Genomic DNA, 55,928 nt, shown 5'->3' with positions numbered 1-55,928 from the left:
ACCTCGGCAACCGCCGCGTGCGTTCCGTGGGCGAACTCCTGCAGAACCAGGTTCGGGTGGGACTGAACCGTCTTGAGCGGATCATCAAGGAACGGATGACCGTCGGCGAAACCGATTCGCTGACCCCGGCCCAGTTGGTGAACCCCAAGCCCCTGGTGGCGGCGATCAAGGAGTTCTTCGGCTCCAGCCAGCTGAGCCAGTTCATGGACCAGACCAACCCTCTGGCTGAGCTCACCCACAAGCGCCGCATCTCGGCCCTTGGACCCGGCGGTCTGACCCGTGAGCGTGCCGGCTTCGCCGTCCGCGACATTCACCCCTCCCACTACGGCCGTCTCTGCCCGATTGAGACGCCGGAAGGCCCCAACGCTGGTCTGATCAACTCCCTGGCCACCCACGCCCGGGTCAACGAGTACGGCTTCATCGAAACGCCGTTCTGGAAGGTGGAGAACGGTGTCGTTCTGAAGGATGGCGATCCGATCTACCTGTCTGCCGACCGGGAAGACGAAGTGCGCGTCGCCCCTGGTGACGTGGCCACCGAGGACGACGGCCGGATCTCGGCGGATCTGATTCCTGTGCGTTACCGCCAGGACTTCGAGAAGGTCCCCCCTGAGCAGGTCGACTACGTCGCTCTGTCACCGGTGCAGGTGATCTCCGTGGCAACGTCCCTGATCCCCTTCCTGGAGCACGACGATGCCAACCGCGCCCTGATGGGCTCCAACATGCAGCGTCAGGCTGTGCCGTTGCTGCGTCCTGAGCGTGCCCTGGTGGGCACCGGCCTGGAAACCCAGGTGGCCCGCGACTCCGGCATGGTGCCGATCTCCCGGGTGAATGGCACCGTTACCTATGTGGATGCCAACGCCATCGTTGTTCAGGACGAGGACGGCAACGACCACACCCACTTCCTGCAGAAGTATCAGCGCTCCAACCAGGACACCTGCCTGAACCAGCGCCCGATCGTCCGCTGCGGCGATCCGGTGATCGTTGGCCAGGTGATGGCGGATGGTTCCGCCTGTGAAGGCGGTGAAATCGCCCTGGGTCAGAACGTTCTGATCGCTTACATGCCCTGGGAGGGTTACAACTACGAGGACGCGCTGCTGGTCAGCGAGCGTCTGGTCACCGACGACCTCTACACCTCGGTTCACATCGAGAAGTACGAGATCGAAGCGCGTCAGACCAAGCTCGGACCTGAAGAGATCACCCGCGAAATTCCCAACGTCGCTGAGGAAAGCCTGGGCAACCTCGACGAGATGGGCATCATCCGCGTGGGTGCTTTCGTTGAAAGCGGCGACATCCTCGTGGGCAAGGTGACGCCCAAGGGTGAATCCGATCAGCCGCCGGAAGAGAAGCTGCTTCGTGAGATCTTCGGTGAGAAGGCGCGCGACGTGCGCGACAACTCCCTGCGGGTGCCCGGCACCGAGCGTGGCCGCGTTGTGGATGTGCGCATCTACACCCGTGAACAGGGTGATGAGCTGCCCCCCGGCGCCAACATGGTGGTGCGGGTGTATGTGGCCCAGCGCCGCAAGATCCAGGTCGGCGACAAGATGGCTGGCCGCCACGGCAACAAGGGCATCATCAGCCGCATCCTTCCCCGGGAGGACATGCCCTATCTGCCCGACGGCACCCCGGTCGACATCGTGCTCAACCCCCTGGGTGTGCCGAGCCGGATGAATGTGGGTCAGGTGTTCGAGCTGTTGATGGGTTGGGCAGCGTCCAACCTGGATTGCCGCGTGCGCATCGTTCCCTTCGATGAGATGCACGGTGCTGAGAAGTCCCAGCAGACTGTCGAGACCTTCCTCAAGGAAGCCGCCAAGCAGCCCGGCAAGGGTTGGGTGTACGACCCTGAGGATCCCGGCAAGCTGCAGCTGAGGGATGGCCGCACCGGTCTGCCCTTCGACCAGCCCGTGGCCGTGGGTTACTCCCACTTCCTCAAGCTGGTTCACCTGGTGGACGACAAGATTCACGCCCGTTCCACCGGCCCCTACTCCCTGGTCACCCAGCAGCCCCTGGGCGGTAAGGCACAGCAAGGTGGTCAGCGTCTGGGTGAGATGGAGGTGTGGGCCCTCGAGGCCTATGGCGCCGCATACACCCTGCAGGAACTGCTCACGGTCAAGTCCGACGACATGCAGGGCCGCAACGAGGCCCTCAACGCCATCGTCAAGGGCAAGCCGATTCCCCGCCCGGGTACACCGGAATCCTTCAAGGTGCTGATGCGCGAGCTTCAGTCCCTGGGTCTGGATATCGCCGTTTACACCGACGAAGGCAAGGAAGTGGATCTGATGCAGGACGTGAACCCACGTCGCAGCACCCCCAGCAGGCCCACCTACGAATCCCTCGGCGTCGCGGATTACGACGAGGACTGACGGATCAACGAACGAACCGATTCCCCGCTCCTTCTTCCTTAACCGTCAATGACCAACAGCAACCTCCGCACCGAGAACCACTTCGATTACGTCAAGATCACCCTCGCCTCACCCGATCGGGTGATGGAGTGGGGACAGCGCACCCTGCCCAACGGCCAGGTGGTCGGTGAGGTCACCAAGCCGGAGACCATCAACTACCGCACCCTTAAGCCCGAGATGGACGGGCTGTTCTGCGAAAAGATCTTTGGCCCGTCCAAAGACTGGGAATGCCACTGCGGCAAGTACAAGCGGGTGCGTCACCGGGGCATCGTTTGTGAACGCTGCGGTGTGGAGGTCACCGAGAGCCGCGTGCGTCGTCACCGCATGGGCTTCATCAAGCTGGCGGCCCCCGTCTCCCACGTCTGGTACCTGAAGGGGATCCCCAGCTACGTGGCCATCCTGCTGGACATGCCCCTGCGGGATGTGGAGCAGATCGTTTACTTCAACTGCTATGTGGTGCTGGATCCCGGCGACCACAAGGACCTGAAGTACAAGCAGCTGCTCACGGAAGACGAGTGGCTGGAAATTGAAGACGAGATCTACGCCGAAGATTCCGAGATCGAGAACGAGCCCGTGGTGGGCATCGGTGCTGAGGCCCTCAAGCAACTGCTGGAAGACCTCACCCTCGATGAAGTGGCTGAGCAGCTGCGTGAGGAGATCAACGGCAGCAAGGGTCAGAAGCGCGCCAAGTTGATTAAGCGTCTGCGCGTGATCGACAACTTCATCGCCACCAACGCTCGTCCCGAGTGGATGGTGCTGGATGTGATCCCGGTGATTCCGCCCGACCTGCGCCCGATGGTGCAGCTCGATGGTGGTCGCTTCGCCACCAGCGATCTCAACGATCTCTACCGGCGGGTGATCAACCGCAACAACCGTCTGGCGAGGCTCCAGGAAATCCTGGCCCCTGAAATCATCGTCCGCAACGAGAAGCGGATGCTGCAGGAGGCCGTCGACGCCCTGATCGACAACGGCCGTCGCGGTCGCACCGTCGTGGGTGCCAACAACCGTCCGCTCAAATCACTGAGCGACATCATTGAAGGCAAGCAGGGCCGCTTCCGTCAGAACCTCCTGGGTAAGCGGGTCGACTACTCCGGTCGTTCCGTGATCGTGGTGGGTCCGAAGCTGAAGATGCACCAGTGCGGTCTGCCCAAGGAGATGGCGATCGAGCTGTTCCAGCCCTTCGTGATTCACCGCCTGATCCGCCAGAACATCGTCAACAACATCAAGGCGGCCAAGAAGCTGATTCAGCGGGCTGACGATGAAGTGATGCAGGTGCTGCAAGAGGTGATCGACGGGCACCCGATCCTGCTGAACCGTGCTCCAACCCTGCACCGTCTCGGCATTCAGGCCTTCGAACCCAAGCTGGTCGATGGCCGTGCCATTCAGCTGCACCCCCTCGTCTGCCCAGCCTTCAACGCTGACTTTGACGGTGACCAGATGGCCGTTCACGTGCCCCTGGCCATCGAGGCGCAGACCGAGGCCCGCATGCTGATGCTGGCCAGCAACAACATCCTGTCGCCTGCGACCGGTGAGCCGATCATTACCCCGTCTCAGGACATGGTGCTCGGCTCCTACTACCTGACGGCGCTGCAACCCGGTGTCTCCAAGCCCGACTTCGGCGATCGCAGCTGCACGTTCGCGGGTCTGGAGGATGTCATCCACGCCTTTGAAGACAACCGGATCGGTCTGCACGACTGGGTGTGGGTTCGCTTCAACGGTGAAGTTCAGGACGATGAAGAGCTGGATGCGCCCAGCAAGAGCGAATCCCTCAGCGATGGCACCCGCATCGAAGAGTGGAGCTACCGCCGCGACCGTTTCGATGAAGACGGTGCCCTGATCAGCCGCTACATCCTCACCACTGTGGGCCGCGTGGTGATGAATCACACGATCATCGACGCGGTGGCCGCCGCCTGAATCAAGCCAGACGTCCTTCCTCCTTAACTCCTGATCCGCGCGCAGCCATGACCTCGTCCTCGAAATCCCGCAAGTCCAAATCCAGCAAGGCCTCCAAGGCCGCCAAAGAGGCTCCCGTGAGCGCATCGCGTCCGCTCTCGAAGACCCCACCGCCGTTCCGCAACCAGGTCATCGATAAGCGGGCCCTCAAGCAGCTCGTCGCTTGGTCTTACAAGAACCACGGCACGGCGGTGACGTCGGCGATGGCCGACAACCTCAAGGATCTCGGCTTCAAGTACGCCACCCAGGCGGCTGTGTCGATCTCCGTCGACGACCTCAAGGTGCCCGAGGCGAAGAAGGATCTGCTGGGCCAGGCCGAGGAACAGATCACGGCTACCGAGGAGCGCTATCGCCTCGGTGAAATCACCGAGGTGGAGCGTCACACCAAGGTGATCGACACCTGGACCGAGACCAACGAGCGTCTGGTGGATGCCGTCAAAAAGAACTTTGACGAGAACGCACCGCTGAACTCGGTGTGGATGATGGCCAACTCCGGCGCCCGGGGAAACATGTCCCAGGTGCGTCAGCTGGTGGGCATGCGCGGCCTGATGGCCAACCCGCAGGGTGAAATCATCGACCTTCCGATCCGCACCAACTTCCGTGAGGGTCTGACGGTCACCGAGTACGTCATCTCCTCCTATGGCGCCCGGAAGGGTCTGGTGGATACGGCGCTGCGCACCGCCGACTCCGGTTACCTCACTCGTCGTCTGGTGGACGTTGCCCAGGATGTGATCGTCCGTGAGGACGACTGCGGCACGACCCGCCACATCGTGGTGGACGCTGAGGACGGCAAATTCGGCAGCCGGCTTGTGGGTCGCCTGACCGCCGCCCAGGTGGTGAATGCCGATGGCGAGGTGCTGGCTGAGCGCGACACCGAAATCGATCCGCCGCTGTCCAAGGCATTCGAGGCCGCTGGCGTCAAGGCCGTGAGTGTGCGTTCGCCGCTCACCTGTGAAGCCAACCGTTCCGTTTGCCGCAAGTGCTACGGCTGGGCGCTGGCCCACAACGAACTGGTCGACCTGGGTGAAGCCGTCGGCATCATCGCGGCCCAGTCGATCGGTGAGCCTGGAACCCAGCTCACCATGCGGACCTTCCACACCGGTGGTGTGTCCACCGCTGAGACCGGTGTGGTCCGCTCCAAGGTGGCGGGCACCGTCGAGTTCGGCAGCAAGGCGCGGGTGCGTCCCTACCGCACCCCCCACGGTGTGAACGCCCAACAGGCTGAGGTTGATTTCAACCTCACGATCAAGCCGTCCGGCAAGGGCAAGGCCCAGAAGATCGAGATCACCAACGGCTCCCTGTTGTTCGTCGACAACGGTGCTGAGATCGATGCCGACGTCACGGTGGCGCAGATCGCCGCTGGTGCGGTCAAGAAGAGTGTGGAGAAGGCCACCAAGGATGTGATCTGCGACCTGGCTGGCCAGGTGCGTTACGAGGAGGCGATCCAGCCCCGTGAGGTCACCGACCGCCAGGGCAACATCACCCTGAAGGCCCAGCGTCTCGGCCGGATGTGGGTGCTTTCCGGCGACGTCTACAACCTGCCGCCCAACGCTCAGCCCGTGGTCGGTAGCGAGACCCAGGTCACTGAGGGTCAGGTGCTGGCCGAAGCCAGCCAGCGGAGTGAGTACGGCGGTGAAGTGCGCCTGCGCGACTCCATCGGTGATTCCCGTGAGGTGCAGATCGTCACCACGGCGATGACCCTCAAGGACTTCAAACTGCTGGAGGAGTCCACCCACTCCGGTGAGATCTGGAATCTCGAGGCCAAAGACGGCACCCGTTACCGCCTCAACACCATCCCCGGCAGCAAGATCGGTTCCGGTGAGGTCATCGCTGAACTGGCGGATGACCGCTTCCGCACCGGCACTGGTGGTCTGGTGAAGTTTGCCCCTGGTCTGGCGATCAAGAAGGCCCGTTCCGCCAAGAACGGTTACGAGGTCAACAAGGGCGGGACCCTGCTTTGGATCCCCCAGGAGACCCACGAAATCAACAAGGACATCTCCCTGTTGATGATCACCGACGGTCAGTGGATCGAGGCCGGCACCGAAGTTGTCAAAGACATCTTCAGCCAGACCGCGGGCATCGTCACCGTCACCCAGAAGAACGACATCCTGCGCGAAATCATCGTCCGCAGTGGTGAGTTCCACCTCTGCACCGATGCCAAGGCACTGGAGCGTTTCGAGGGTGATGGCCAGATGGTCAACCCCGGCGAAGACATCGCCAAGGGGCTGTCCGTTGACACGATGAAGTATGTGCAGACGGTGGAGACCCCCGAAGGCAAGGGTCTGCTGCTGCGTCCGGTTGAGGAGTACACCATTCCCAACGAGGCCCAGCTGCCTGAGCTGTCCCATGTGAAGCAGGCCAATGGCCCTCACCTCGGCATCAAGGCCACCCAGCGTCTGGCGTTCAAGGACAACGAACTGATCAAGTCCGTTGAAGGTGTGGAGCTGCTCAAGACCCAGCTGCTGCTCGAGACCTTCGACACCACCCCGCAGATGACGGTGGATGTGGAGAAGGCTCCCGACAAGCGGGCCAAGACTATTTCCCGTCTGCGCCTTGTGATCCTCGAGTCGATCCTGGTGCGTCGCGACACCATGTCCGACTCCAGCCACGGCTCAACCCACACCGAGCTGCAGGTCGAAGATGGTGTGTCTGTGAAGGCTGGCGATGTCGTCGCCACCACGCAGATCCTCTGCAAGCAGGCCGGTCTGGCGCAGTTGCCTGAAGCCACGGAAGCCGACCCGGTGCGTCGGATGATCGTGGAACGCCCCGAAGACACCACCACCCTGAGCACCTCCGGCAAGCCGGTGGTGAGCGTCGGTCAGCGGATTGTCGATGGCGATGCCCTTGCCGACGGCGAAACCGCCACCTGCTGTGGTGAGATCGAGGCCGTCAGCGGCAACAGCGTCACCCTGCGTCTGGGACGTCCCTACATGGTTTCGCCCGACTCCGTCCTGCACGTGCGTGATGGAGATCTGGTGCAGCGCGGTGATGGCCTGGCCCTGCTGGTGTTCGAACGCCAGAAGACCGGTGACATTGTTCAGGGTCTGCCCCGAATCGAGGAATTGCTGGAGGCCCGTCGCCCCCGTGAATCCGCGATTCTCTGCAAGAAGCCTGGCACCGTTGAGATCAAGCAGGGTGAAGACGACGAGTCCCTCGCCGTCAACGTGATCGAATCCGATGACGCCATCGGTGAATATCCGATCCTGCTCGGCCGCAACATCATGGTGAGCGATGGCCAGCAGGTCACCGCTGGTGAACTGCTGACCGATGGCCCGATCAACCCCCACGAGTTGCTCGAGTGCTACTTCGAAGATCTGCGCAGCCGCAAGCCTCTGATGGAGGCCGCCCAGGAGGCGATCGCCAACCTGCAGCACCGTCTGGTGACTGAGGTTCAGAACGTCTACAAGTCCCAGGGCGTCTCGATTGACGACAAGCACATCGAGGTGATCGTCCGTCAGATGACCAGCAAGGTGCGGGTCGAAGATGCCGGCGACACCACCCTGTTGCCGGGTGAGCTGATCGAACTGCGTCAGGTGGAAGACACCAACCAGGCCATGGCGATCACCGGTGGCGCTCCCGCCGAGTTCACCCCGGTGCTGCTGGGTATCACCAAGGCGTCGCTCAACACCGACAGCTTCATCTCCGCCGCCTCCTTCCAGGAGACGACCCGGGTGCTCACAGAAGCCGCCATCGAGGGCAAGAGCGACTGGCTGCGTGGTCTCAAGGAGAACGTGATCATCGGTCGCCTGATTCCTGCAGGTACCGGCTTCAGCGGCTTCGAAGAAGAGCTGCAGAAGGAGGCTGGCCCCCACCCCGACATCCTTTCGGAGGATCCAGCCGGCTACCGCCGCATGCAGAACCTGCGTCCCGACTACACCGTCGACATGCCCCCTGCGGCCAGCGCCAGTGCGGTGCTGGATGACCCCAGTGACGCCGACCTCGAGGCCACCCGCACCCGCCACAACATCGACCCCTCGGCGAGCAATTTCGCCGCGTTCACCCGTCCGGACGCCGACAATGAGCTGAAGGAAGAGCAGGTGGTCGATGCTGAAGCCGTTGAGGGTCTTCAGGAAGAGGGCCTGCTCTCTGACGAATGAGCTCCGCTCAATCGTTCACCATTGCAGCCCCTTCCATGCTTACGCCCACTGAGATCCCCAAGAGACGCCTGCCCAAATATGGGTTCCACACCCATACCGAGCGGCTGAATGGACGTCTGGCCATGCTTGGCTTCATCGCCCTGATGGCGGTGGAGATCAAGCTTGGCCATGGTCTGCTGATCTGGTGACCCAGGCTTTGCTGGGTCGCAGCGCGGCCGAGCTGCAGGACTGGGCCGTCGCCCAGGGACAGAAGCCGTTCCGCGGCCGTCAGCTGCATGACTGGATCTATGCCAAGGGGGCTCGATCCCTGGCCGACATCACGGTCTTCCCCAAGACCTGGCGTGCCGCCTTGTTGGAGAGCGGCATTGATGTGGGCCGGCTGAAGGAAGTGCATCGTTCCGTGGCCACGGATGCCACCACCAAATTGCTGCTCTCCGCCGAGGACGGCGAAACCATCGAAACGGTCGGGATTCCCACCGACCAACGCCTCACCGTCTGTGTGTCCAGCCAGGTGGGTTGTCCCATGGCCTGCCGCTTCTGTGCCACCGGCAAAGGGGGGCTGCAGCGTTCACTTCAGACCCACGAAATCGTGGATCAGGTGCTGAGTGTGCGTGAGGCGATGGACCGTCGTCCTTCCCACATCGTGTTCATGGGCATGGGCGAGCCCCTGCTCAACAGCAGCGCTGTGCTGGAGGCGATCCGCTGCCTCAATGATGATCTCGGCATCGGCCAACGGCGCATCACCGTCAGCACGGTGGGTGTTCCGAAAACCTTGCCGCAACTCGCGGAACTGGCCATGCAGCGGCTGGGCCGCGCCCAGTTCACCCTGGCGGTGAGCCTCCATGCCCCCAACCAGCGGCTGCGCGAGGAGCTCATTCCCACAGCCCATGCCTACCCCTATGAGGCTTTGCTTGAGGATTGCCGTCACTATCTGGATGTGACCGGACGGCGGGTGAGTTTTGAGTACATCCTGCTCGGTGAACTCAACGATCAGCCCGAGCACGCTGCAGAGCTGGCGGATCGCGTTGGTGGTTTTCAGAGCCACGTGAACCTGATCGCCTACAACCCGATTGAGGAGGAGGAGTTCAAACGACCAACGCCGCAGCGGATCGAGGCGTTTCGTCGTGTGTTGGAGCGGCGCGGTGTTGCCGTGAGCCTCAGGGCCAGCCGGGGGCTCGATCAAAATGCGGCCTGCGGTCAGCTCCGGCGTCAGCAGATGGCCCCCAATTCATCCGGGAGCTGAAGGGTGGGCTGATGCCCTGTTCCTCAGCAGACTGCTGAGGAACAGGGTCTGCGCATGACAGCGATCGATTGGCTGCTTCTCGCTGCTTACCTCGTTCTCACCCTGGTGTTGGGGTTGTGGCTGGCCCGCCGCAACAGCGGCGAGGCGGATTATTTCGTGGCTGGCCGTCGTCTGAACGGTTGGTTGGCCGGCGCCTCGATGGCGGCCACCACCTTCTCCATCGATACGCCGCTTTACGTCGCCGGCTTGGTGGGTGCCCGCGGCCTGGCGGGCAACTGGGAGTGGTGGAGCTTTGGTTTGGCCCACGTGGCCATGGCTGTTGTCTTCGCACCCCTTTGGCGCCGCAGCGGTGTGCTCACCGACGCCGCCTTCACCGAGCTGCGCTATGGCGGAGCGGCGGCGGCTTGGTTGCGCGGCATCAAGGCTTTCCTGCTGGCCGTGCCGGTGAACTGCATCGGCATCGGCTATGCCTTTCTCGCCCTCCGCAAGGTGGTGGAAGCGCTGGGGCTGGTGTCGGGTCAACCCGCAGCACTGGGACTGACGGACACGATCTGGCTCCTGATGGTCGTGGCTCTGCTTGTGATGAGTTACACCGTGGCCGGAGGGCTCTGGGCCGTCGTGGTCACCGATCTGGTCCAGCTCGTGCTGGCGTTGGCGGGTGCCCTGGCCGTGGCTGCGGCTGCCCTCCATGCCGCAGGAGGGATGACAGCGCTGTTGGAGCAACTGCAGGCGCTGCAGCGGCCGGAGCTGCTGTCTCTGGTGCCCTGGACCTGGGATGACGCGGGCTTCCACTGGTTGCAGGGCAGTGGCATCAGCATCCCGATGTTCACGGCCTACATCGCTGTGCAGTGGTGGAGTTTCCGCCGCAGCGATGGGGGTGGCGAGTTCATCCAGCGCATGCTTGCCACCCGCGATGAGCAGCAGGCGCGGCTGGCGGGTTGGGTGTTTCTGGTGGTGAATTACCTCGTGCGCAGCTGGCTCTGGATCGTGGTCGCGCTGGCAGCCCTGGTGCTGTTGCCGGCTGGTGCTGATCTTGAGCTCGGCTATCCCGCCCTGGCCGTGCAACTGCTGCCCCCGGTGGCGCTCGGCCTGGTGGTGATCTCTCTGGTGGCGGCGTTCATGAGCACCGTGAGCACTTCGGTGAACTGGGGAGCCAGCTACCTCACCCACGACCTCTATCAGCGCTTTGTTCGCCCCTCTGCCGGTTCGCGGGAGCTGTTGCTGGTGGGACAACTCACCACGGTTCTGCTGCTCGTTCTTGGGGTGATCACTGCTTTGATCAGCGACAGCATCGGCACGGTGTTTCGGCTGGTGATCGCGATCGGGTCCGGCCCCGGTGTGGTTCTGGTGCTGCGCTGGTTCTGGTGGCGCGTGAATGCAGCCGCGGAGCTGTCGGCGATGCTCTGCGGCTTTTTCGTTGGGGTGTTCACCTCGGTGGTGCCCCTGGTTCGGATCGAGGATTACGGGGTTCGCATTGCGGTGATCACCGGCCTCTCCGCTGTGGTCTGGTTGACGGTGATGCTGAGCACGCCGCCGGAATCGGATGCTGTTTTGGAGCGGTTTGTGCGGACGGTGCGTCCTCCGGGCCCCGGGTGGTCACGCTTGCGCCAGCGCTTCGGCGTCATGCCGATGGAGTCGTTGCCGGCCATGCTGCGGCGCTTCGTGCTGGCCTGTGGTGTGTTGTTTGGCGGCCTGCTCGGCACCGGAGGCTTCCTGTTGCATCAACAGTGGAGTGGCTGGATCGGTCTGTCGGTGCTGATCCTCTCGATCTGGCAGCTGCGGCGGCGAGTCGATGCCGTGCCCTCTTGAGCAGAATGACGCCTTGATTGGCCTGTTCCGGTGTCGTTTTTTCGTTCCACGCTTCTGCCGGCTCTGATTGTTCTTCTGTTTGCCCTGGCGTTGTTCGCTGTGAGTGCCCGCATCTGGCTTCCCGGTGACATGCTGGCTCCAGCCCCGATGGGTTGAGTCCTGGAATGGCCCCCGTAGCATCCCCGCATGACTGACGACCGCAGCCAACAGAAGGACCAGGGGCTGTCCAGCCTCTCTGTGGATCCTGATCTGCTGGCGCGTGAGCTGGCGGCGGAAGACGACGTTGATCCGCTTGATGCAATCCAGCTCGATGACGCCGAGCAGGATTCCTCCCTGGAGATTGCCCGGGCCTGTGACCAGGGCCTGGTCTGGTTGCGTGGCAACCACGGAGAACGGCTGCAGGGCCTGCAGGTGTTTTGTGAACACCGTGATCCCCGTTCGATTGCCCTGCTGCTGCCCTTGCTCCAGAACTCCTGTCCGGTGGAGCGGATGAGTGCCGTCTACGCCTTGGGCCGCAATCCATCACCGCCGGCTGTTGAGCCGCTATTGCAGCTGCTGCAGCTCGATGCCAATGCCTACGTCCGCAAGGCTGCGGCCTGGAGCCTGGGCAATTTCCCCGATGCTCCGGTGCTCAATCCGTTGATCCGGGCGCTGCAGACGGATGTCGCAGCGGTGCGCCTCTGGTGTCCGGGATCCCTGGCGGAAGCCGGCAGCCGTTCCCCGGTCAAGGCCGACCCCGCAGCGGGGCAATTGCTGGTGAGTCTGCGCATTGACAGCGAAGCGGTGGTGCGCAGCAACTGCATCTGGGCTTTGGGCCGTTTGATGGATCAGCTGGTGCAGCCGCGGCAAGCCGAGATCGTTGAAGCCTTGGTGAGTGCCCTGCTCCATGACGGGGAGATCTCCGTGCGCGATGAGGCCAGAACGGCCCTCGAGCAGCTGGAGGATCCGCTGGTGCTGGAACGCCTGCAGGCTCTGATCAACGACGGTTTCATCCTGTAGCGCCGCTCATGTAACGGCAAACGCAACATTCAGGGGTGACCCCCACTAGATTGCTGCGCAAATCACGCTTCTTCGATGCCCCAGAAGACCATTCGTTTCACCATTCGGCCTGACGGCCGTGTGGAAGAACGGGTCGAGGGTGTTGCTGGTGAAGCGTGCCAGCAGCTCACTGAAGAAGTGGAAGCTGCTCTTGGAACGGTTGAACGTCAGGAGTCCACATCCGAAGCGTTTCTGCAGCCTGAGGTCCAGTCCCAGTCTCTTCCCGCTCATTTGAACTGATGTCGCATTTCAGCACCGTCAAAACCGAACTGCGTCAGCTGGAGCCTCTGGTGAAAGCCCTGGAAGACATGGGGTATGCCCCTGATCAGGGTGAACGTCCCGTGCGCGGCTACCGCGGCCAGACCGTCGCCGCTGATCTGGCCATCGCCGTGCAGGACGGGGGTGACATCGGTTTCCGCTGGAACAGCGCATCGGAGTCCTATGAGCTGGTCACCGACCTTGATCTGTGGAAGCAGCAGATTCCTGTGGAACGTTTTCTCTCCAAGCTCACCCAGCGCTACGCCTTGAATACGGTTCTGGCTGCCACCACCAAGGAAGGATTTCAGGTTGCCGAGCAGACCCAAACCGAGGATGGTTCGATCGAACTCGTGGTGACCCGCTGGGACGCCTGAATCCTGGCTGATCCTTCGTCTCACGCCTTTTCCGCCCCCGCTCGCCCGCAGGAGCAGGCCACCGGGAGGGAACCCCTGCTCGGGGGAGACATGCGCGATCAGGCTGTCTGGGTGGATGAAGCCGTCTGCATCGGCTGTCGCTACTGCGCTCACGTGGCTGCGAACACCTTTGTTGTTGAGCCGCATCTGGGACGCTCAAGGGCCATCCGACAGGACGGTGACTCCACCGAATGCATTCAGGAGGCCATCGACACCTGTCCTGTGGATTGCATTCACTGGGTTCCTTTTGAATCGTTGGAAACGTTGCGGCAAAACCTGATTCGCCAGAATCTGCAACCGCGTCCCCAGGGTTGATGGCGCTTCCCACCCGCCGATTCGGCCGCACGGAGCTTGAGATCCCCCTGTTGTCTCTCGGGGGAATGCGCTTTCAGCAGAGCTGGACCGACCTTCCTGCTGATGAGATCACGTCTGCATCGCAGACCCAGCTCGAGGCGACCCTGAAGCGCGCGGTGGATCTGGGCTTTCACCATGTTGAAACGGCGCGGCACTACGGCAGCTCCGAACGTCAGCTGGGCTGGGCCCTGCCGCGCACACCTGATCCCTCCCGTCTGCTGCAGAGCAAGGTGCCTCCCCGGCCCGATGCCGACGCCTTCGAGGCGGAGCTGGAGCTCAGTTTTGAGCGGTTGGGCTGTGATCGCCTTGATTTACTGGCCATCCACGGCATCAACCTGCCGGAGCATCTTGAGCAGACCCTTCAACCCGGGGGCTGCATGGAGGTGGTGCGCCGTTGGCAGGCGGAGGGCCGTATTGGTCACGTGGGTTTCTCCACCCATGGCCCCACCGCCTTGATCGCACAGGCCTGCGACTCCGGTGCCTTCGATTACGTGAATCTGCACTGGTATTACATCCGCCAGGACAACGGCCCTGCCTTGGATGCGGCCCGCCGTCAGGACATGGGGGTGTTCATCATCAGTCCCACTGACAAGGGCGGCCATCTGCACACGCCATCCCAACGGCTGTTGGAGCTGTGTGCACCGCTGCATCCCATCGTCTTCAACGACCTGTTCTGTCTCCAGGATCCGCGGGTTCACACCATCAGCGTGGGAGCGGCCCGGCCGGAGGATCTCGAGCTTCACCTGGAGGCGTTGCGCCTGCTGCCGGAGGCAGCGTCCTTGCTTGCTCCAGTGGATCAGCGGCTTCGGCAAGCGGCCGATGAAGCATTGGGTCGTGACTGGATGGCCACCTGGTCCGTCGGGCTGCCGCCTTGGCATGCGACGCCTGGGGAAATCAACCTGCCGGTGTTGCTTTGGCTGTACAACCTGCTGGAGGCCTGGGATCTCAAGAGTTATGCCAAGGCCCGCTATGGGTTGCTGGGCTCCGGGGGCCACTGGTTTGCCGGGGCCAATGCCGATGGCTTTGATGCGGAGGTCAGTGCAGAAGAGCTGCAGAGCGTCCTGCAGGAGAGCCCGTGGCGTAAGCGCATCCCAGAGATTCTGCGCAGCCTCAAGCAGCGGCTCAAGGGCGAATCCCAGATGCGCTTGTCGAGCGTCTGAGCGTTTCTCTTAGCTCCCCAGAGGATCCCGGCTGGGTGTTCCCACGGCCCTTGGGTAGCTGCGGGGGCAGGGGCCGTTCGGTTGCACCCGCAGCAGGTGCCGCGTGCCGCGATCACCGGGCAGTTGCCGGTGCTGCACCTCGATCAGATGGCCCTTAAGCAGCCGCAGGCCCCTGTTGAACGGCACGGCATCGCTGTCCGTCCACTGGCCCCGATACAGCAGGGCCTGGCCGTCGCTCTTCAGCAAGGGCACCAGGTATTCGGCCACCACGGGAGCTGCTGCCACAGCCCGTGCCACGGCGCGATCGAAGCTGCCGCGGAAGTGGCGATCGCGCCCGGTGGTTTCGATCCGCTCGGTGCGGACCCGCACCCGATCGGCAAGGCCCAGGCTTCCGGCCATGGCCTCCACGGCGGCGGTCTTGCGTCCGACGGAATCCAGCAGGGTCACCTGTGCCTGGGGAAGGGCAATGGCGATGGCGAGGCCGGGGAAGCCTCCCCCGGTTCCCACATCAATCCATTGCTGCGGCTCGTCCGCTGAGTGGAGTTCCGCCGCCAGCGGCCAGAGGCTGTCGAAGACCTGACCAATCCAGAAATCGTCGCCGTTCACCAGGCGCGTCAGGTTGACCCGTTCATTCCAGCTCTGCAGCAGGCCCTGAAGCTCCATCAGCTGGTCGCGCTGCGCCTGCGATGGCTGCCATCCCAGGGCGTCCCAGAACGCCGGTTCAGGCGCGGTGGCGGCCATGGCTGCAGCAACAACTCTTCTTAGGATGAAGTACCGGCCGTCCCCTGTGTCCGAAGTCCGCCCCAGCCATCACGAACGGCTTGGCGTGCGTCCCGGGGTTGACGCTGAAACCTTGCGCCAGGCCTTTCGACGCCAGTCCAAGGCCCTGCATCCCGACACCACGCAGCTGCCGCCCGAACAGGCCAGCATTGCGTTTCAGCAGCTCAAGGAGTCCTACGACGTTCTGCTGCGCCAGAGCCAGGCAACCCTCAGTCTTGGCGCCCAGGTGCCGTCATCGTCCCCGCCACTGCAGCGTGAGTCCCGCCCGGATGCCTGGCAGGGCATTGGTCAGCGCAGGCCCCTCTCCGGTGGGGAATGGTTCTCGCTGGTGCTGTTGAGCATCGCGCTGTTGCTCAGCCTGGTGCTGGGGTTGGGGGTGGCGCTTGCCCAGGGCCGCGATTGGCAGGTGTCGCCGAGTTGGCTGGCGGATGAGCAGACTCAGAACACTTCCGTGCGTTCGCAACCTGATGGCCGCCCTGCCCCCGGAGAGCACCCCGCTGAATCAGCACTCTCTCCCGGCGCTTGAGGCTTGGCTCCAGCAGCTGGGTGCTGTTCGCATGGACGACAACCCCTGCCAGTGGATGCTCGAGCGTTCTGAATGGCGAGCGTTGTTGCTGCTGGAACGGGAGGACCTCAAAGTGATCTGGCACCCGGGTTCCCTGGAGGCGATGGTGCAGTGTTCGCTGCCCTATGTACTCTCCAGGGCCGATGTCGAGGCGGCGATTCAGGCGGGGCCCTGAGGCCAGCAGCTTCAGAGCTGATCGAGGGCCTGCTCCAGCACCGAATAGCAGCGTTCCAGCTGGGCATCGCTGATGCAGAGCGGTGGCAGGAGATAGACCACCTGGCCCAGGGGGCGGAGGAAGACGCCGTTCTCCATCGCCAGCCGTTTCAGCTTCGGCCCTGCCGGGTTGAGGTAGCCCGAGCTCCCCTCCACAACGAGGTCGAAGCCGGCCACCGTCCCCGTCAGCCGGGGATGTTGCACCTTCCGATGGCGCGCTAACCGTTCGAGGTGCGGACGATGCCGTTGTTCGAACTGTTGAAAGGCGGTGGGGTTGCGCTCCAGCAGGTCGAGGCTGGCGTTGGCCGCGGCGCAGCCCAGCGGATTGGCCGTGAAGCTGTGGCCGTGCCAGAGGGTCAGGCAGGGGTCGTCACCGACGAAGGCTTCGAACACCGCTTCGCTGGCCATGGTCACGCCCATCGGCAGACATCCCCCCGTCAAGCCTTTGGACAGGGCCATCAGATCCGGCCGGATGCCCGCTCGCCGGCTGGCGAACCAGTCGCCGCAGCGTCCGAAGCCCGTGAGCACTTCATCGGCGATCAGCAGGGCTCCCGCCTGGCGGGTGCGTGCCTCCACCTGCCTCAGAAACTCCGGCCGCACCATTGCCATGCCGCCGGCCCCCTGCAGCAGCGGCTCGAGGATCACCGCCGCTGTCGGTGTCTCCAGCACGCGCTCGAGCACCGCGAGTGCTGCCGATTCCTTGGCCTCCACGGCATCGTCATCCCACCAGGTGGCCGGCCAGGGAACCCGGGCGACGGGAAAGAGCTTGTCTTCGAAGGGAGCGCTGAACAGGTTGCGTTCGCCAACGGCCATCGCTCCGAAGGTGTCGCCGTGATAAGCCCCGTCGAAGGCGACGATCTGATAACGCGGTTGGCCCCGGTTGGCCCACCACTGGCAGGCGATCTTCAGCGCCACTTCCACCGCAGTGGAGCCGTTGTCGGAGAAGAACAGCCGTTGCAGGCCGCAGAGGCCGCTCAGGCGCACGGCCAGCTGTTCCGCAGGCTCATGGGTGAAGTCGGCAAAAATCACCTGCTCGAGGCGGGCGGCCTGATCGGCGATGGCCTTGGCCAACACCGGATGGGCATGGCCGTGCAGGGTGACCCACCAGCTGCTGATGGCATCGATCAGGGGCTCGCCGTGCTCACGGATCAGCAGGGCACCGTCTCCAGACACCACCCGTTGGGAGTTGGCTGCGCTAGCCATCTGGGTGAAGGGGGGCCAAAGATTCGGATGGCGGATCGACCCCATGGCAGCAGCGGCAGCTTTTGCCATATTGAATCTGGAGCTGTTGGAGATGCCCCGGATGGCTGCCCCACGCACCCGTCGTCAATCCAAGCGTTTTGTTCCCACCACGCGGCCTGAGCCGTCGGCCAAGCGACGTCTCGTTGTCCCTGAGGGCGACTGGCAAGCGATTCGCAGTGATCTCGAGCTGCGGGGTTGGTCCTCGTCCCAGCTGGAGGTGATCCAGGCTGAACTCAGTCACGGATGGCCGCTGCGGGTCGCCGTGCGCCATGCCGCGATGCGTCTGGGCACCTGCCCTACCGGTTCAAAGGCCCTGGGCTGAGGGGTCAGCGGCAGACGTCACTCTTCTTTTCCGCCTCTGTGGCGATGGCGCTGCAGTTCACCCAGCGCACCAGCTGCACCTCGATGTCGGTGAACAGCACCAGAATCCCAACGCAGAGTGCTGAAACAGCCAGGGTCGCGAGGGTTTGACGTGAAGTCACGGGGACGAGCGCTTCAACACTTCTCGGAATGTAGTGGTGAGATTTTGCTCGTGCCAAAGCCGCTCCAGAACCGTTGCTGAGAGCGAGGCCTGGGGCGGGAGCTGCGCCAGAACGGGGACGTCACCGAATTGCTTGAGGGTCCCCGGGTTGTCGGCATGGAGGGGGCCGTTGAGGATCAGTCCCAACACCGTGAGATTCCGCCGTCTCAACGCTTCCAAGCTGAGCAGGGTGTGGTTGAGGGTGCCCAGTCCACTGCGGGCCACCACAACGATGGGCAACTGCCACTCCACCAGTTGATCGATCTGGAGCCAGTTGCGGGTGAGGGGCACCATCAACCCTCCAGCCGTCTCCACCACCAGGGATCCCTGATGCTGGGGAATGGCGAGTTGGGCAGGGTCGAGTGGCGTGTCGTCCAGTTCGGCGGCCCAGTGGGGGGAGACCGGCTCTCGGAAGGCATAGGCCTCAGGCAGCATCCGTTCCGGCGGGAGGTTCAACAGCTGCCGCACCCGTTCGCGGTCACCGCCGCCCTCCAGTCCGCTCTGCACCGGCTTCCAGTAGCTGGCCTGAAGCCCCTGTACGAGCCACGCGCTCACCACGGTTTTGCCGACGTCCGTGTCGGTTCCGCACACCACCAGGCGACTGACGCTGCCGTTCATCGCTTCACCATCAGGACCCACATCCTCCAGGTCAGGGCGAACCCGGCTGATGCATCGGCTTGGGGCCAAGCTCGGAAGACGGCCTTCCATTGGCCTGGGGAGAGCTGGCCCCCGTTGGTGACGGAGGCGCCGATGTTGCTCATCGGTCGCAGCAGCCGCAGTGGATTGGCGGCGCGTTGGGTGAAGCTCAGGCACTCGTCCCGTTGCACCACCCCATCTGGCAGGGCTGCCATCAGTTGCTCCCGCACCGGCATGGACAAGGCCGTGCAGGTTTGATTCGCTGCCCGGGCGGCGTGCTGCCATTGCGGAAAACTTCCAGCCACCGGCACTGCCAGGGCCAGCCAGCCCCCCTTTGGCAGGGCATCCACCCAACGCCGAAGCTGCTGGGCTGGATCCGGTAACCAATGCAAAACAAAGCTGGAGGCCAGCAGTTGCGGAGGCTCACTCCAGTTCGGTAACCCGCGGCTCAGGTCATGCCGCAGGGTGCGTGTTCCATGGGGGTGGCTGTTCAACATGGCGGCACTTCCGTCAAGACGGATCACCTGCTGGCCTGGATGAGCGACTTCCAGGGCTGCGGCCAGATGACCGGTGCCGCTGCCGAGGTCAGCCCACAGGCCGCGCCGGATGGAGCAGCGACGGCTCAGTTGGGCCAGGCGCCAGGCCATCGCCCGTTGCAGCAACGCCTCGCCTGCATAGGTCGGTGCTGCGCGACTGAAGCGCTCCAGCACCTGGTCGGAGCGAATCACAGGGCCCCCAGCCATTGCTGCACCACCGAGAGCACCGTTGGTGTGATCAGTGCGTGGCCCCAATTCGGATCCCGATGCAGGGTCAGCTGCTGCGCTCCGAGGTCATCGATCAGCTGTTGTGCTGATGCGGTGTGCACCACAGCGTCCTGTTCGCCCTGCACCACCAGCACAGGCACCGCTTCAGGCCAGCCCGTTGGCAGGCTCTGGCAACGCGCCAGAAGCTCCAGATCCTGCTGCAGCCGCTGGCGCCCCAGGCTCGTCAAACCCTGCAGCAGGGGGGCTGGGGGCAGGGCGCTGCGGGCATGGGGTGAAGCGGCTTTGTCGAGGAAGCGCTCCAGCATCGTCAGTTCCTCGTCGGTGCCCAGGGCCGCCTGCATCCCCTTCAGAGCCACCGCCACCGCGCGCCCTGCGCGCCCGTGGGGCACGAAGGCGCTGAAGCTCCCCAGCAGCACCACCGCATCGGCCTGCGCCAACAAAGCTGCCGGCAGCAGGTGCAGCCCCAGGGAGTGGGCGATCAACAGGTTGCGTCCTGGGCCGGGGGGCCATGCCGGAGCAACGGTCTCACCGCCGCTGTAGCCCCGGTCCGCGCTGGACCATTTCGCTCCCCCGTCTTCAAAGCGTTGGCGCCAGTGGGACCAGGTGCCGGCCTGGCCAGCCCAACCATGCATCGCCAGGACCTGCATCATCGAGAGCCGAGGGCTGCGAGCAGTTGCTCCAATGTGCCCTCCGGCAGGTCCCGCCGCAGCACCAGGCGCAAACGGGCGGTCCCCTCCGGCACGGTGGGCGGTCTGATCGCCACCGACAGCAGCCCCGCCTGCTCCAGCTGTTGCTGGAGGTCGAGCGCGTCCTGGTCGTCCCCGACCAACAGCGGGAGAACGGGGCCGTGTCCTGCTGGTTTCGCCCAGCCCTGGTGCGCCAGTGCTGTCCTCCAGCGTTCCGAGCGCTGGCTCAGCTCGCTTCCCCAGTTGGGATGGGCTTGGATCAGGCGCAGGGCAGCCTGGGCTCCCGCCACCAGCGGTGGGGCCAGGGCCGTGGTGTAGCGGAAGGCCCCACTGGTTTGCAGCAGCAGCTCCATCGTCGTGTGGTCCCCAGCCAAAAACGCACCTCCGCTGCCGAAGGCTTTGCCGAAGGTGCCGCACACCAAGGCCACAGGCCGTTGGAGTCCATGGCACAGCCCACGGCCGCCGGGCCCCAGCACCCCCAGGCCATGGGCTTCGTCCACCAGCAGCTGTGCACCGTGGTGGGCACAAAGGTCGGCAATGCCCTGCAGATCAGGGCTGGTGCCTTCCATGCTGAACAGGCTTTCCGTTATCACCAGTGGTGGCCGTGTTGTCGGCTTAAGCCGCTGCAGCCGCTGGTCGAGATCTTCAAGATCGTTGTGGGCAAAGCGTTGCAGCCGCGCCCCACTGGTGCGGACGCCGGCCAGCAGCGAGTGGTGGATCAGCCGGTCCACCAACACGATGGTGTGCCTGTCACTCAGGGCCGTTAGGGCGGCGATGTTGGCTTGAAATCCGCTGGGGAACAGCAGCACCCGGTCACGGTTCAGCCAGGTGGCGAGAGCTGCTTCCAGCTCCAGATGGCGTGGTCGGGTTCCGGTGATCAGGCGAGATCCACCGGCACCAACGCCATCGGAGGCCATGGCCTCCGATGCCGCTGCGAGCACATCGGGATGACGGCTGAGCCCGAGGTAGTCGTTGCTCGCCAGATCAACCAGCTGACCGGCTCCGGCGGGATCCTGCAGCTGCCAGGGCTCCTGGCCGGAGTTCAAGCTCCGCAGGCGTCGGCGGCGGGCTGGGGGGATGGGAGAAGCGTGGTCCCGCATCACAACAGTCTGGAATCCGCCTTGAACAAGGATGGCCGCAGTCCTCTGATCGTCATGACCTGGGAGCGTTTCACTCTGCTCTTTCCGCTTTGGACGTTGCTGGGAGCTCTGCTGGCCTTGCTGCATCCCCCGCTGTTCATCTGGTTCAAGGGGCCACTGATCGCCCTTGGACTCGGCGTGATCATGCTCGGCATGGGCGTCGGGTTGACACCCGCTGATTTCGTGAGGGTGGGTCGACGCCCCCGCGCCATGCTGCTGGGGGTGCTGGTGCAGTTCCTGGTGATGCCGGCCCTTGCTGCTGGGATCGCGGCGGCTCTTCATCTGCCTGCCCCGCTTGCGGTCGGCTTGATTCTGGTCGGCTGCTGCCCGGGGGGGACCGCCAGCAATGTGGTGGCTCTGATCGGCCGTGGCGATGTGGCGCTGTCGGTGGTCATGACCACGATCAGCACCCTGGCGGCGGTGGTGTTGACCCCGCGTCTCACGCAGGTGTTGGCCAGTCAGTACGTGCCGGTAGACGGTTGGGCCCTGTTCCTGGCCGTGCTTCAGGTGGTGTTGCTGCCGGTCACCGTTGGGGTTGTGCTCAAGCGTGGTCTGCCCGGTGTGGCCCAGCGGATTGAGCCGGTGATGCCTCCCCTGGCGGTGATGGCCATCGTGATGATCGTCTCCAGCATCGTGGGCAGCCAGACGGCTGTGCTGCGTCAGCAGGGGCCCGTGCTGATCCTGGCTTGCCTGCTGCTGCATGGCGGCGGCTTCCTGCTCGGCTGGCTGATTCCCCGGCTCGCGGGGCAGAGCGTGCAGGCCCAGCGCACCATCAGCATCGAGGTGGGCATGCAGAACTCGGGACTGGCCGTGGTGCTCGCCCGCAGTGGCGGGTTCGCCAGTCCCCTCACGGCGTTGCCGGGTGCCATCTCTGCAGTGATTCACTGCCTGATCGGCAGCGCCCTTGCTGCCGTGTGGAGGCGCCGCTCGCCGTAGCCATTCGCCTTAGCCGGTCGCCCTAGGTCGAGTCCCCGTTGTGGAGTTCAAACAGCAGGCGGGCGGCGAGGCCACGGGAGATGCGTCGTGTCACGAGCAGATCGCAGATCCAGGTGAACAGCGGCGGCGCATCGGTGGTGGATGCCAGGCGTTGTTCGAGGGCCTTCAGCTCCTTCACGTCGCGGCAGCCCCTCAGGGCATCGATCAGGGTGTCTTCAGCCGGCCGCGGCTTGGTGAGCTGAGAGCTGGTCACAGGCAGTGGCCCTAAATCCCCTCCGTCATGGCACTGGCGCAGTGCCCCTGTCACCCTTCGCGGCAGGGGGGCAGGCACAAAAAAAGCTCCGGTGGTCTCACCAGAGCTCGAAGCATTCTCTTTATTATTTTTCATGATCTGGCTTGGTTCCGTCAAAGGAGGTCGGCACATCTGATTGATTGCATTGGCGCGGCTTATCGCTTGTTTGAAAAGAGAGCTCAGCCAGGCTCCTTAAGATCACCCGATGAACCAATCGACACCGGCCACGCCCCGATCCGAGCCCGATGTCGATCGCAGTGCCCCACTGAATCCCTCAGAAATCTTTCCCTTCCCGCTGGATGATTTTCAGCTGGAGGCCATGGATGCCCTCAACCAGGGACATTCGGTCGTGGTCAGTGCCCCCACAGGATCCGGCAAAACCCTGATCGGAGAATATGCCATTCATCGTGCCCTGGCCCATGGCCAGAAGGTCTTCTACACCACACCTCTGAAGGCTCTCTCCAATCAGAAACTGCGCGATTTCCGCGATCAGTTCGGTGCGGAGAACGTGGGTTTGATGACCGGTGACCTCAGCGTGAATCGCGAGGCCTCCATCGTGGTGATGACCACGGAGATCTTCCGCAACATGCTCTACGCCGAGTCGGATGAGTATGACGATCCCCTGGCTGATGTGGAAGCGGTGGTGCTCGATGAGTGCCATTACATGAACGATTCCCAGCGCGGCACGGTCTGGGAGGAGTCGATCATTCACTGCCCACCCACGGTGCAGCTGGTGGCGCTCTCCGCGACCGTGGCTAATGCCGGGCAGCTGACCGACTGGATCGAGAAGGTGCATGGTCCGACCACGTTGGTGATGAGTGATCACCGGCCGGTGCCGCTGCAGTTCAGCTTCTGCAGTGCCAAGGGGTTGCATCCACTGCTCAACGAAGCCGGTACGGGTCTTCATCCCAACTGCAAGGTCTGGCGCGCGCCCAAGGGGCACAAGCGCAAAGGGCGTTCCCAGAGGCCGCCGCAACCCGAGCCACCACCGATCAGCTTTGTTGTGGCTCAGATGGCGGAGCGGCAGATGCTCCCGGCCATCTATTTCATCTTCAGCCGGCGCGGTTGTGACAAGGCGGTGCGTGATCTGGGGGTGCAGTGCCTGGTGACCCAGGAGGAGCAGGCGCGGATCAAGGAACGCCTAACCGCCTACAGCCACGACAACCCTGAGGCCGTTCGGGATGGAATTCACGCTGATGCTCTGCTGCGGGGCATTGCGGCCCACCACGCCGGTGTTCTGCCCGCCTGGAAGGAGTTGATCGAAGAGCTCTTCCAGCAGGGGGTGGTGAAGGTGGTTTTCGCCACGGAGACCCTGGCGGCAGGCATCAACATGCCGGCCCGCAGCACGGTGATTGCGGCCCTCTCCAAGCGCACCGAGCGGGGGCATCGCCCGCTGATGGGTAGTGAGTTCCTCCAGATGGCCGGCCGGGCCGGACGGCGGGGCCTCGATTCTCAGGGCTACGTCGTGACGGTGCAAAGCCGGTTCGAAGGGGTGCGTGAGGCAGGTCAGCTGGCGACAAGTCCCGCCGACCCCCTGGTGAGCCAATTCACCCCCAGCTACGGCATGGTTCTCAACCTGCTGCAGCGCCACGATCTGGCCAAGGCCAGGGAGCTGGTGGAGCGCAGTTTTGGCCGCTACCTGGCGGGGCTGGACCTCGTGGAAGACGAGGAGAACCTGTCCCAGCTGCGGTTGCAACTCAGCCAGCTGGAGGGCGTCGCCGGCGACATTCCTTGGGAAGACTTTGAGGACTACGAAAAAATGCGTGGTCGGCTCCGCGAAGAGCGGCGCTTGCTCCGCATCCTTCAGCAGCAGGCCGAGGAGACGCTGGCCAATGAGCTGACGATGGCCCTGCAGTTCGCCAGCACCGGCACCCTGGTCAGCCTTAAATCGCCGCAGCTGCGGGGGCGCGTCGCGCCCGCGGTGATCGTTGAGAAGGTGAAAGGGCCCGGTCAGTTCCCGCTGCTGCTCTGCCTGACCGATGAAAACGTCTGGATCCTGCTGCCCTGTCAGGCGGTGGTGAGCATCCATGCGGAGCTCAGTTGTCTGCAGGTGGATGGGCTGGATGTCCCGGAGCTGTCCCGCTCCGGTGAGTTGCGCCATGGCGATCAGGCCAGTGGTGGTTTGGCGTTAGCCGTGGCCCACATGGCCCGGCGCCACGACATGACCACCCCGCAATACGACCTGGCTGGGGAGGTGCTGACCCAGGCTCGACTGGTGCGGGATCTGGAGCAGGAGCAGGAGCAGCATCCGGCCCATCGCTGGGGAGATCGCAAACAGCTGAAGAAGCACCGCCGGCGCATGGAAGATCTGGAGCTGGAGATCGCTGAACGGCAGCAGCTGTTGCATCAGCGGGCCAACCGTCACTGGGAGACCTTCCTGGCCTTGATGGAGATCCTGCAGCACTTCGGATGCCTCGATGAGCTTGATCCCACGGAAATCGGCCGCACCGTTGCTGCCTTGCGGGGCGACAACGAACTCTGGCTCGGGCTGGCGCTGATGAGTGGCCATCTCGATGACCTTTCCCCCCCAGACCTGGCGGCGGTGTTCGAGGCGATCAGCACCGAGGTCAACCGCCCCGACCTGTGGAGTGGCTTCCCGCCACCTGCTGCAGCTGAGGAAGCCCTGCAGGATCTTTCGGGTCTGCGTCGCGAGCTGCTGCGGGCCCAGGAACGCGCCGGTGTGGTGGTGCCGGCCTGGTGGGAACCCGAGCTCATGGGCCTTGTGGATGCCTGGGCGCGGGGAACCTCCTGGAGCGATCTGATCGCCAACACGTCCCTGGATGAGGGCGATGTGGTGCGCATCATGCGCCGCACCGTGGACCTTCTGGCCCAGGTGCCCTACTGCGAAGCGATCAGCGAGCAATTGCGCAGCCATGCCCGTCAGGCACTGAAAGCGATCAACCGCTTCCCCGTGGCCGAGGCCGAGGATCTAGTGCCGGCCTCCGCTGCGCTCAACCCGGCAACGGAGCGGGCCGCCTGAGTTCAGGCGTCCGGAGAGGCCATGGCGCCGGGATTCACCTGCTGATCAAAGTCGGCTTCGCTGATGTGGCCGAGCTCCATGGCCGCTTGCTTCAGCGTCAACCCCTGATGGTGGGCATGCTGAGCGATGGCACTGGCCTTCTCGTAACCAATGCTGGGGGTCAAGGCGGTGACCAGCATCAAGGAGCGATCCACGAACCGCTGAATCTGCTCCCGATCCGGCTCCAAACCCTCCACCAGGTTCTGGCGGAAGCTGGTCATGGCGTCTTTGAGCATGCGGATCGACTGCAGCAAGTTGAAGCCGATCAAGGGCTTGTAGACATTCATCTGCAGATGGCCGCCTGCGCCAGCGGCTGCCACGGCGCCATCGAGACCGATTACCTGGGTGCAGACCATGGCCATGGCTTCGCACTGGGTGGGATTGATTTTTCCCGGCATGATCGAGCTGCCGGGTTCGTTGGCGGGTAGCCGCAACTCGCCCAGACCTGCCCGGGGGCCACACCCAAGCAGCCGCACGTCGTTGGCGATCCGGAGCAGGGCCACCGCCAGCAAGCGAAGTTGGCCCATCGCTTGAACGAGGGCGTCATGGCCGGCCATCACCGCGAAGAGGTTGTCAGCAGGACGAACCTTGACGCCGGCGACCCGGCTCAGCTCTTCTGCAACGGCATGGCGGAAGCCCGGCGGTGTGTTCAACCCCGTGCCCACGGCGGTGCCTCCCAGGGGAAGATCGCCGAGGCTGACCAGACAGTCCTCCAGCCATGCCTGGGCTTGTTTGAGTTGATCCCGCCAGGCGCCCACTTCATCGCCCAACCGCAGGGGCACTGCATCCTGCAGATGGGTGCGGCCGATCTTGACGATGGGCATCCAGGCCTGAGCTTTGGCATCCAAGGCCCGCACCAGGGCATCGAGCGCCGGCAGCAGCCCGTCCTTCAGGTGCTTGGCCGCGGCGACGTGGATCGCTGCGGGAAACACATCATTGGTGGATTGCGACCGATTGACATGGTCATTCGGGTGTACTGGGGTGTGGCTGCCGAGGGCGGTACCTGAAGCCTGAGACGCCAGATTGCTGATCACCTCGTTGATGTTCATGTTGGTCTGGGTCCCGCTTCCGGTCTGCCAGACCCGCAGCGGGAACTGATCGTTGTGCTGGCCAGCGGCAATGGCATCGGCCGCTGTGCAGATCAGTTCAACCTGTTGTGGGTTCAGAAGCGCATGCTCACCGTTCACCGTGGCGCAGGAACGCTTGATCCAGGCCAGGGCCTGGATGATTTCGAGCGGGATCCGTTCGTCGCTGATGGCGAAGTTCTGAAGCGACCGCTGGGTCTGGGCTCCCCAGAGCGCTTCGGATGCCACCTCAATGCCCCCCAGGCTGTCGGTTTCAATCCTGAACGGCTGCGTCATCGGGTCCATGGCGCGATCGAGCGTTGCATCGATCATCCGTGATCACTGTCCGTTGGTCGTGGCGGCGATCCGCATCAACGGACCGGTGTTGTCCCTTGAGCCTTCACCGTTTCAATGCCCAATCTGCTGCCGTCATATCCCGCCCGCTCGCGTACTTCGCTGCACCACTCCTGATGGGATAGGTACCAGTGCACGGTCTCTGCCAAGCCCTGTTCCACATTGTGGCGAGGGCTCCAGCCCAGCTCGGAACTGATGCGGCCTGGGTCAATCGCGTAGCGGCGGTCGTGGCCAGGACGATCGGTGACTGGCGTGATCAAGTCGGCGTGGGGAGCTGACTCGGGGCAGCTTTGATCCAGTTGCTGGCAAATGGCGTGAACAACCTCTTTGTTGGTGCGTTCACCGTGGCCGCCAACGCAGTAACTGCGGCCCGGCGCTCCGTTGCAGGCCGCCAGAAGCAATGCATCGACGTGGTCTTCCACATACAACCAATCCCGCACATTCAGCCCATCGCCGTAGAGGGGGATCGACTCACCTCCAGCGGCCTTCAAGGTGACCACGGGGATGAGTTTTTCCGGGAACTGCCAGGGGCCGTAGTTGTTCGAGCAGTTGGTGAGCACCACGGGAAGCCCAAAGGTGTGGTGCCAGGCCTGAACAAGGTGATCGCTCGCTGCCTTGCTGGCGGAGTAAGGGCTGCGGGGGTCGTAGGGCGTTGTTTCTGAGAAACGCCCTTCGGCGCCCAGGGACCCAAAGACTTCGTCGGTGCTGATGTGGTGCATCCGGAAGGCGTCCTGGCGTTCACCGCTCAAGCCCTCGTAGTGGCCGCGCACCGCCTGCAGCAGGTTGAAGGTGCCGTTGACGTTGCTCTCGATGAACACACCAGGGCCGGAGATGGATCGGTCCACGTGGCTTTCCGCTGCCAGGTGCATCACCAAGTCGGGGTCGGCCTCCCGCACCGCAGCCTCAACGGCTGCTGCATCGGTCAGATCCACCTGCTGAAGCCTGTGCCGATCGTTCGCCGCGCCCCCCAGTTCGCTCAGCACCTCCTCAATCGAGGACAGGTCGCTGGCATAGCCCAACTTATCGAGATTGAAGACAGTGACTGTGGTTTCCCGCAACAGCCTGCGCACGACGGCGCCGCCAATGAAGCCGGCACCTCCGGTGACCAGAACTCTGCGGCGATCTCCCAGCAGGTCGGAGGCGGAAGGCATGGACGGAACCATTGGTGAGAGCGGGTGGTGGGACATCGTTTGGGGTTGGAGTGTTGGACTCAGTCGCCCTTCATGGCGTTTTGGCTTGCTGCAACACGGTTTTCAGAGCTTGCTGCCAGTGCTCGCCGTTGAGGTCCAGGGCGGCTCGGGTGGCGGTGCAGTCAAGAAGCGAATAGGCCGGCCGTTCCGCAGGTGTCGGGTAGTTCGCTGTGGTGATCGGTTGAACGGCTGCTGGTGTGTCGATGAGCCCCAAGTCAGCACCGATTTGGCCAACGGCTACCGCCACGTCGTACCAGCTGGCGGCGCCGGCATCACTCCAGTGCATGACCGCTGGCAAGTCGCGGTCACCAGCGCTCTGAAGGGTTTGCCAGCAGGCTTGAGCGAGGTTGAGGGTGCTGGTGGGACAGCCCACTTGATCGGCGACAACACCCAGTTGATCCCGTTCCCGGTGGAGGCGGAGCATGGTGAGCGCGAAGTTTTTGCCCACGGGCCCGATCACCCAGCTGGTGCGCAGGATTAGGCCCCGGCCTCCTGCTCCAAAAATCGATTGGACGGCGGCTTCTCCAGCAGCTTTGCTTGCTCCGTAGACACCAAGAGGGTCGCGGGCCTGCTCGGGTTGATAGGGCGTTCCCTGGCTTCCGTTGAAGACGAAGTCGGTGCTGATCTGGAGCAGGCGTCCCCCTTGTTGATCAAGCCCGCGGGCAAAGGCCTCCGGTGCCCCGGCATTCACGGCATGGGCCAGCTCGGGCTCCGACTCGGCCTTGTCCACCGCCGTGTAGGCACCGGCGTTGAGAACCCAGTCGGGTTGGTGCTGTTCCACGGCGCTGCTGCAAGCTTCAGGGTCCGCCAGGTCAAGCTGCTGACGGCTGGTGGCCACCAGCTCGATTCCCTCAGGGGTGGAAGCGATTAGAGCCTGGCCCAGCTGACCGCCAGCCCCGGTGAGCAGCACCTTCATGGGAAAACGTCTCCAGCCGCCTCCACGGCTTTGAACCCTGCTGCTTTGGCATCTTTGCCCGAGAGGCTCACCTCGACCCCTTGCAGTTGCTCGATCGGCCAGGCAATGGCCAGATCTGGATCGTTCCAGACAATGGCCCGCTCACAGGATTTGTTCCAGAACCCTCGTGCCTTGTATTGCACCTCAGCAACATCGCTAAGGGTGAGAAGGCCGTGGGCGAAGCCCTCAGGAATCCAAAGCTGTTTTTTGTTCTCGGCACTCAGTTCAGCGCCGACCCAGGCGCCAAAGGTTGGTGAGTTGCGTCGGATGTCGACGGCGACGTCGTAAATCGCCCCAACCGTTGCACGCACCAGCTTGGCCTGGGGTTCCGGAGCGAGCTGGTAGTGCAGTCCCCGCAGCACGCCTTGAATCGAGCGGGAGTGGTTGTCTTGCGAGAACAGCACCGATTCGCCGATGCCTTCATCGAACTTGCGTTGGTTCCAGCTTTCGTAAAACCAGCCACGGTCATCGCCGAAGGCCTGGGGCGTGATCAGCAGGGGACCCTGCATCACCTCGCCGGACGGTGTTTTGAGTTGTTCAAGCTGCATGGCTCTCCCCCAGGCTGGACTGAAGTGCCGCGTGATCGCTCACGCTCTCTTCGAGCATTTGCAGGAGATAGGAGCCGTAACCACTCTTCTTGAGGGGCTGAGCGAGTTGATCCAGCTGTTCCGCCGTGATCCAGCCCTGGCGCCAGGCCACCTCCTCCGGGCAGCCCACCTTGAGCCCCTGGCGATGTTCGAGCGTGCGGATGTAGCTGCCGGCATCGTTGAGGGAATCGCAGGTGCCGGTATCGAGCCACGCCATGCCACGACCCATCAACTCCACCCGCAGCTGCCCTTCATTTAGAAACATCTGATTGAGATCGGTGATCTCCAGCTCGCCACGCGCTGAAGGCTTCACCTGGCGGGCCCGTTCCACGACGCTGTCGTCGTAGAAGTACAGGCCGGTGACGGCGTAGCGGCTCTTGGGCTTCTGAGGTTTTTCCTCCAGGCTCAGCACGCGGCCATCGGCATCGAATTCGGCCACGCCATAACGCTCAGGATCACTGACGGGGTAAGCAAATACCGTTGCGCCTTGGGCTTGAGCGTTGCTGTTCACCAGCTGGGGCACCAGATCATGCCCGTGAAAGAGGTTGTCTCCCAGAACCAGGGCAGCGGGGTGGCCCGCCAGGAAGTCTGCACCAATCAGAAATGCCTGAGCCAAACCGTCCGGGCTCGGTTGCACGGCGTACTCGATCGTCATGCCCCAACGGCTGCCATCGCCGAGCAAGCGACGGAATGCCTCCTGGTCGTGGGGGGTGGTGATGATCAGCACCTCGCGGATTCCGGCCAGCATCAGGGTGCTGAGCGGGTAATAAATCATCGGCTTGTCGTAAACCGGCAGCAGCTGTTTGCTGACGGCTTGGGTGATCGGATGCAGCCGCGTACCACTTCCGCCAGCAAGGATGATTCCCCGTCGCTTGGATGCGGTGCTCATCGGCTGGCTCACCGGTGTGGAGTTGGCGCCATTTCAGCACGAGAACCCTTGCGATCACTCCATTTGAGGCGATGGCAAAGCCGTTGCAACAGATCCCTCCTCTGTGGAGTTGTCTGCCGCTGTCATGCGGCGGACGCGGCAAGGGCGTCGATCTGCTGCGTCAGCAGCTCCCTGGCCTGGGCGGGCGTGGGGGCTCGCATGAGGGCATGCCGCAGTCGCGAGGCACCGGGGAAGCCCGTGCAGGTCCAGCCCATGTGTTTGCGAGCGATCAGCAGACCATGGTCGCCGCGATCCTCCACCAGACCGTCCAGTTGATCGCGGGCCAGTGCAAGCCGTGCTGACGGGTTGGGTGTGGCGGGGATCGGAAGACCAGCTAGAGCGGCGTCGATCTGTCCCACCAGCCATGGGGCTCCCATCGTGCCTCGGCCCACCATCACTCCCGCTGCGCCGGTTTGCTTCAAGCAGCGCAGGGCATCGTCGGGGCTGTTGATGTCGCCATTCGCGATCAGGGGGATTGTGAGGGCTTCTCTTACTTGGGTAATCGCGCTCCAGTCCGCAGCGCCCTTGAAGCCCTGTTCGCGGGTGCGTCCATGCAGTGTGAGCAGTTGTGCACCGGCTTGTTCCAGCTGTTGGCACCAATGCACGGGATGGGCATCACTGCCACACCAACCCAGGCGTGTCTTCACTGTGACGGGCACCGCCACGGCATCTGCCACCGCTTCCACGATCTTGATGGCGAGCTCTGGATCACGGATCAAGCCGGAACCACCCCCTTTGCTGGCAATCTTGCGCACAGGGCAGCCCATGTTGATGTCGATTAGAAAGGCCCCACTGGCTTCAGCCCGTCGTGCTGCATCAGCCATGGCCTGGGGGCGATGGTCGAACAGTTGCACGCCGATGGGCCCGGATTCCTCGGCGAGCGACTCCACCTTGCAGAGCCCATGCCCCATCTCGAGGCTGGTGGCATTCACCATTTCGGTGAACAGCAGCGCGTCGGTCGCCCAGCGCCGCACCAGACCGCGAAAGATCCGATCGCTCACCCCTGCCAGCGGTGACTGCAGCACGCGGCAGCGCAGCTGACGCGCGGTTCCATTGCCAGGAAGCTGCAGAGGGGATGAAGCAATCATGGGTCCATGCTGCACAACGCAACCGACATGCCCTGGCCGCTCAGTCGTTCATTGTTGGTGCAGATCCTCGAGGACCGCTGCAGCGATCGCTTTGTCTGCGAAAGGATTTGGGAACGTCTGGGCTATCAGCCTGCTGAACCGCAGTGGTGCGCCGGTCCCGAAACACCCTCCGAATGGGCCGATGCCTTCCCTGAGGCTCCCGAGCTGATCGCGAAGCGTCCGGCGTCGGTTCGTTTGACCCGCTCGGTTCCCAAGGAACACAAACAGCTGCTCAAACAACAGCTCAATTTCGCGGGGTACCGCATCGGTGAGTTGTACCCCCGCCGAACCCGACGGGCCACCGCCGTGAACTGGCTGTTGGCCTGGCTGGCCCAGCGGAGCGAGCCCCTGCCGGAGCAGGGGCCCCTGGGCCCTGAGCTTCCCCCTCCTGCCGATCCGGTGCAGGGGCACCCCGGCGATCTGCCGGTGAAGTGATCCGGTGGCCTAACTCAGGCCTGAATCGTGATGGGTGTGCCTTTCGGGGTGATGTGGAACAGCCTACGGGCGTGGTTCAGCGGCATGCGTACACAGCCATGGCTGCGGGGCACGCCGAAGGGTTTCCCGGCGTTCTCCTGCCAGGGGGCGGCGTGGAGGCAGATGGACTCGTTCGCGCTCACACACATCGTGAACGGCACCCCGGGAACGGTGTAGGTGCGTCCATACATCGTGGTGGATCGGTACTTCGTATAAACCTTGCTGTTGAAGATCGGTGTTGGCGTTGAGGCTTTGCCGGTGCTGACCGGAATCACGCGAACCACCTCCTGATCGCTGTTGTAGACGGTCAGGCGTTGGTCGGAGAGGTCGACCACAAGGCTGGCGACGAGCTCGAGCATGGCGAGGGAACAACTGAGCCCGCCCTAGCTGTCTCGGTTGAGACTTATTGGTCTCGCTTTGGAAGAATTTCGTTTTTCTAAGGCTTTATGGTGTCTCTGTAGGGTGAAAGATTGGCCTGAGCAGACCCTTGGCGCGTCCTGTCGTCGCAATCATCGGACGCCCCAATGTCGGTAAGTCGACCTTGGTGAATCGGCTGTGCCGCAGCCGTGAAGCCATCGTTCACGATCAGCCTGGCGTGACGCGTGATCGCACCTACCAGGACGGCTACTGGGGCGATCGGGAGTTCAAGGTCGTCGACACCGGTGGACTGGTGTTCGACGACGACAGCGAGTTCCTGCCGGAGATCCGGGAGCAGGCAGCTCTGGCGCTCGAGGAAGCCAGCGTGGCTCTGGTGATCGTGGACGGTCAGCAGGGGCTTACGGCCGCTGACGAGTCCATTGCGGAATTTCTACGCAGTCACCGCTGTCCCACGCTGTTGGCGGTGAACAAGTGCGAGTCGCCGGAACAGGGCCTGGCGATGGCCGGCGAATTCTGGGGCCTTGGCCTGGGTGAACCCCATCCGATCTCGGCCATCCACGGCGCCGGCACCGGAGAACTGCTGGATCAGGTGCTCACCTTTTTCCCCCCGAAGGATCAGGAGGGTGACGAGGAGGAGCCGATTCAGATGGCCATCATCGGACGGCCGAATGTCGGGAAATCCAGTCTGCTGAATGCCATCTGCGGAGAGCAGCGGGCGATTGTCAGCCCGATCCGCGGCACCACCCGCGACACGATTGACACCAGCATCATTCGTGAGAATCGTCCCTGGCGCCTGGTGGACACGGCGGGCATCCGCCGGCGGCGCAGCGTCAACTACGGCCCGGAATTCTTCGGCATCAACAGGAGTTTCAAGGCCATTGAACGCAGTGATGTGTGTGTTCTGGTGATCGATGCCCTCGATGGGGTGACCGAGCAGGATCAGCGCCTGGCGGGTCGCATTGAAGAGGACGGCCGTGCCTGCGTGGTGGTCGTCAACAAGTGGGACGCGGTGCAAAAAGACAGCCACACCATGACGGCGATGGAAAAGGAGCTGCGCTCCAAGCTCTATTTCCTCGATTGGGCTCCGATGCTGTTCACCTCTGCGCTCACCGGCCAGCGTGTGGAGAGCATCTTTGCCTTGGCTGCCCTGGCGGTTGAGCAGCACCGTCGCCGCGTCAGTACCTCCGTTGTGAACGAGGTGCTCAAGGAAGCACTGAGCTGGCGCAGTCCCCCCACCACCCGCGGTGGACGCCAAGGAAAGCTGTATTACGGCACCCAGGTGGCCAGCCGGCCGCCCAGCTTCACCCTGTTCGTCAACGACCCCAAGTTGTTCGGAGAGACCTACCGGCGCTATGTGGAGCGTCAGATTCGTGAGGGCCTCGGTTTCGATGGCAGCCCGCTGCGTTTGTTCTGGCGCGGCAAGCAGCAGCGCGATGCCGAACGCGACCTGGCCCGTCAGCAGAGTCGTAAAGGCTGAGCCATGGACTGGTTGCGCCAGGTCCCGATGGGTCAATACGTCGATGGCTCCACGGGTTGGCTCCGGCGCTTGGACCCTCGCCTGAAGCTGGCCTGGTCCCTTGTCTTTCTTCTTACGCCTGTTCTGGCGGGGCCCCTCTGGCGTGTTGGCCTGGTGGTGGCTCTGGTGCTGATCACCCTCGGTAGTGGACTGGCTCGTTCGCTGTGGTGGAGGTCTGTGCTGCTGCTGACGGCCTTGGCCGTTGTGGTGGGCCTCCTGTCGATGTTCTTGCCGGCTGTGGATCCCCCTGCGGCCTTCCCGCTGCGCAATCCGGCCGAGCTTCCGGGGCTCAAGACGGAAGGCCCCTCCTGGGATCTGTTGCGCCTCGGCCCACTGCAGTTGGGCGGTCTCCAACTGGGGCCGCTGGTGGTTGATCGGGCCTCGGCGCTGCTAGGGCTGCGAACGTCCACCTTGATCTTCACCGTGATTCACAGCGTCAACCTGATGCTGATCACGACCCCGCCTGAGGATCTGGTCTGGGCCCTCAGCTGGTGCCTGGCTCCCTTGCAGTGGCTGGGATGTCCTGTGGAGCGGCTGGGGTTTCAATTGCTGCTGGCTCTTCGCTTTCTGCCTCTGGTGCAGGAGGAGCTCCAGAATCTGCTGCGCTCTCTCGCCAGCCGTGCGGTCAACCTGCGCCAGCTGGGCTTCAAGGCCGGTTTCGGCCTGGTGCTGGCCGTCGGAGAGCGGCTGCTGGCCAACATTCTTCTTAGGGCTGAGCAGGGGGCCGATGCCCTGGTCGCCCGTGGGGGTCGAATTCTCGGTCCGTCGTACTTCCGCATGCCGCCTGATCGGGCTGCTCCCCTGCTGAATTGCCTGGCGATGGTCGTTCTTGTGTTGGTGATTGGGCTCCGTGGTCAGTACGGTGCTCTATGAGCTCCGATCACGGCATGGCGTCCGAGCGATATCTGAATCACCCCACCTTCGGGATGCTCTATCGGGTGGCTCCGGCAGGTGAAGGCCGTGACGTCTACGCCACCTTGTATGCCCAGCGCATGTTCTTCCTGGTCACCCTGCAGCCCCGTGGCGCTCAGTTCGAAGTGATTCCCTACGGGGATGCGCGGCACCACGCTGAGGTGCATCTGGGCCGTTGCCGTCGTGATGGCTCGGACGAGCTGGAGTCCTGGAGTCAGCTGTTCGATCAGACGTTCATCTGAACCCTTGACCGATACCTTCGCTGCGCGTTGGCAGGCGCTCCAGGCATGCCGCCCCTCTTCATCCAGGCTTCTGGCCGTCAGCAAGGGGCATCCGGCCGCGTCCGTGCGTTGCGTGGCTGAGCTTGGTCAGCGCGATTTCGGGGAAAGCCGCGTCCAGGAGGCTCTGCCGAAGCAGGAGGAGCTGATCGATCTGAACCTGCGCTGGCATTTCATCGGTCGCCTGCAAAGCAACAAAGTGCGGCCGGTGGTGAAGGCCTTCGACGTCATCCACTCGGTGGATTCCCTGTCGCTGGCCGAACGGGTGTCGCGCATTGCCGTGGAGGAGGCCCGTCAGCCTGAAGTGCTGCTGCAGGTGAAACTGCGTCCTGATCCCAGCAAAGGGGGGCTGTCAGCCGATGAACTCGGCGCCATCTGGTCTGACCTGCAGGCTCTGCCGGGGTTGCGGATCTCGGGTCTGATGACCATGGCGCCGCTCGACATGGCTGCAGATCAGCGCAAGACGTTGTTTTCCGACTGCCGTTCCCTGGCGGATCGGCTGGCCTTGGCGGAGTGCTCGATGGGGATGAGCACGGACTGGAAAGAGGCTGCTGAAGCGGGCAGCACCTGGCTCAGGATCGGTTCGGCCCTGTTCGGCCCGAGATTGGTGTCAACAGACGCTGCGAATTGACTTGCCCCGCCGCAGCGAAAACGGTATCCAGGGACATGGTTTTCGAACCACATTCAGACCGAGAGGAATCCCAAGGTGTCGCTGATCTCCCGTCTCCGTGCCGTCGTCGCTGGCGATGACTATCTCGATGGCGAATTGGATGATTTCGCCTACGACGACGAGCAAGATGACCAGGACCAGCGCGCCCTGCAGGCTGACGGTGGTGCGCTGGCCACCATTGGAGATTCCAACCCGTTTGACCTGGGTGGTGATCTGCCTGGATCCAACGTGATCGGCATGCCCGGCATCAGCAATGCTGTGTCCGAGGTGAATGTGATGGAACCCCGCAGCTTCGATGAAATGCCCCGGGCCATTCAGGCTCTGCGGGAGCGCAAGACCGTCATCCTCAACCTCACGATGATGGAGCCCGACCAGGCCCAGCGTGCCGTTGATTTCGTCGCTGGTGGCACCTTCGCGATCGATGGACATCAGGAGCGCGTCGGCGAGAGCATCTTCCTGTTCGCCCCCAGCTGCGTCACCGTGACCAACACCGGTCAAGACGAAGCCTCGGCTCCAACGGTGGTAAGCCGTGAGGCCGATGTGGCGGATGTCGACGAATCCGCCAGTGCACCCTCACCCGCCTGGGGAGCAGCAGCTCTCTGAAGCCCGCAGTGCAGCCCGCTTTCGGTGTGATCGGCCTGGGTCGCATGGCTCAGGCCCTTGTGGTTCCTCTCTTGGAACGTGGACGGATTCCGGCCGACCAGCTGTTGGCGGTGGTCGGAGGATCCGGCTCACTTGAGCAACGGCGTGGGGGCCTTCCGGCTGGCATCGGTTTGGTTGCGGCTGATGACCCTTCCGCTCAGCAGGTCTGGACGGCTCCGATGCAGCTGCTTGCGGTGAAGCCGCAGCAACTCGATGCCGTTGCAGCAGCTTCAGGACCTGTTGTGGGTCAACCGCTGCTCATCTCTGTGTTGGCGGGGGTGTCTCTGGCACGGTTGCAGCATTTGTTTCCCGGTCATCGCTGTGTGCGGGCGGTGCCTAACACCCCTGCGCTGGTGGGAGCTGGTTTGACGGCTCTGGCCTGGGGGGAGGGAATCGACCAAGGGCAACGGCATCAGGTGCGGCAGCTTTTCGCCGATGTGGGCGAAGTTCTGGAATTGGCGGAAGCCAAGCTCGATGCTTTCCTGGCGCTCACCTCATCGGGCCCTGCCTTTGTGGCCTTGGTGGCGGAAGCCATGGCTGATGGGGCTGTTGCTGCCGGTCTTCCCAGGGACCTAGCCCTGCGGCTGAGCCACCGCACCCTGGCTGGAACGGCTGAGCTGCTGGACCGTCGCAATCTGCACCCTGCCCAGCTCAAGGACATGGTCACCTCCCCGGGGGGCACCACCATCGCCGGCGTTCGCGCGCTCGAACGCATCGGCCTGCGCTCCGCCTTGATCGAAGCAGTCGTCGCTGCTGCGGAACGCAGCCGAGAGCTGGCCTAGGGCAGCACCTCCGGCCAACTCTGCCGGATCAGCAGCAGCGAGAAGTAGGGGCGAGGTTCGGCCGCAACTGCATCCGCGCAACAGATCTGCTGGTCGGGCCAGCCGACCCGCTCGGCAAACAGGGCTTGTTGCAGCAGGCCTCGCTGCTTCAGCAGGGGTTGCACCCAACTCCAGCGCCGACCGAGCTTCAGCAGGGCCACAACTTGCCCCGTTGCCGCGGCGGTGTCCAGCACCCGCTCCAGCTCCTCGGGTGTGTCGGGGCAAGGGCGCAACAGCAGTTGGTCCTGCTGCAGAGCGAGGGGCCAGAGGCCCGCAGCCGCGGCTGCTGAGCAGGAGGTGATGCCGGGAATCACGTTGATGGGACAGTCGGGCCACGCCTGACGGAGGGCTAGCAGCACGTAGCTGCAACTCGCAAACAGCGACGCATCTCCCTCACACAGCAGTGCCACCTGCTGGCCGGAACGGATGGCCTGCTGCAGCTCCTGCGCCGCCGCTCCCCAGGCGGTGCGCCGCGGTTCGGCGGCGTCCACCATCGGGAACAACAAGGGCAGACGCTGATGGTCGCTGCGGATCCAGGCCGCGGCGATTTTGGCGGCCATGCTGTCGGCCCCCGGTCGTCCGACCGGGTAGGCCACCACTTCCGCTTGGCGGATGGCTTCAACGGCGGCCAGGGTGAGCAGGGAAGGATCGCCGGGGCCGACCCCCACCAGTGTGAGACCCCCAGTCGTGGCGGGATCGATGATGGTCAGCAGTCGATGCGCCCGGGGTCCAGACGATGAGTCGTCTCAGCATCTTTCCAGACGAAAGCTCAGCCCATGCTGCGAATGGGCCCATGCCTGCTCTGGAGAGCAACGATCCGGCCGTGATTCAGTCGGAGCTCAGCCGCCGGGGCATCGGCTTTGAGCAATGGCCGGCGGAGCAGGGTCTGCCGGAGGGGGCCGACCAGGCCACCATCCTCCAGGTCTATGCCGATGCCATTGCCCGGGTTCAATGCGATGGCGGTTACGCCACGGTCGACGCGATTCGGATGACGCCGGATCACCCCGATCGCGAGCTCCTGCGCCGCAAGTTCCTTGAGGAGCACACCCATGCCGAAGACGAAGTGCGCTTTTTTGTGGAAGGGTGCGGCTTGTTTGTGCTGCACATCGGTTCCGAGGTGCTCAGCGTGCTGTGCGAACGGGGCGACCTGATGCGGGTCCCTGCTGGGACCCGTCATTGGTTTGACATGGGCTCTCAGCCTCAGTTCTGTGCTGTGCGTTGGTTCAACAACCCCGAGGGATGGGTGGCGCAGTACACCGGCAGCAGCATCGCCCAGCGATTTCCCAGGCTTGACTGAGGGGGCGTTCCAGACACCTTGATGCGTCTCCACCGCTTCCTTGCTGCGCTGTTGCTGGGTCTGCCCATGGCAACACCCATCCCTGTTGCTGCCGAGGATGCTCCTTTGGCACCCGAGGTTCAGCGCCGGGTTGCCGTGGTGGTGCTGGCCCGCCGCATTCGCGGCTATGCCGCCATGGCCAAGGCCAGCAGCGACTGCCAGGTGGAGAAGGGGCGTCTGCCGCGCCGCCAGGCCCGCCAAGCCCTGGCGATTTCGCTCGAGGAGTTGGGCATCAGCAGGCGCGTGCTGGATGACAGCTGCGCCTGGATCCAACCAAGGAGGCTGAAGCGCTGCGGCTGGCCGAAAACGAGCTCTGAACCTTTTCTCGACCTGGGTCTCAGAAGGGGGGCGGTGAGAGCGCTGGCTTTTATTCCCTCGGCGAATAAAAACCGCCCATAGGGTTCCGGCCTGTTTGCCTGGCTGCTGTGGTCGTTCGGTCGTGTCTCGCGTTGAAGCTGCTGGCGCTGTTGGTCGTGCCCTGTTCTGCCGCTGAGATGGATCTGGCCTCTGCCTCCAGGCTCCCCACCACGTCGCGATCCATCTCCACCTCCGCCAATGAGTCGGTTTTGGTGCTGAACCGCACCACGCGATCCCTCCCGCGCACGGGCGACCCCATCTGGAGTTTGCGTTTGGAAACCCCTGGTCAGCCCGTGCAGCACTTCGATGCCGTCAGCGGTCGGGCCCACCGTCAGAACGCCGATCGCCATCGCTCCGGCACCCGCGCGCCGCTCCCCGCCGGTCGCTACGTCCTTGGGCCGGTGGAGCCCCTGGGTCCCGCTGATCCAAAGGAACTCGGGCCGATCTGGATTGGGATTGAACCGCAGTTCCCCACGGGTCGAGGTCATCTGGGCATTCATCTCGACCCCAGTGCCAACCGCAATGCAAACAGCGGCACGCTCGGCTGTGTTGGCTTGATTCGCTGGGACGACATGCAGACCCTGGCGGGTCTGGTGCAGCGCCGTAACGTCCGAACATTGGTGGTGAGCGAGTGAATGTTCTCCGATTGGGGCTTCAGTTGGGGCGGCTGGTTGGACAACCGTCGGGGTGAGTGGTGGCTGCTGGCCCAGCTGCTGCTGATCACGGCCCATCTGCTGCCGGTCTGGCCAGCTCCCGCCAGCTTCGGTGTGGCGATTTGGCCCCAACCCTTGTTCGGGCTGGGCCTGCTGCTGTTGGCTTTTGGCCTGTTTCGGGCCCTTGAGGCGTTTCGCTGTCTCGGGGCCAGCCTTTCGCCGTTGCCAGCGGCCAAGCCGGCGAATCAGTTGATCGCCACAGGCTCCTACGCCATCTGCCGGCATCCCTTGTACCGGGCGGTGTTGCTGTGTTCCGCAGGAGTGGTGCTGGCCACAGGCAGCCCGCTGCATCTGTTGCTGTTGGTCAGCCTGGCGGCTGTGCTGCGGGGCAAAGCCCGCTTCGAGGAGCAGGGGTTGCGGGCGCTGCATCCGGATTACAGCCAATACGCCGCAGTCACCCCGGCGATTGTGGGCTGGTTTCCTGGCTTGGACTGGCGCTGATCGCCTGGCTCAGGCGGCGACCGTGCTGGTTTGCATCAGGTCGGCATAGAGCTGTTCGAGGGCGTCGATGTTGCTGGAAATCGTGTAGCGCTCCAAGGCGCGGAGCCGAGCTTTGCGGCCCAGTTCCGCGGTCAGCACCGGCTGGTCCCTGAGCACCGGCAGCAGCGTGCGCAACTGGGTGGTGACGCCCTGGGTGCTCAGCACGATTCCCGCCCCTTGCTCCAGCACCTCGCCATCGGCACCGGCATCGGTGGCCACGCAGGCTGTTCCGCTGGCCATCGCCTCCAGCAGGGCCAGCGACAGGCCCTCCACAAGGCTTGGCAGGATGAAGACCTCAGCGCACTGGAGCAGTGCAACCCGGGTGTCCAGGTCTGGCTCGTGGCCCCACCAGAGGATCCGATCGTCGTTGAACTGGTTCATCAGGCTGTTGCGCAGCGGCCCGTCGCCGACGATCACCAACCGGCAGCCCTCCGGTGAAACCAGCCGCCAGGCCCGCAGCAGGGCTTCAACGTTCTTCTCCGTTGCCAGGCGTCCCATGTAGAGGAAAATCCGTTCTCGCCCCAGCCGTTGCCGCACCTGCTGATGCATCAGCGAAAGGGTGCCGGGGCTGGTGGGGCACCAGCGGTCGGGGTCCACACCATTGGGAATCACCGTCAGTCGATCGGCGGGAACGCCCAGGCGCTCGAGAAAGTCCGCCTGAAGCTGTGAAAACACGATCACCCGGTCGTAGCGAGCCAGGGCCGGTGCATACAGCTGGTATGTGAGCTGTTGGGTGCCCGCCGTCAGGTTGCGCAGGCCTGCATCGAAGGGGGGATGAAAGGTGGCCACCAGGGGAACGCCCAGCTGCTGACAGAGCTCCGGCAGGCGGAAATCCAGGGGTGAAAGGGTGAGGCTGGCGTGCACGAGATCGGGCTGCAGCCGCTCCAGGGACTCCCTCAGCTCCCGCTGTGCCCCGGGGGAAGGGATCGTGTAGACCTGCGATTTGACCAGATAAGGCAGGCTGACGTCCGGATCGTTGGCCAGCAGCGATGTGTTGTCGCGCTCCGGGCTGCGCGGGTTATCGAAATGGATGAAGTGCACCTGATGCCCGCGTTTGCGCAGGGCCTCCGTGGTGCTGATCCCGTAGGACACATTCCCGCAGAAGGGAGACTTCTTGCCGAGCCACGCAATCTGCGCCAAGCGGGTTGGGCCTCCTCAGGCGAAACGGCAAGTTAGCAGCGTTGCCACGGCCGTTCGATCAACGCTGCCACCAGAGCCAACCCCGCCAGCAGCCACAGCACCGGTTGGAGACCAATGCTGCTCACCAAGGTGCCCGCCAGCACCAGCGGCAGGCTCAGGGCGATGTTGATCAGGTTGTTCTGCAGTCCAAACACCCTGCCGCGCTCGGTTTCGGGGGTTTCTTCCTGAATCGTGGTCTGGGCTGGGATCGCCACCAGAGCTGCTCCGATGCCCAGGATTCCGCAGAGGCTCAGGGTGAAGGCCAGGGATCCCCGCAGCTGGCTGAGCAGCACCAGGGTCCAGGTGATGGTTCCCAGGCCTGCTGCCGTGAGCCGGCGGCGGCTGAACCGATGGCCCAGCTGGGCGATCACCACAGCTCCGATTGCCATGCCCAGTCCACTCATGGCCAGCAAGGCACCAAAGCCTGAGGGCCCCAGGTTCTCGATCAGGGCAGCCAGCTGGAGCGCCAACACGTAAAGCGCTGCCAACAGGCTGTAGAGCAGCACCAGATGAATCATGGCGCCACGCACTGAAGGCACCCGGCGAAGCACCTGCAATCCTTCGCCGATCTCCGTCCACACCGATGTATTGGAGGGGGGCTTGGGGGCTTCCTGCAGCTTCAGGCGCGACAGGCTGAGGGCCGCAAGGCCGTAACAGAGCGGGAGCAGCAGAAACTCGCCGCCATCGATGCCGATGATCGCCAGGCTGCTGTGCAGGGCACGAAGAATCGGTTCCCCCAGCGCGAAGCCCAGGATCGTTGCCCCCATGCTGGTGGCTTGATAGAGGGAGTTGGCCGCTAACAGGTGATCTCCCGGCACCACCACAGGAATCGTGGCCTGTTCGGAGGGGGCGAAAAACTGGGTCAGGATTGACTCCAGGAAGGTCATGCCCACCAGCCCCCAATAGCCCCAGGGCAGACCAAGCCAGATGGGCCCCGGCAGCAGACAGAGCGGTGCGAACACCACCAACAGGGCTCGGATGGCGTTGCTGGCCACCATCACCCGACGCTTGGGCCAGCGGTCAGCCCAGACCCCAGCCACCGTTCCCAGCAGCATGGCCGGGATGGTGTTGGCCACAAAGATGCCTGTGGCCAGGAGGGTGATCACCTGGGTGCGTGTGCTGATGTCGAGGCCGTAATCCGAGGCCATCTCCGCCAGCACGCCGCTTCCCTGCCCCTTCAGCAGCAGGTGCTGATCGATTAGGAAGACCATCAGCACGATGTAGAACTTGTCCGCCAGCTGGGAAAAAATCTGCCCCAGCCAGAGTTTGCGGAAGTCCTTGAGGCGCAGCACGGCTTCCAAGCCACGCTTTCCCTCCGGGTTGCTGCCGGTAGGCAGAGCGGGTTCAGGGGTGGTGAGGCTCGGTCCGCTCAAGGGGCAATTGCATCGCGGCCATGATGGCTCACGCGCCTGCCAGGAGCGTCTCTCGCAGCATGGCCAGGGCTTTGCTGGGTCGGTTCAGATGCGTCCGGCTCCAGATCTCAACCACCCGCAGCAGCCGGCGCCACACGGCTGGGGGGCCCATCAGCTCACCGTCCCGGCGACGGGGCAGTTCGGCCCGGGTCAGTCGCTGGAGCAGGGCCAGTTCGGAGGGATTCAGCTGAATCGCCGCCCCGGGCTGCTCATCGATCGCAAAGCCGTCCTGCGGCAGAAGGCTGCAGCGCCAGTCCCACTGGCCAAGCGGTGGCTCGAGGGGATCGCCCGTGATGCAGCAGGTTTGCAACGGCAGTCCATAACCCCCCAGGGTGAGCAGATGGATGCAGGCCTGGACCGTGCCGGCCAGCACCAGCTCCGGGTCAGCTCGGTGCTCCTCCAGGCGTTCCAGGTGCAGCTGTATCGTGCCCAGCAGCCCGTCCACAGGGTCCTGGGCCGCCAGTTGAAGGCACAGATCACAAAGCGCCTGCGCCGCAGCCAGGGTTTCCAGCTGTTGCCCGAGGCCCGAAAAACTGCGCAGCACCCGCAGTTGTCGCACCCGGGCCAGGCCGCTGCGTCCTCCCACCTGCAGTTCCAGCAGGGTGAGGGGGGCCGCGGCGGCCAGACTGCTCTTGGGGCGGCGCGCTCCGGGAACGGCGAAGCGACTGACGCCCTCCGCATCACTGAGCAGGCTCAGCAGGCGGTCGTGCTCGCCGAGGGGTCCCACCTTGAGGGCGAGTCCGGTGAGGCGTCGTTCTGCCATTCAGGCCGCGGGGCGGCGCTGGGCCTGCAGAAGAGCCGGCGCGCTGCTGGTGCCCAGCAGATCGGCCCCCGCCAACAGCAGGTCTCCTGCATGGCTGAGGCTGTGGATGCCACCGGCTGCCTTGATGGCGCAGCGTTTGCGGATCAGCTGTTTCAACGCAAGGATCTGATCGGCATGGCAAGCCGGGCCAAAGCCGTTGCTGGTCTGCAGTCCCGAAGCTCCAGCATCAATGGCGGCCTCCACGGCCAGTTCCAGCTGTTCATTCTCCAGACGGGCCATGTCCAGGACGGCCCGCACGGGAAGCCCCAGCTCGCAGAGGGCGGCGAGTTCCTCGGCAAACGCGCCTGAATCGCCGTTCGCCAAAGCGCTGAAATCGGGCACGACATCGAGTTCCTGGGCGCCATGGGCGGCACACCACTCCGCTTCCGCCAGCTTGAGCTCAGCGGGAATGGTTCCGAAGGGAAAGCCGATTGCCGCCACCAGGCGAGGACCTGCGTCGGTGGTCCCTATGCGTTCCCGCAGCAGCGGCAGCTGACGCGGTGTGGTGCAGATGGCCCGCACGCCCTCCTGCATCCCGGAATCACAGAGGGCTTGGAGCTGGTCCCGGGTCAGCAGGGGGTCGAGGATCGCCTGATCAAGCCGGGGGGGGAGGTCGGGGAGCTCTTGGGCTGGATCAGCCATGGCGGGCCGGGAGGTCACTCACGAGCCTGAATCACCCCATACCCACCGTGGTTGCGGCGGTAGATCACCTGCAGCTGATCGCTCTCCTTCTCCCGGAACAGATAGAAGTCGTGGTCGATCAGATCCAGTTGGCGGCGTGCCTCCTCAAGGCCCATGGGCGGCATGGCGAAATATTTGCGTCGCACTCCCGGATCCGGCAGTTCCGCCTCACGCCCTTGCAGAAGGGAGGCTTCAACGGTGGATGCATCGTTGACCACATCCGTGCTGGGGGTGTGGCTGGCGCTGTGGCCGTGGCTGTGGTGGTGATCGCTGTGGCGTTCCTTCCAGCGACGCAGTTGGCGGGCCAGTTTCCCAGCGGCCAGATCGATGCTGGCGTACAGGTTTTCACTGCGTTCCTGGGCGCGGATCACCGTGCCGTTGGCAAAGACCGTCACCTCGGCGGTCTGCTGCGGCACCCGGGGATTGCGGGCCACGGAGAGATGGACGTCGGCCTCGCGAACAGCATCACCGAAGTGCGATGTGGCCCGCTCCAACTTGGTTTGGGTGTAATCCCGCAACGCCGGCGTGATCTCGAGGTTGCGACCATGGATCAGCAACTTCATGCCTCACTCCTGTGCCGGTTGTTATCGGCAAGCTAGATACGGCGCACGATTCGGCCCACCCCCAGCGTGCATTTCTTTTCGAGCCCGGTGATCCGGTTCGATTCGATGCCGCCTGGTCGGCGCAACAGCGCTGGCAGAGCACTCTTCTTGCTGATCCATCGGCTCCGGAGGCGGTCTGGATCCTGCAGCACCAGACCTGTTACACCCTCGGTCGTGGTGCCAGCGAGGAGCACCTGCATTTCGATCCCGCTGACCCACCGGCACCCCTGTATCGGATCGATCGGGGCGGGGAGGTGACCCATCACCTGCCCGGCCAACTGGTGGCCTACCCGGTGTTGGACCTTCAGCGCCGCACGCCCGATTTGCACTGGTATCTGCGTCAGTTGGAACAAGTCGTTCTGGATGTTCTGGCGGAGTTGGGCCTGGAGGGTCAGCGTCTGCCGGGGTTGACCGGCCTCTGGTTGGACAACCGCAAGGTCGCCGCCATCGGTGTGGGCTGTCGCCGCTGGATCACCCAGCACGGCCTGGCCCTCAACGTTGATTGCTCGATGCAGGGGTTTGAGCGAGTCACCCCCTGTGGGCTCACCGGTCGTGCGGTTGGGCGGCTTGCGGACTGGTTGCCAGGGCTGACGTCGGCTGAGGTGCAGCCGTTGCTGCGGCAAGCCCTGGCCCATCGTTTCGGTCTGGTCTGGGAGGAGGAAGCGAGATAGACCTGAGCTGTTTGAACCCCTGCCTCGGATGACGGCCAGCTGGAGCCCGACAACCCGTGAAACGGACGCTTTGCAGCGTCATGCCCATGTTCAGAAGTTGCAGAGGGTCGATGCGGTGTGGCCCTGGCTCGCCAACCGCCACGGGCTGATTGCCGCCGTCGATGCGCCCCATGCGGCGCATCCCGAACGCTTCAATTTCGGCGAACTGGCGGAGCGCATCGCCACCGCTGCTGCCGCCTTTCGGCGCCATGGCGTGAAGGATGGGGATGTGGTGGCTCTGTTTGCTGAGAACAGCCCCCGCTGGCTGGTGGCGGATCAGGGCCTGATGCGTGCCGGTGCAGCTGATGCCGTGCGCGGTGCCTCGGCCCCGGTGGAGGAGCTGCGCTACATCCTTTCGGATTGCCGGGCGACGGCCCTGGTGGTGCAGAACGCTGATGTGTGGCGTCGTCTGGCCCTTCCCCCAGAGCAAAGGGCTCAGCTGCGTTTTGTGCTTCAGCTGGAAGGGGAGCCTCCCGAGGGCGCCATGGGTTGGGAGGCGTTTCTGGCGTCAGGGGCCGGCCTTGATCCCGTTGGCCCGGCGGGGGGGCGAGACGCCGTTGCCACTGTTCTGTACACCTCGGGCACGACCGGCCAACCCAAAGGGGTCCCTTTGACCCACGCCAACCTGCTGCATCAGATGAGCTCACTGGCCTGTGTGGCCTATCCCGAGCCCGGTGCTCCGGTGCTGAGTGTGTTGCCCATCTGGCATGCCTACGAGCGCAGTGCCAGCTACTTCTTCCTCTCCTGCGGCTGCACGCAGACCTACACAACCATCAAGCAACTGAAGAAGGATCTGCCGCGGGTCCGGCCGATCGCGATGGCCACCGTGCCGAGGCTCTGGGAGGCGGTTCAGGCTGGATTTGAGGATGTGCTCAAGACCTTCCCCCCCTCCCGGCAGCGCCTGCTGCGGGCGGCATTGGCCAACAGCGCTGCCCAGCGCAAAGCCGTGCGAACGGCACGCAACCTCCTGCTGGAACCGGTGTCAGCCTCCGGCAGGCTGCGTGCCTGCGGCTCCGCTGCCCTGCGCTGGCCCCTGCATGCCCTGGCCTCGACCTTGATCTGGCCGAAGCTGCGTCGCCAGCTCAGTGGCGGTCAGCTCGCCTATCCGATCAGTGGTGGCGGTGCCATCGCGCCCCACATCGATGCCTTTTTTGAAGCCTTGGGGATTGAGCTGCTGGTGGGATATGGCCTCACCGAAACCAGCCCTGTGGTGAGTTGCCGCAGGCCCTGGCGCAACATCCGCGGCAGCTCCGGGCTGCCGATGCCCCAGACCGAATTCCGGATCGTCGATCCCGACAACGGTCAGCCCCTGGGCTTCCGGCAACGGGGGCGGGTGATGGTGCGGGGCCCCCAGGTGATGGCGGGCTACCTCGGCAAACCCGAGGCCAGCGCCAAGGTTCTCGATGCCGCGGGATGGTTTGACACCGGCGATCTCGGCATGCTTTTGCCGGATGGTTCGGTGGCCCTCACCGGCCGGGCCAAGGACACGATTGTGTTGAGCAGTGGCGAGAACATCGAGCCCGGCCCCCTGGAAGAGGCCCTGGTGGCCAGCCCCCTGATCGAGCAGGTGATGATGGTGGGTCAGGACGAACGCCAGCTCGGTGGCCTGATCGTTCCCCGTGCTGAGGCGATCGTGGCCTGGGCGGCAGAAGCCGGCGTGAGCGTGGCGCAGGATCTGGGCGGCCAACCCGGTGATCCGGCCCTGCTGCGCTTGTTGATGCGCGAATGCAACCGCTTGCTCAAGCAGCGGTCGGGCTCCCGCAGTGATGAACGGCTGGCGGGGGTGGTGCTTGTGGACCCCTTCAGCATTGAAAACGGACTCCTGACCCAGACCCTCAAGCAGCGCCGTGATCGCATCACCAGCCGCGATCAGCAGTTGATCGATGCCCTCTACGGACGTTGAACGCGGCTGATGAGGCTTGGGGGGTGGTCGGTTGTCCGGTGATTGACCCCGCGTGAAAGGGCTGACACGCTTTGGCCGTCTCCCAAGAACCCATGTCCGACGGCACTTCCCTGACGATCAAGCGTCCGATCACCGTCCGCGCCGTCGTGACGCCCACCTGGAAAGAAGAAGCAGAGCGCGAGCTCAGCAATGGCATTGCCACCGCTGACCAACAGCTGGCACAGCTGGAACAGGAAGGTCAGGACGTGGTGGACCAGGTGCGTCGTCAGAGCGCCAACCCCCTGGATCCCCGTGTGCAGGATCAGGTGGCGCAGATCCAACAGCAGGTGGCGGCCAAGCGCGCCGAGCTGGAGGAGCAGAAGCGCAACCTGCTTCAGCAGCAGGCCCAGGTGCGTGAGCTGGAGATGGACCAGATCGTTGAGCAGGGTCAGCTGGAGAGCAGCTGTGAGCTGAAGGTCGGCGACAACCTGGTGCAGAAGATGCAGGTGGCCATCGTTGTGAAGGATGGCGTTGTGCAGTCGATTGAGGAAGCCTGATCGGCTTGCCTCTGCTGACTCGTAAACTCCCCTGATCTGCCCTCCCGGAGACGGTTTTGGCGACCACGGACATCTTCATGCCTGCCCTCAGCTCCACCATGACGGAGGGGAAGATCGTGGAGTGGCTGAAACAGCCCGGAGACAAGGTGGCTCGGGGCGAGTCGGTTCTTGTCGTTGAGTCCGACAAAGCGGACATGGACGTTGAGTCGTTCCAGGACGGCTACCTCGCAGCGGTCCTGATGCCTGCTGGCAGCACGGCACCGGTGGGCGAAACCATCGGTTTGATTGTCGAAACCGAGGCTGAGATCGCCGACGCGCAGGCCAAGGCCCCCAGCGCTCCTGCTGCGGCGCCCGCCCCTGCACCGGCTCCGGCGCCCACGCCAGCTGCGGTTCAGACCCCAGCTCCGACTCCTGCCCCGGCCCCGGCACCTGTTGCTGCCCCTGCACCGTCGGCACCGGTGGTGAACGACGGTCGCATCGTGGCCAGCCCCCGGGCCAAGAAGCTGGCCTCCCAGATGGGTGTGGACCTGGCCACCGTGCGCGGCAGCGGCCCCCACGGCCGGATTCAGGCCGAAGACGTGGAGCAAGCCTCCGGTCAGCCCATCTCCGTGCCCAGGGTGGCGGAAGGAACGGCCCCCGCTGCTTCCTCGGCTGGCGCAGCAGCAGCAGCATCAGCGGCCCCGTTGGCTCCGGCGGGCAATAGCTTTGGTCGGCCCGGCGAGACCGTGGCCTTCAACACCCTCCAGGGTGCGGTGAACAAAAACATGGAGGCGAGCCTTGCGGTTCCCTGCTTCCGCGTTGGTTACACCATCACCACCGACAAGCTGGATGCCTTCTACAAACAGGTAAAGCCCAAGGGCGTCACGATGACGGCTCTGCTGGCCAAGGCTGTGGCCGTCACCCTGGCGCGTCACCCCCAGGTGAATGCCGCCACCACCGCTGCCGGCATGGCCTATCCAGCCGACGTGAACGTGGCTGTCGCTGTGGCGATGGAAGACGGTGGCTTGATCACGCCGGTGCTGCGCAATGCCGATCGCACCGATCTCTACGAGATGTCTCGTCAGTGGGGTGATCTGGTCAAGCGCTCCCGCAGCAAGCAGCTGCAGCCGGAGGAGTATTCCACGGGCACCTTCACCCTCTCCAACCTCGGCATGTTCGGTGTTGATCGCTTCGACGCGATCCTTCCCCCAGGCACCGGGGCCATTCTCGCCGTCGCTGCATCACGCCCCACGGTGGTGGCGAACAAGGACGGCTCCATCGCCGTCAAGCGTCAGATGCAGGTGAACCTGACGGCGGATCATCGCGTGATTTACGGCGCCGACGGTGCCGCATTCCTGAAGGATCTTGCCGATCTGATCGAGAACCGTCCAGAAAGCCTGGCGCTCTGATCGGTCGCCCGCGTGCCTGACCCCAGGGACCTGCAACTCAGCAGCTACGACTACCCGCTGCCACCTGAGCGCATCGCTCAGGCACCGGTTGAGCCCCGCCACAGCGCTCGCTTGTTGATGGTTCCCCCCCAGGGGGAGCCATCAATGGATGCTGCTCACGGCCAGGTGTGGGATCTGCTCGAGCAGCTGCAGCCTGGTGATCTGCTGGTGGTGAACGACACCCGGGTGTTGAAGGCCCGCCTGGCGGTGCGTCGTTCCGGGGGTGGGCTGTCCGAGTTGCTGGTGCTGGAGCCGCGGGGGGAGGGCCGCTGGCTTTGCCTGGCCCGTCCTGCCAAGCGCATGCGGCCCGGCGACAGCCTCACGATTGATGGCACTTCGATCAGCCTGACGGTGCTTGCAGAAGACCCCGCCAGTGGTGGACGGGTGGTGCAGTTCCCCAGTGATTGCAGGGATGCCGAAACCATTGAGGGTTTGCTCAATGACGTGGGCGAGGTGCCTCTACCGCCCTACATCGAACGGCACGACCCCAGCGACAGCCAGCGCTATCAGACCCGTTACGCCGACCGCCCCGGTGCGGTGGCCGCCCCGACGGCGGGGTTGCATTTCAGTGATGAACTGCTGGCGGGCTTGCAGAAGAAAGGGGTGGATCTGGCCCGGATCACCCTGCATGTGGGCCTCGGCACCTTTCGCCCCGTTGAAACGGAAGACCTCACCGCCTTGGAGTTGCACAGTGAATGGGTGGATGTCAGCCCTGCTGTGGTGGAGTCGGTGCAGGCTTGTCGAGGCCGGGTGATTGCGGTGGGAACCACGAGTGTTCGTGCCCTGGAGGGGGCCGCTCAAGCCCATGGCGGTGTTCTCAAGCCCTACACCGGGCCGGTGGATCTGGTGATTCAGCCGGGCTATCAGTTCAAGGTGATTCAAGCCCTGCTCACCAACTTCCATCTGCCCAAAAGCTCTCTGCTGCTGTTGGTGAGTGCCCTGATCGGCCGGGAAACCCTGTTGAAGCTCTACGCCGAAGCGATTGAAAGGAGCTATCGCTTCTTCTCCTATGGCGATGCCATGTGGATTGATGCAGCGGCGGTGCAGCCCCAGGCCCGCCCACCAGCACGCTGAGACCTGAACGGTTCACGGTGAGGCCATAAAAAAAGCCCCGTCAACGACGGGGCCAAGGCTTCTGGTGGAGCCAGCTCAGACAGCCACCGGTTGCTCGATGATGCCGGTCGGCACTTCAGCAAACATCACCGAGGAGAGGTAACGCTCGGCCAGGTCGGGCAGCACCACCACGATGGTTTTGCCGGCGTACTCATCTTTCTCGGCCAGACGAATGGCGGCTGCAGCGGCGGCACCGCAGGAGATGCCCACCAGCAGGCCTTCCTCCTGGGCCAGGCGCAGGGCCATGGCAACGGACTCCTCGTTGGTCACCTGCTCCACCTTGTCAACCACGGAGAGGTCGAGGTTCTGGGGGATGAAGCCGGCACCGATGCCCTGGATTTTGTGGGGACCGGGTTTGACGGCCTCACCGTTCATGGTCTGGGTGATCACCGGGCTGTTGGTCGGTTCAACGGCCACAGATTCGATCGCCTTGCCCGCTTCATTCTTGATGTAACGGGAGACGCCGGTGATGGTTCCACCGGTGCCGACGCCGGCCACGAGCACGTCAATGGCGCCATCGCAGTCGTTCCAGATTTCAGGACCGGTGGTCTTGAAGTGGATTTCGGGGTTGGCGGGATTGTCGAACTGGCCGGGCATGAAGTACTTGGCCGGATCGCTATCAGCGATTTCCTTGGCCTTGGCGATCGCGCCGGGCATTCCTTTGGCGGCCTCGGTGAGGATCAGTTCAGCCCCGAGCACGGCCATGACCCGACGCCGCTCGATCGACATCGACTCGGGCATCGTCAGGATCAGCTTGTACCCGCGGGCTGCGGCGGTGAAGGCCAGAGCGATGCCGGTGTTGCCGGAGGTGGGCTCAACAATCACCTTGCCCTTGGTGAGCTTTCCGCTCTTTTCTGCGTCCCAGATCATGTTGGCGCCGATCCGGCATTTGACGCTGTAGGCGGGGTTGCGCCCCTCAACCTTGGCCAGCACAGTGGCCTTGCAGTTTTTGGTGACGTTGTTCAGCTTGACCAGCGGGGTGTTGCCGATGGCCTGGCTGTTGTCGTCGTAAATGCGGGACATGGAGCTGCTGTAGAGGGGCCCGAAGAAAACAAACTAATGATCGAAAGCCTCTCCTCACCCGGTTGTTAAGGGCTTTTTCAGAGTCTCACCGGACTCTTCGTCAGCAAACGCTTGCTCAAATCGCATCCACAGTGCCTCGGGGTCTTCCAGACCGACGGACACCCGGAGCAGATCAGCCGGCACACCGCATTGCTCCGCCCAGCTCAGTTCGTCGTAGTGGGCCAGCTGGGTGTAGGGGCACACCAGACTGAAATCGGTGCCAAGGCTGGGGCCTTTGCTGATCCGAAGCGCGTCGTAAACCCGTTTGGAGTGCTCTTGGCCTCCCTTCAGTTCAAAAGAGAGCAGGCAGCCGTGGCCAGCTCCGCTGCGCATCAAGGCGCGGAAGTTGGGGCAGCTCTTTGGATGCAGCACCCGCTTCACGGCTGGATGGGCTTCGAGCCGTTCCGCCAGAAGCAGGGCGTTCGCATCGAGTTGCGGCACCCGCTGGAGCACATCCCGGCTGGCGATCTCCAGGGCGATGGCATCGGCATCGCTGAGGGGGGCGATGGCTGGAACCGCCGCCAGCAGGTAGGCCGCCCAGGGCGACTGTGGGCTCACCAGCACACTGCCCGCCATCACATCACCGCGGCCGGCGAAGCTCTTGGTGAGCGAGGTGAAGATCAGATCGGCGTAGGGCAGGGCGTTGAGGTTGATGCCGGTGCCGATCGTGTCATCGGCAATAACTGGAATGCCGCGGCTGCGGGCCAGGGCCGACACGCCCGGCAGATCCATGCAGCGCAGCAGCGGATTGCTGGGCAGCTCCACAATCACGGCCGCCGGCTGGAGCTGATCCAGGGCCGCTTCCACCTCGGCGAGGCTCTGCGGTTGCAACAGCTCGCCACCGTGAAACACCACCTGAGGCTGCTTCAGCACATCCACATAGGGGAAGCCCAGCTGCAGCGTGGGCTTCCCCGGCCGCAGCGTCTGGATGGCGCTGAGGGCCGCATACAGGCCGGCCATTCCCGCTGGATGCAGGCTGATCTGCTGGGCGTCGACGCCATGGATGCCAGCCAGACGCTTTCGAATCAGCTCGCGGGCCGCGTCGCCGGATGTGCTGCTGGGGGCCGTCTCCTTCCCCAGTGCGATGGCGGCCTGGCGGGAGGAGAGGCCCAGGCCGGTGTGCTGCCAGAACGCTTTGGCATGGGCGCTCGCCGCTGCATCACTGCGCAGGCAGGTCAGCCCAGCAATGGCAATCAGCTCCGAGCGGCTCTCCGGTGCCTTGCGTTGGCAGTGGGCCAGGGCTGCCTGGGCTGCCGCTTCGGTGGGGTAGGGCCAGACCGTGGTGCCTGCAAGTTCCGAAGGCTGAACCAGTTGTCGGATCAGCGGATGCAGGCCGAAGCGGGGATAGATCGTCTGCAGGGCATCGCGGCAGGCCGGATCCTTCTCTTCGTAGGCGACCACATCGCGCCAGCGCGGCAGCGCCACAGACACCGCATGGGGGGAGTCGGGCAAGGGATGACCGAGATCAGGGCCCTGCCAGGCCGGATCGCTGAGCAGATTGCGGGGACTCACGCCAGCAGCTCCAGGGCCTGGTCCAGATCGGCCTGCAGATCGGCGAGGTCTTCGCAGCCCACCGAGAAGCGCACCAGGCCGTCGTCGATGCCCAGCTTGGCCTTCACCTCGGCGGATACCGCCGCGTGGGTCATGGTGGCGGGGTGGCAGATCAGGCTTTCGATGCCGCCCAGGCTTTCAGCCATGGTGAACCAGCGCAGTTGTTTGCAGAGGGCATAGGTCTGCTCCTGGCTGGCGTTGAAGCTCACCGTCACGATGGCGCCACCGGCACGCATCTGACGGGTTGCCACCTGATGCTGGGGGTGATCACTGCGGTGTGGGTAACGCACCCAGTTCACCTTGGCGTGCCCCGCCAGCTGATCGGCCAGGGCCGCGGCATTGGCCATCTGCTGCTTGAGCCGCAGCGGCAGGGTCTTGATGCCCCGCGTGATCAGCCAGCAATCAAAGGGGGAGGGCTGCAGGCCCAGGGCCTTCTGGGAGAACACCATTTTTTGGTGCCACTCAGGATCGTTGGTGCACACGGCTCCCCCGAGGGCATCGGAGTGGCCGTTGATGTACTTTGTCGTGCTGGTAAGTGAGAGGGTGGCGCCCAGCTCCAGAGGGCGCTGCACCAGGGCGGTGGCGAAGGTGTTGTCCACCACCACGGGGATGCCGAGGGGTTGGGTGATGGCGCAGACCGCCTCCAGGTCGATCACCTTGAGCAGAGGGTTGGTCGGGCTCTCCAGCCACACCATCGCCGGCTTCTGGGCTTTGATCTGCTCGAGTGCGGCTGGCTGGGTGAAGTCCACCCAAGCGGTTTTCAGGCCGAACTTGGCGAACACCTGCTCGAACAGCCGCACGGTGCAGCCGTAGAGGTTCTCTTCGCAGAGCACCAGATCGCCCTGCTTCAGCTGGGAGACCACGGCGGTGATGGCGCTGACGCCGGAGGCGAACACGGTGGCGTGGGCGCAACCTTCAACCGAAGCGAGCACCCCATCAAGGATGCGGAAGTTGGGGTTGCCGGAACGGGTGTAATCAAATCCGCCAGCGTTGCCATGGGCAAAGGTGCTGGTGGGGAAGATCGGCGGCATCACCGTGCCGGTGTCTCCCGCAAAGCTGTCGCCGTGGTGGATCACCCGGGTGTTCAGGCCTGTGTTCACGGACGATCCATCGATTCGGACAGGCTAAGAAATCGCCTCTCCCATCCCAACAAAAAACCCCCGCCGTGTGGCGAGGGTTGATGACGATCGTTTGGGTTGAACCGTTGGATCAGTCGAGGTCGGGCATGCCGAGCACAGGCTCAGCCTTGCGGTCGATGCCTTTCTCGAATCCAGCAGCAGCAGCGCGAGCGCGGCCGGCGTGCCAGAGGTGACCAACCAGGAAGAAGAAGGCGAGCACGAACTGCGTTGCACCCAGCCACTGGCGGAGGTTCACGTAGTTCACCGAGTTGGGCTCGGTGATGATGCCGCCCACGGAGTTGATCGAGGCGTTGGGAGCGTGGGTCATGTACTCAGCCGCACGGCGCACTTGCCAGGGCTGAATGTCGTTCTGCAGCTTGTCGAGGCTGAGACCGTTGGGGCCACGCAGGGGCTCCAGCCAGGGACCACGGAAGTCCCAGAAGCGCATGGTTTCACCGCCGAAGATGATTTCACCGGTGGGTGAGCGCATCAGGTACTTACCAAGGCCGGTGGGGCCCATGGCGGAACCGATGTTGGCGCCAAGGCGCTGGTCACGCACCAGGAAGGTGAAGCTCTGAGCCTGGGATGCCTCAGCGTTGGTGGGGCCCCAGAACTCGGAGGGATAAGCGGTGTTGTTGAACCAGATGTAGGCCGAAGCGATGAAGCTCATGAAGCTCAGAGCGCCAAGGCTGTAGCTCAGGTAGGCCTCACCGTTCCAGATGAAGGCACGACGCACCCAGCCGAAAGGCTTGGTGATGGCGTGCCAGATGCCACCGAAGATCAGGGTCAGACCCAGCCAGATGTGGCCACCGATGATGTCCTCCATGGAGTTCACACCGATGATCCAGCCCTCGCCACCGAAGGGAGCGCGGAACAGGTAACCGAAGATCACGCCCGGATCGAGGGTCGGGTTGGTGATCATGCGGACGTCACCGCCGCCGGGGGCCCAGGTGTCGTAGACGCCGCCGAAGAACATGGCCTTGAAGACCAGCAGCAGGCAGCCGACGCCCAGAAGGATGAGGTGATAACCAATGATGTTGGTCATCTGGTTCTTGTCACGCCAGTCCTGGGAGAAGAAGGAGGAATAGTTCTCCAGGATCTCCGGACCACGCAGGGCGTGATAAAGGCCGCCGAGGCCGAGCACGGCGGAGCTGATCAGGTGCAGGACACCGACCACGAAGAAGGGGAAGAGATCAGTGACCTCACCGCCGGGGCCCACGCCGTAGCCAAGGGTGGCAACGTGGGGCATGCAGATGAAGCCCTGCTCGTACATGGGCTTGTCGAAGGTGAAGTGGCTCACCTCGAACAGCATCATTGCGCCGGCCCAGAAGACCATCAGACCAGCGTGGGCCACGTGGGCACCAAGCAGACGGCCGGACAGGTTGATCAGGCGGGCGTTGCCGGACCACCAGGCATACCCGGTGGAGGGAAGGTCTTTGCCGCCAGTGGCGCCAAGACCGGGATTAGAGAGCGTTACCACGGGGCAGAACCTCTTCAGGGAAGACGAAGTTTTCGTGCGGCTGGTCAGCCGGTG

Annotated in this window: 58 protein-coding genes and 1 pseudogene (1 of these 59 running past the window's edge); 33 read left to right on the top strand and 26 right to left on the bottom strand. The window is 64.0% G+C overall.

What is annotated here, in order from left to right; genetic code table 11:
• The 12 genes from rpoB to DXY04_RS07485 form a co-directional block, all read left to right on the top strand.
• Positions 1–2,360, top strand: the 3' portion of a protein-coding gene (rpoB, locus tag DXY04_RS07535; protein WP_115161607.1) for a DNA-directed RNA polymerase subunit beta. Its footprint begins 934 nt before the window's first position; only the last 2,360 of its 3,294 coding nucleotides appear in the window; its start codon lies beyond the left edge, outside the window; its stop codon occupies positions 2,358–2,360.
• A 48-nt stretch (positions 2,361–2,408) separates the two neighbouring features.
• Positions 2,409–4,313, top strand: a complete 1,905-nt coding sequence (locus DXY04_RS07530; protein ID WP_115080893.1) for a DNA-directed RNA polymerase subunit gamma — start codon at positions 2,409–2,411, stop codon at positions 4,311–4,313.
• Positions 4,314–4,360: 47 nt separating this feature from the next.
• Entirely contained in the window at positions 4,361–8,449 is a 4,089-nt protein-coding gene (locus tag DXY04_RS07525; protein ID WP_115161606.1) for a DNA-directed RNA polymerase subunit beta', read from the top strand.
• A gap of 35 nt (positions 8,450–8,484) precedes the next feature.
• A complete protein-coding gene (locus tag DXY04_RS07520) occupies positions 8,485–8,637 on the top strand; it encodes a high light inducible protein (RefSeq protein WP_115161690.1) in 153 nt (50 codons plus the stop codon).
• Positions 8,634–9,692 (top strand): 23S rRNA (adenine(2503)-C(2))-methyltransferase RlmN, encoded by a 1,059-nt coding sequence (rlmN, locus tag DXY04_RS07515; RefSeq protein WP_115161605.1) that lies wholly within the window; start codon positions 8,634–8,636, stop codon positions 9,690–9,692. The genes DXY04_RS07520 and rlmN overlap by 4 nt, the downstream gene beginning before the upstream one ends.
• Before the next feature lie 54 nt (positions 9,693–9,746).
• A complete protein-coding gene (locus DXY04_RS07510; RefSeq protein WP_115161604.1) occupies positions 9,747–11,501 on the top strand; it encodes a sodium:solute symporter family protein in 1,755 nt (584 codons plus the stop codon).
• Positions 11,502–11,531: 30 nt separating this feature from the next.
• Entirely contained in the window at positions 11,532–11,657 is a 126-nt protein-coding gene (locus DXY04_RS12540; protein ID WP_011365010.1) for a hypothetical protein, read from the top strand.
• 30 nt (positions 11,658–11,687) lie between these two features.
• Positions 11,688–12,500, top strand: coding sequence for a HEAT repeat domain-containing protein (locus DXY04_RS07505; protein WP_115010031.1), 813 nt, complete (start codon positions 11,688–11,690; stop codon positions 12,498–12,500).
• A 75-nt stretch (positions 12,501–12,575) separates the two neighbouring features.
• A complete protein-coding gene (locus DXY04_RS07500) occupies positions 12,576–12,779 on the top strand; it encodes a DUF2997 domain-containing protein (RefSeq protein WP_115010030.1) in 204 nt (67 codons plus the stop codon).
• Positions 12,779–13,171: a DUF1257 domain-containing protein gene (locus tag DXY04_RS07495; RefSeq protein ID WP_115161603.1), complete on the top strand. Its 393-nt coding sequence runs from the start codon at positions 12,779–12,781 to the stop codon at positions 13,169–13,171. Before DXY04_RS07500 ends, DXY04_RS07495 begins: the two co-directional genes overlap by 1 nt.
• A 3-nt stretch (positions 13,172–13,174) precedes the next feature.
• The gene (locus tag DXY04_RS07490; RefSeq protein ID WP_244272378.1) at positions 13,175–13,525 is read left to right on the top strand and encodes a ferredoxin; all 351 of its coding nucleotides are present in this window, start codon (positions 13,175–13,177) and stop codon (positions 13,523–13,525) included.
• Positions 13,525–14,724 carry an aldo/keto reductase gene (locus tag DXY04_RS07485; RefSeq protein ID WP_115161602.1) on the top strand — a complete coding sequence of 400 codons (1,200 nt, stop codon included), beginning with the start codon at positions 13,525–13,527 and terminating at the stop codon, positions 14,722–14,724. The genes DXY04_RS07490 and DXY04_RS07485 overlap by 1 nt, the downstream gene beginning before the upstream one ends.
• Positions 14,725–14,733: 9 nt before the next feature.
• On the opposite strand, the gene rsmG is transcribed toward DXY04_RS07485, so the two are convergent.
• Positions 14,734–15,465: a 16S rRNA (guanine(527)-N(7))-methyltransferase RsmG gene (gene rsmG / locus DXY04_RS07480; protein WP_115161601.1), complete on the bottom strand. Its 732-nt coding sequence runs from the start codon at positions 15,463–15,465 to the stop codon at positions 14,734–14,736.
• A gap of 25 nt (positions 15,466–15,490) precedes the next feature.
• Between rsmG and DXY04_RS07475 the strand changes: the two genes are divergently transcribed.
• Together DXY04_RS07475 and DXY04_RS07470 are read left to right on the top strand one after the other, a co-directional pair.
• On the top strand, positions 15,491–16,030 hold the full coding sequence (locus tag DXY04_RS07475) for a J domain-containing protein (RefSeq protein ID WP_115161600.1): 540 nt from the start codon (positions 15,491–15,493) through the stop codon (positions 16,028–16,030).
• Positions 15,972–16,244 (top strand): DUF3143 domain-containing protein, encoded by a 273-nt coding sequence (locus tag DXY04_RS07470; protein ID WP_244278619.1) that lies wholly within the window; start codon positions 15,972–15,974, stop codon positions 16,242–16,244. Before DXY04_RS07475 ends, DXY04_RS07470 begins: the two co-directional genes overlap by 59 nt.
• Before the next feature lie 11 nt (positions 16,245–16,255).
• Here DXY04_RS07470 and bioA read toward each other — a convergent pair whose 3' ends face one another.
• The gene (gene bioA, locus DXY04_RS07465) at positions 16,256–17,554 is read right to left on the bottom strand and encodes an adenosylmethionine--8-amino-7-oxononanoate transaminase (protein WP_115161598.1); all 1,299 of its coding nucleotides are present in this window, start codon (positions 17,552–17,554) and stop codon (positions 16,256–16,258) included.
• Between the two features lie 22 nt (positions 17,555–17,576).
• Here bioA and DXY04_RS07460 point away from each other — a divergent pair, with 22 nt between their 5' ends.
• Entirely contained in the window at positions 17,577–17,846 is a 270-nt protein-coding gene (locus DXY04_RS07460) for a hypothetical protein (protein WP_114989557.1), read from the top strand.
• Positions 17,847–17,850: 4 nt separating this feature from the next.
• On the opposite strand, the gene DXY04_RS12110 is transcribed toward DXY04_RS07460, so the two are convergent.
• Genes DXY04_RS12110 through DXY04_RS07440 form a run of 5 tightly spaced genes read right to left on the bottom strand, consistent with a single transcriptional unit; the run spans position 17,851 to position 21,230 of the window.
• Positions 17,851–18,006 carry a hypothetical protein gene (locus tag DXY04_RS12110; protein WP_170951363.1) on the bottom strand — a complete coding sequence of 52 codons (156 nt, stop codon included), beginning with the start codon at positions 18,004–18,006 and terminating at the stop codon, positions 17,851–17,853.
• Entirely contained in the window at positions 18,003–18,662 is a 660-nt protein-coding gene (bioD, locus tag DXY04_RS07455; RefSeq protein WP_115161689.1) for a dethiobiotin synthase, read from the bottom strand. The genes DXY04_RS12110 and bioD overlap by 4 nt, the downstream gene beginning before the upstream one ends.
• The gene (locus DXY04_RS07450; protein WP_115161597.1) at positions 18,659–19,423 is read right to left on the bottom strand and encodes a methyltransferase; all 765 of its coding nucleotides are present in this window, start codon (positions 19,421–19,423) and stop codon (positions 18,659–18,661) included. Before DXY04_RS07450 ends, bioD begins: the two co-directional genes overlap by 4 nt.
• Complete coding sequence (locus tag DXY04_RS07445; protein WP_244278618.1) at positions 19,405–20,091, bottom strand: serine aminopeptidase domain-containing protein; 687 nt, start codon at positions 20,089–20,091, stop codon at positions 19,405–19,407. The genes DXY04_RS07450 and DXY04_RS07445 overlap by 19 nt, the downstream gene beginning before the upstream one ends.
• A complete protein-coding gene (locus DXY04_RS07440) occupies positions 20,091–21,230 on the bottom strand; it encodes an 8-amino-7-oxononanoate synthase (RefSeq protein ID WP_115161595.1) in 1,140 nt (379 codons plus the stop codon). Before DXY04_RS07440 ends, DXY04_RS07445 begins: the two co-directional genes overlap by 1 nt.
• 54 nt (positions 21,231–21,284) lie before the next feature.
• Between DXY04_RS07440 and DXY04_RS07435 the strand changes: the two genes are divergently transcribed.
• A complete protein-coding gene (locus DXY04_RS07435) occupies positions 21,285–22,205 on the top strand; it encodes a bile acid:sodium symporter family protein (protein WP_115161688.1) in 921 nt (306 codons plus the stop codon).
• Between the two features lie 22 nt (positions 22,206–22,227).
• Here DXY04_RS07435 and DXY04_RS07430 read toward each other — a convergent pair whose 3' ends face one another.
• Complete coding sequence (locus DXY04_RS07430) at positions 22,228–22,458, bottom strand: hypothetical protein (RefSeq protein WP_115161594.1); 231 nt, start codon at positions 22,456–22,458, stop codon at positions 22,228–22,230.
• A 244-nt stretch (positions 22,459–22,702) separates the two neighbouring features.
• Here DXY04_RS07430 and DXY04_RS07425 point away from each other — a divergent pair, with 244 nt between their 5' ends.
• The gene (locus tag DXY04_RS07425) at positions 22,703–25,477 is read left to right on the top strand and encodes an RNA helicase (protein WP_115161593.1); all 2,775 of its coding nucleotides are present in this window, start codon (positions 22,703–22,705) and stop codon (positions 25,475–25,477) included.
• Between the two features lie 2 nt (positions 25,478–25,479).
• Here the strand turns inward: DXY04_RS07425 and DXY04_RS07420 are convergent, their stop codons facing one another.
• The 6 genes from DXY04_RS07420 to dusB all read right to left on the bottom strand — a co-directional run bounded on the left by DXY04_RS07420 (position 25,480) and on the right by dusB (position 31,682).
• The gene (locus tag DXY04_RS07420) at positions 25,480–26,913 is read right to left on the bottom strand and encodes a class II fumarate hydratase (RefSeq protein WP_115161592.1); all 1,434 of its coding nucleotides are present in this window, start codon (positions 26,911–26,913) and stop codon (positions 25,480–25,482) included.
• A gap of 38 nt (positions 26,914–26,951) precedes the next feature.
• On the bottom strand, positions 26,952–28,097 hold the full coding sequence (rfbB, locus tag DXY04_RS07415; RefSeq protein ID WP_115161591.1) for a dTDP-glucose 4,6-dehydratase: 1,146 nt from the start codon (positions 28,095–28,097) through the stop codon (positions 26,952–26,954).
• A 58-nt stretch (positions 28,098–28,155) separates the two neighbouring features.
• Positions 28,156–29,040: a dTDP-4-dehydrorhamnose reductase gene (gene rfbD, locus DXY04_RS07410; RefSeq protein WP_115161590.1), complete on the bottom strand. Its 885-nt coding sequence runs from the start codon at positions 29,038–29,040 to the stop codon at positions 28,156–28,158.
• Complete coding sequence (gene rfbC / locus DXY04_RS07405; protein ID WP_115161589.1) at positions 29,037–29,627, bottom strand: dTDP-4-dehydrorhamnose 3,5-epimerase; 591 nt, start codon at positions 29,625–29,627, stop codon at positions 29,037–29,039. The genes rfbD and rfbC overlap by 4 nt, the downstream gene beginning before the upstream one ends.
• Complete coding sequence (rfbA, locus tag DXY04_RS07400) at positions 29,617–30,555, bottom strand: glucose-1-phosphate thymidylyltransferase RfbA (RefSeq protein ID WP_115161588.1); 939 nt, start codon at positions 30,553–30,555, stop codon at positions 29,617–29,619. Before rfbA ends, rfbC begins: the two co-directional genes overlap by 11 nt.
• A 122-nt stretch (positions 30,556–30,677) precedes the next feature.
• On the bottom strand, positions 30,678–31,682 hold the full coding sequence (dusB, locus tag DXY04_RS07395) for a tRNA dihydrouridine synthase DusB (protein ID WP_115161587.1): 1,005 nt from the start codon (positions 31,680–31,682) through the stop codon (positions 30,678–30,680).
• 6 nt (positions 31,683–31,688) lie between these two features.
• Between dusB and DXY04_RS07390 the strand changes: the two genes are divergently transcribed.
• Positions 31,689–32,156 (top strand): DUF1823 family protein, encoded by a 468-nt coding sequence (locus DXY04_RS07390; protein ID WP_115161586.1) that lies wholly within the window; start codon positions 31,689–31,691, stop codon positions 32,154–32,156.
• 14 nt (positions 32,157–32,170) lie between these two features.
• Here DXY04_RS07390 and DXY04_RS07385 read toward each other — a convergent pair whose 3' ends face one another.
• Complete coding sequence (locus tag DXY04_RS07385) at positions 32,171–32,554, bottom strand: L,D-transpeptidase (RefSeq protein ID WP_115161585.1); 384 nt, start codon at positions 32,552–32,554, stop codon at positions 32,171–32,173.
• 128 nt (positions 32,555–32,682) lie between these two features.
• Here DXY04_RS07385 and der point away from each other — a divergent pair, with 128 nt between their 5' ends.
• The 6 genes from der (at position 32,683) to proC (ending at position 37,373) form a co-directional block, all read left to right on the top strand.
• Positions 32,683–34,050, top strand: a complete 1,368-nt coding sequence (gene der, locus DXY04_RS07380; protein ID WP_115161584.1) for a ribosome biogenesis GTPase Der — start codon at positions 32,683–32,685, stop codon at positions 34,048–34,050.
• A 3-nt stretch (positions 34,051–34,053) separates the two neighbouring features.
• On the top strand, positions 34,054–34,962 hold the full coding sequence (locus tag DXY04_RS07375; protein WP_115161583.1) for an energy-coupling factor transporter transmembrane protein EcfT: 909 nt from the start codon (positions 34,054–34,056) through the stop codon (positions 34,960–34,962).
• 14 nt (positions 34,963–34,976) lie between these two features.
• Positions 34,977–35,243, top strand: coding sequence for a PipX family protein (locus tag DXY04_RS07370; RefSeq protein WP_115161687.1), 267 nt, complete (start codon positions 34,977–34,979; stop codon positions 35,241–35,243).
• A gap of 4 nt (positions 35,244–35,247) precedes the next feature.
• Complete coding sequence (locus tag DXY04_RS07365; RefSeq protein WP_115161582.1) at positions 35,248–35,910, top strand: YggS family pyridoxal phosphate-dependent enzyme; 663 nt, start codon at positions 35,248–35,250, stop codon at positions 35,908–35,910.
• A 75-nt stretch (positions 35,911–35,985) separates the two neighbouring features.
• Positions 35,986–36,552 (top strand): cell division protein SepF, encoded by a 567-nt coding sequence (locus DXY04_RS07360; protein WP_114989400.1) that lies wholly within the window; start codon positions 35,986–35,988, stop codon positions 36,550–36,552.
• 44 nt (positions 36,553–36,596) lie between these two features.
• Entirely contained in the window at positions 36,597–37,373 is a 777-nt protein-coding gene (gene proC / locus DXY04_RS07355) for a pyrroline-5-carboxylate reductase (RefSeq protein WP_371634530.1), read from the top strand.
• Here the strand turns inward: proC and cobI are convergent.
• On the bottom strand, positions 37,370–38,080 hold the full coding sequence (gene cobI, locus DXY04_RS07350) for a precorrin-2 C(20)-methyltransferase (protein ID WP_115161580.1): 711 nt from the start codon (positions 38,078–38,080) through the stop codon (positions 37,370–37,372). The genes proC and cobI overlap by 4 nt on opposite strands.
• A gap of 68 nt (positions 38,081–38,148) precedes the next feature.
• Here cobI and DXY04_RS07345 point away from each other — a divergent pair, with 68 nt between their 5' ends.
• The 4 genes from DXY04_RS07345 (at position 38,149) to DXY04_RS07330 (ending at position 40,259) form a co-directional block, all read left to right on the top strand.
• A complete protein-coding gene (locus DXY04_RS07345; protein WP_115161579.1) occupies positions 38,149–38,709 on the top strand; it encodes an acireductone dioxygenase in 561 nt (186 codons plus the stop codon).
• Positions 38,710–38,730: 21 nt separating this feature from the next.
• Positions 38,731–39,147, top strand: coding sequence for a hypothetical protein (locus DXY04_RS12320; protein WP_179948484.1), 417 nt, complete (start codon positions 38,731–38,733; stop codon positions 39,145–39,147).
• Between the two features lie 95 nt (positions 39,148–39,242).
• Complete coding sequence (locus DXY04_RS07335) at positions 39,243–39,740, top strand: L,D-transpeptidase (protein WP_244278617.1); 498 nt, start codon at positions 39,243–39,245, stop codon at positions 39,738–39,740.
• A complete protein-coding gene (locus tag DXY04_RS07330; RefSeq protein WP_115161578.1) occupies positions 39,741–40,259 on the top strand; it encodes an isoprenylcysteine carboxylmethyltransferase family protein in 519 nt (172 codons plus the stop codon).
• Positions 40,260–40,268: 9 nt separating this feature from the next.
• On the opposite strand, the gene DXY04_RS07325 is transcribed toward DXY04_RS07330, so the two are convergent.
• From DXY04_RS07325 to hpf, 5 genes are read right to left on the bottom strand one after another with little or no spacing between them, the layout of a single operon-like run.
• Positions 40,269–41,438: a glycosyltransferase family 4 protein gene (locus DXY04_RS07325; RefSeq protein WP_115161577.1), complete on the bottom strand. Its 1,170-nt coding sequence runs from the start codon at positions 41,436–41,438 to the stop codon at positions 40,269–40,271.
• Between the two features lie 32 nt (positions 41,439–41,470).
• Complete coding sequence (locus DXY04_RS07320; protein ID WP_115010005.1) at positions 41,471–42,850, bottom strand: MFS transporter; 1,380 nt, start codon at positions 42,848–42,850, stop codon at positions 41,471–41,473.
• A 28-nt stretch (positions 42,851–42,878) separates the two neighbouring features.
• The gene (gene recO / locus DXY04_RS07315; RefSeq protein WP_115161576.1) at positions 42,879–43,652 is read right to left on the bottom strand and encodes a DNA repair protein RecO; all 774 of its coding nucleotides are present in this window, start codon (positions 43,650–43,652) and stop codon (positions 42,879–42,881) included.
• Positions 43,653–44,333, bottom strand: coding sequence for a deoxyribose-phosphate aldolase (gene deoC / locus DXY04_RS07310; protein WP_115161575.1), 681 nt, complete (start codon positions 44,331–44,333; stop codon positions 43,653–43,655).
• A 14-nt stretch (positions 44,334–44,347) separates the two neighbouring features.
• The gene (gene hpf / locus DXY04_RS07305) at positions 44,348–44,935 is read right to left on the bottom strand and encodes a ribosome hibernation-promoting factor, HPF/YfiA family (protein WP_115010003.1); all 588 of its coding nucleotides are present in this window, start codon (positions 44,933–44,935) and stop codon (positions 44,348–44,350) included.
• 11 nt (positions 44,936–44,946) lie between these two features.
• Between hpf and lipB the strand changes: the two genes are divergently transcribed.
• From lipB to queA, 5 genes are all read left to right on the top strand, one after another.
• Positions 44,947–45,645: a lipoyl(octanoyl) transferase LipB gene (gene lipB, locus DXY04_RS07300; protein WP_115161574.1), complete on the top strand. Its 699-nt coding sequence runs from the start codon at positions 44,947–44,949 to the stop codon at positions 45,643–45,645.
• Positions 45,646–45,673: 28 nt separating this feature from the next.
• The gene (locus DXY04_RS07295) at positions 45,674–47,587 is read left to right on the top strand and encodes an AMP-binding protein (protein WP_115161573.1); all 1,914 of its coding nucleotides are present in this window, start codon (positions 45,674–45,676) and stop codon (positions 47,585–47,587) included.
• 92 nt (positions 47,588–47,679) lie between these two features.
• Positions 47,680–48,123, top strand: a complete 444-nt coding sequence (locus DXY04_RS07290; protein ID WP_114989554.1) for a YlqD family protein — start codon at positions 47,680–47,682, stop codon at positions 48,121–48,123.
• 56 nt (positions 48,124–48,179) lie between these two features.
• The gene (locus DXY04_RS07285; protein ID WP_115161572.1) at positions 48,180–49,511 is read left to right on the top strand and encodes a dihydrolipoamide acetyltransferase family protein; all 1,332 of its coding nucleotides are present in this window, start codon (positions 48,180–48,182) and stop codon (positions 49,509–49,511) included.
• A gap of 12 nt (positions 49,512–49,523) precedes the next feature.
• A complete protein-coding gene (gene queA / locus DXY04_RS07280) occupies positions 49,524–50,624 on the top strand; it encodes a tRNA preQ1(34) S-adenosylmethionine ribosyltransferase-isomerase QueA (protein WP_114989386.1) in 1,101 nt (366 codons plus the stop codon).
• Positions 50,625–50,699: 75 nt separating this feature from the next.
• Here the strand turns inward: queA and cysK are convergent, their stop codons facing one another.
• The 5 genes and pseudogenes from cysK to DXY04_RS12645 all read right to left on the bottom strand — a co-directional run.
• The gene (cysK, locus tag DXY04_RS07275; RefSeq protein WP_114989385.1) at positions 50,700–51,686 is read right to left on the bottom strand and encodes a cysteine synthase A; all 987 of its coding nucleotides are present in this window, start codon (positions 51,684–51,686) and stop codon (positions 50,700–50,702) included.
• Between the two features lie 54 nt (positions 51,687–51,740).
• Complete coding sequence (locus tag DXY04_RS07270) at positions 51,741–53,237, bottom strand: PLP-dependent transferase (protein WP_115161571.1); 1,497 nt, start codon at positions 53,235–53,237, stop codon at positions 51,741–51,743.
• Positions 53,234–54,376, bottom strand: a complete 1,143-nt coding sequence (locus DXY04_RS07265) for a PLP-dependent aspartate aminotransferase family protein (RefSeq protein WP_115161570.1) — start codon at positions 54,374–54,376, stop codon at positions 53,234–53,236. The genes DXY04_RS07270 and DXY04_RS07265 overlap by 4 nt, the downstream gene beginning before the upstream one ends.
• A 109-nt stretch (positions 54,377–54,485) precedes the next feature.
• Positions 54,486–55,874: a photosystem II reaction center protein CP43 gene (gene psbC, locus DXY04_RS07260; protein ID WP_011364942.1), complete on the bottom strand. Its 1,389-nt coding sequence runs from the start codon at positions 55,872–55,874 to the stop codon at positions 54,486–54,488.
• Positions 55,858–55,928, bottom strand: a pseudogene (locus DXY04_RS12645) (photosystem II protein D2); the annotation flags it as partial. The pseudogene DXY04_RS12645 and the gene psbC, both read right to left, overlap by 17 nt.

The sequence above is a fragment of the Synechococcus sp. UW86 genome, from assembly GCF_900474085.1.
GTDB lineage: Bacteria > Cyanobacteriota > Cyanobacteriia > PCC-6307 > Cyanobiaceae > Parasynechococcus.
Note: the sequence above shows the minus strand (reverse complement) of the source record. Positions and strands in the feature narration are given on the sequence as shown.

Coding starts and splice junctions, on each gene's coding strand:
- DXY04_RS07530 (WP_115080893.1), top strand. CDS start 2,409: ATGACCAACAGCAACCTCCGCACCGAGAACCACTTCGATTACGTCAAG.
- DXY04_RS07525 (WP_115161606.1), top strand. CDS start 4,361: ATGACCTCGTCCTCGAAATCCCGCAAGTCCAAATCCAGCAAGGCCTCC.
- DXY04_RS07520 (WP_115161690.1), top strand. CDS start 8,485: ATGCTTACGCCCACTGAGATCCCCAAGAGACGCCTGCCCAAATATGGG.
- DXY04_RS07510 (WP_115161604.1), top strand. CDS start 9,747: ATGACAGCGATCGATTGGCTGCTTCTCGCTGCTTACCTCGTTCTCACC.
- DXY04_RS07505 (WP_115010031.1), top strand. CDS start 11,688: ATGACTGACGACCGCAGCCAACAGAAGGACCAGGGGCTGTCCAGCCTC.
- DXY04_RS07500 (WP_115010030.1), top strand. CDS start 12,576: ATGCCCCAGAAGACCATTCGTTTCACCATTCGGCCTGACGGCCGTGTG.
- DXY04_RS07495 (WP_115161603.1), top strand. CDS start 12,779: ATGTCGCATTTCAGCACCGTCAAAACCGAACTGCGTCAGCTGGAGCCT.
- DXY04_RS07485 (WP_115161602.1), top strand. CDS start 13,525: ATGGCGCTTCCCACCCGCCGATTCGGCCGCACGGAGCTTGAGATCCCC.
- rsmG (WP_115161601.1), bottom strand. CDS start 15,465: ATGGCCGCCACCGCGCCTGAACCGGCGTTCTGGGACGCCCTGGGATGG.
- DXY04_RS07475 (WP_115161600.1), top strand. CDS start 15,491: ATGAAGTACCGGCCGTCCCCTGTGTCCGAAGTCCGCCCCAGCCATCAC.
- DXY04_RS07470 (WP_244278619.1), top strand. CDS start 15,972: ATGGCCGCCCTGCCCCCGGAGAGCACCCCGCTGAATCAGCACTCTCTC.
- bioA (WP_115161598.1), bottom strand. CDS start 17,554: ATGGCAAAAGCTGCCGCTGCTGCCATGGGGTCGATCCGCCATCCGAAT.
- DXY04_RS07460 (WP_114989557.1), top strand. CDS start 17,577: ATGCCCCGGATGGCTGCCCCACGCACCCGTCGTCAATCCAAGCGTTTT.
- bioD (WP_115161689.1), bottom strand. CDS start 18,662: ATGAACGGCAGCGTCAGTCGCCTGGTGGTGTGCGGAACCGACACGGAC.
- DXY04_RS07450 (WP_115161597.1), bottom strand. CDS start 19,423: ATGGCTGGGGGCCCTGTGATTCGCTCCGACCAGGTGCTGGAGCGCTTC.
- DXY04_RS07445 (WP_244278618.1), bottom strand. CDS start 20,091: ATGCAGGTCCTGGCGATGCATGGTTGGGCTGGCCAGGCCGGCACCTGG.
- DXY04_RS07440 (WP_115161595.1), bottom strand. CDS start 21,230: ATGCGGGACCACGCTTCTCCCATCCCCCCAGCCCGCCGCCGACGCCTG.
- DXY04_RS07435 (WP_115161688.1), top strand. CDS start 21,285: ATGACCTGGGAGCGTTTCACTCTGCTCTTTCCGCTTTGGACGTTGCTG.
- DXY04_RS07425 (WP_115161593.1), top strand. CDS start 22,703: ATGAACCAATCGACACCGGCCACGCCCCGATCCGAGCCCGATGTCGAT.
- DXY04_RS07420 (WP_115161592.1), bottom strand. CDS start 26,913: ATGATCGATGCAACGCTCGATCGCGCCATGGACCCGATGACGCAGCCG.
- rfbB (WP_115161591.1), bottom strand. CDS start 28,097: ATGGTTCCGTCCATGCCTTCCGCCTCCGACCTGCTGGGAGATCGCCGC.
- rfbD (WP_115161590.1), bottom strand. CDS start 29,040: ATGAAGGTGCTGCTCACCGGGGCTGGCGGTCAGCTGGGCCAGGCTCTA.
- rfbC (WP_115161589.1), bottom strand. CDS start 29,627: ATGCAGCTTGAACAACTCAAAACACCGTCCGGCGAGGTGATGCAGGGT.
- rfbA (WP_115161588.1), bottom strand. CDS start 30,555: ATGAGCACCGCATCCAAGCGACGGGGAATCATCCTTGCTGGCGGAAGT.
- dusB (WP_115161587.1), bottom strand. CDS start 31,682: ATGATTGCTTCATCCCCTCTGCAGCTTCCTGGCAATGGAACCGCGCGT.
- DXY04_RS07390 (WP_115161586.1), top strand. CDS start 31,689: ATGCTGCACAACGCAACCGACATGCCCTGGCCGCTCAGTCGTTCATTG.
- DXY04_RS07385 (WP_115161585.1), bottom strand. CDS start 32,554: ATGCTCGAGCTCGTCGCCAGCCTTGTGGTCGACCTCTCCGACCAACGC.
- DXY04_RS07375 (WP_115161583.1), top strand. CDS start 34,054: ATGGACTGGTTGCGCCAGGTCCCGATGGGTCAATACGTCGATGGCTCC.
- DXY04_RS07370 (WP_115161687.1), top strand. CDS start 34,977: ATGGCGTCCGAGCGATATCTGAATCACCCCACCTTCGGGATGCTCTAT.
- proC (WP_371634530.1), top strand. CDS start 36,597: ATGGCTCAGGCCCTTGTGGTTCCTCTCTTGGAACGTGGACGGATTCCG.
- DXY04_RS07345 (WP_115161579.1), top strand. CDS start 38,149: ATGAGTCGTCTCAGCATCTTTCCAGACGAAAGCTCAGCCCATGCTGCG.
- DXY04_RS12320 (WP_179948484.1), top strand. CDS start 38,731: ATGCGTCTCCACCGCTTCCTTGCTGCGCTGTTGCTGGGTCTGCCCATG.
- DXY04_RS07335 (WP_244278617.1), top strand. CDS start 39,243: ATGGATCTGGCCTCTGCCTCCAGGCTCCCCACCACGTCGCGATCCATC.
- DXY04_RS07330 (WP_115161578.1), top strand. CDS start 39,741: ATGTTCTCCGATTGGGGCTTCAGTTGGGGCGGCTGGTTGGACAACCGT.
- recO (WP_115161576.1), bottom strand. CDS start 43,652: ATGGCAGAACGACGCCTCACCGGACTCGCCCTCAAGGTGGGACCCCTC.
- deoC (WP_115161575.1), bottom strand. CDS start 44,333: ATGGCTGATCCAGCCCAAGAGCTCCCCGACCTCCCCCCCCGGCTTGAT.
- hpf (WP_115010003.1), bottom strand. CDS start 44,935: ATGAAGTTGCTGATCCATGGTCGCAACCTCGAGATCACGCCGGCGTTG.
- DXY04_RS07295 (WP_115161573.1), top strand. CDS start 45,674: ATGACGGCCAGCTGGAGCCCGACAACCCGTGAAACGGACGCTTTGCAG.
- DXY04_RS07290 (WP_114989554.1), top strand. CDS start 47,680: ATGTCCGACGGCACTTCCCTGACGATCAAGCGTCCGATCACCGTCCGC.
- cysK (WP_114989385.1), bottom strand. CDS start 51,686: ATGTCCCGCATTTACGACGACAACAGCCAGGCCATCGGCAACACCCCG.